Annotated in this window: 43 protein-coding genes (2 of these 43 only partly in view); 17 read left to right on the top strand and 26 right to left on the bottom strand. The window is 39.3% G+C overall.

The annotated features are described in order from the left end of the window. Positions 1–373 carry the 5' portion of a YciE/YciF ferroxidase family protein gene (locus AC1DDK_RS13610; protein WP_288881205.1) on the bottom strand. 179 nt of this gene lie to the left of the window's left edge, so only the first 373 of its 552 coding nucleotides appear in the window; it begins with the start codon at positions 371–373; the stop codon falls past the left edge of the window. 239 nt (positions 374–612) lie between these two features. On the opposite strand from AC1DDK_RS13610, the gene AC1DDK_RS13605 reads away from it, so the two are divergent. The 7 genes from AC1DDK_RS13605 (at position 613) to AC1DDK_RS13575 (ending at position 6,149) form a co-directional block, all read left to right on the top strand. Continuing rightward, entirely contained in the window at positions 613–894 is a 282-nt protein-coding gene (locus AC1DDK_RS13605; protein ID WP_172659448.1) for a hypothetical protein, read from the top strand. A gap of 31 nt (positions 895–925) precedes the next feature. Continuing rightward, positions 926–1,699 carry a DUF72 domain-containing protein gene (locus tag AC1DDK_RS13600; protein WP_288881201.1) on the top strand — a complete coding sequence of 258 codons (774 nt, stop codon included), beginning with the start codon at positions 926–928 and terminating at the stop codon, positions 1,697–1,699. Between the two features lie 274 nt (positions 1,700–1,973). Further along, positions 1,974–3,698, top strand: a complete 1,725-nt coding sequence (gene kaiC / locus AC1DDK_RS13595; protein ID WP_288881198.1) for a circadian clock protein KaiC — start codon at positions 1,974–1,976, stop codon at positions 3,696–3,698. Then, positions 3,698–4,006 (top strand): circadian clock KaiB family protein, encoded by a 309-nt coding sequence (locus AC1DDK_RS13590; protein WP_172659451.1) that lies wholly within the window; start codon positions 3,698–3,700, stop codon positions 4,004–4,006. Before kaiC ends, AC1DDK_RS13590 begins: the two co-directional genes overlap by 1 nt. Beyond that, positions 3,996–4,292 (top strand): circadian clock KaiB family protein, encoded by a 297-nt coding sequence (locus tag AC1DDK_RS13585; protein ID WP_288881196.1) that lies wholly within the window; start codon positions 3,996–3,998, stop codon positions 4,290–4,292. Before AC1DDK_RS13590 ends, AC1DDK_RS13585 begins: the two co-directional genes overlap by 11 nt. 6 nt (positions 4,293–4,298) lie before the next feature. Next, positions 4,299–5,525, top strand: a complete 1,227-nt coding sequence (locus AC1DDK_RS13580; RefSeq protein WP_172659453.1) for a PAS domain-containing sensor histidine kinase — start codon at positions 4,299–4,301, stop codon at positions 5,523–5,525. An 87-nt stretch (positions 5,526–5,612) separates the two neighbouring features. Next, complete coding sequence (locus AC1DDK_RS13575; protein WP_288881191.1) at positions 5,613–6,149, top strand: pyridoxamine 5'-phosphate oxidase family protein; 537 nt, start codon at positions 5,613–5,615, stop codon at positions 6,147–6,149. A 2-nt stretch (positions 6,150–6,151) separates the two neighbouring features. On the opposite strand, the gene AC1DDK_RS13570 is transcribed toward AC1DDK_RS13575, so the two are convergent. From AC1DDK_RS13570 to AC1DDK_RS13560, 3 genes are read right to left on the bottom strand one after another with little or no spacing between them, the layout of a single operon-like run. Then, positions 6,152–7,474, bottom strand: coding sequence for a paraquat-inducible protein A (locus tag AC1DDK_RS13570; RefSeq protein ID WP_337716368.1), 1,323 nt, complete (start codon positions 7,472–7,474; stop codon positions 6,152–6,154). After that, positions 7,461–8,786 carry a paraquat-inducible protein A gene (locus AC1DDK_RS13565; protein ID WP_288881186.1) on the bottom strand — a complete coding sequence of 442 codons (1,326 nt, stop codon included), beginning with the start codon at positions 8,784–8,786 and terminating at the stop codon, positions 7,461–7,463. Before AC1DDK_RS13565 ends, AC1DDK_RS13570 begins: the two co-directional genes overlap by 14 nt. Next, a complete protein-coding gene (locus tag AC1DDK_RS13560; protein ID WP_288881183.1) occupies positions 8,783–9,862 on the bottom strand; it encodes an AI-2E family transporter in 1,080 nt (359 codons plus the stop codon). Before AC1DDK_RS13560 ends, AC1DDK_RS13565 begins: the two co-directional genes overlap by 4 nt. Positions 9,863–10,199: 337 nt before the next feature. Between AC1DDK_RS13560 and AC1DDK_RS13555 the strand changes: the two genes are divergently transcribed. Then, on the top strand, positions 10,200–13,664 hold the full coding sequence (locus AC1DDK_RS13555; RefSeq protein WP_337716369.1) for a patatin-like phospholipase family protein: 3,465 nt from the start codon (positions 10,200–10,202) through the stop codon (positions 13,662–13,664). Between the two features lie 104 nt (positions 13,665–13,768). Next, positions 13,769–14,989: an ABC transporter permease gene (locus AC1DDK_RS13550; protein ID WP_048907082.1), complete on the top strand. Its 1,221-nt coding sequence runs from the start codon at positions 13,769–13,771 to the stop codon at positions 14,987–14,989. On the opposite strand, the gene AC1DDK_RS13545 is transcribed toward AC1DDK_RS13550, so the two are convergent. The 9 genes from AC1DDK_RS13545 to AC1DDK_RS13505 all read right to left on the bottom strand — a co-directional run bounded on the left by AC1DDK_RS13545 (position 14,982) and on the right by AC1DDK_RS13505 (position 27,411). Next, positions 14,982–15,533: a YfiT family bacillithiol transferase gene (locus AC1DDK_RS13545; RefSeq protein WP_172659459.1), complete on the bottom strand. Its 552-nt coding sequence runs from the start codon at positions 15,531–15,533 to the stop codon at positions 14,982–14,984. The genes AC1DDK_RS13550 and AC1DDK_RS13545 overlap by 8 nt on opposite strands. 29 nt (positions 15,534–15,562) lie before the next feature. Then, positions 15,563–16,651 (bottom strand): winged helix DNA-binding domain-containing protein, encoded by a 1,089-nt coding sequence (locus AC1DDK_RS13540; protein ID WP_288881175.1) that lies wholly within the window; start codon positions 16,649–16,651, stop codon positions 15,563–15,565. Positions 16,652–16,669: 18 nt separating this feature from the next. Further along, positions 16,670–17,620 (bottom strand): hypothetical protein, encoded by a 951-nt coding sequence (locus AC1DDK_RS13535; RefSeq protein WP_288881172.1) that lies wholly within the window; start codon positions 17,618–17,620, stop codon positions 16,670–16,672. 48 nt (positions 17,621–17,668) lie between these two features. Next, the gene (locus AC1DDK_RS13530; protein ID WP_288881169.1) at positions 17,669–18,898 is read right to left on the bottom strand and encodes a hypothetical protein; all 1,230 of its coding nucleotides are present in this window, start codon (positions 18,896–18,898) and stop codon (positions 17,669–17,671) included. Next, the gene (locus AC1DDK_RS13525; protein ID WP_172659466.1) at positions 18,895–19,446 is read right to left on the bottom strand and encodes an RNA polymerase sigma factor; all 552 of its coding nucleotides are present in this window, start codon (positions 19,444–19,446) and stop codon (positions 18,895–18,897) included. Before AC1DDK_RS13525 ends, AC1DDK_RS13530 begins: the two co-directional genes overlap by 4 nt. A gap of 3 nt (positions 19,447–19,449) precedes the next feature. After that, complete coding sequence (locus AC1DDK_RS13520; protein WP_288881166.1) at positions 19,450–19,863, bottom strand: hypothetical protein; 414 nt, start codon at positions 19,861–19,863, stop codon at positions 19,450–19,452. A gap of 380 nt (positions 19,864–20,243) precedes the next feature. Beyond that, positions 20,244–22,673, bottom strand: coding sequence for a phosphocholine-specific phospholipase C (locus tag AC1DDK_RS13515; RefSeq protein ID WP_337716374.1), 2,430 nt, complete (start codon positions 22,671–22,673; stop codon positions 20,244–20,246). A 75-nt stretch (positions 22,674–22,748) separates the two neighbouring features. Continuing rightward, positions 22,749–24,239, bottom strand: coding sequence for a SusD/RagB family nutrient-binding outer membrane lipoprotein (locus AC1DDK_RS13510; protein WP_337716376.1), 1,491 nt, complete (start codon positions 24,237–24,239; stop codon positions 22,749–22,751). 28 nt (positions 24,240–24,267) lie between these two features. Then, positions 24,268–27,411, bottom strand: a complete 3,144-nt coding sequence (locus AC1DDK_RS13505) for a SusC/RagA family TonB-linked outer membrane protein (RefSeq protein ID WP_337716377.1) — start codon at positions 27,409–27,411, stop codon at positions 24,268–24,270. 227 nt (positions 27,412–27,638) lie between these two features. Between AC1DDK_RS13505 and AC1DDK_RS13500 the strand changes: the two genes are divergently transcribed. Then, positions 27,639–28,931, top strand: a complete 1,293-nt coding sequence (locus tag AC1DDK_RS13500) for a DEAD/DEAH box helicase (protein WP_288881158.1) — start codon at positions 27,639–27,641, stop codon at positions 28,929–28,931. 10 nt (positions 28,932–28,941) lie between these two features. On the opposite strand, the gene AC1DDK_RS13495 is transcribed toward AC1DDK_RS13500, so the two are convergent. The 8 genes from AC1DDK_RS13495 to mnmC2 all read right to left on the bottom strand — a co-directional run bounded on the left by AC1DDK_RS13495 (position 28,942) and on the right by mnmC2 (position 39,695). Next, complete coding sequence (locus AC1DDK_RS13495; RefSeq protein WP_288881155.1) at positions 28,942–30,342, bottom strand: aryl-sulfate sulfotransferase; 1,401 nt, start codon at positions 30,340–30,342, stop codon at positions 28,942–28,944. A gap of 108 nt (positions 30,343–30,450) precedes the next feature. Beyond that, the gene (locus AC1DDK_RS13490) at positions 30,451–31,968 is read right to left on the bottom strand and encodes a RagB/SusD family nutrient uptake outer membrane protein (RefSeq protein WP_288881153.1); all 1,518 of its coding nucleotides are present in this window, start codon (positions 31,966–31,968) and stop codon (positions 30,451–30,453) included. 19 nt (positions 31,969–31,987) lie between these two features. Further along, complete coding sequence (locus tag AC1DDK_RS13485; RefSeq protein ID WP_172659476.1) at positions 31,988–35,014, bottom strand: SusC/RagA family TonB-linked outer membrane protein; 3,027 nt, start codon at positions 35,012–35,014, stop codon at positions 31,988–31,990. Between the two features lie 575 nt (positions 35,015–35,589). Then, entirely contained in the window at positions 35,590–36,399 is an 810-nt protein-coding gene (gene mazG / locus AC1DDK_RS13480) for a nucleoside triphosphate pyrophosphohydrolase (protein WP_172659477.1), read from the bottom strand. Between the two features lie 7 nt (positions 36,400–36,406). Next, positions 36,407–36,703, bottom strand: coding sequence for a hypothetical protein (locus tag AC1DDK_RS13475; RefSeq protein ID WP_048907066.1), 297 nt, complete (start codon positions 36,701–36,703; stop codon positions 36,407–36,409). 24 nt (positions 36,704–36,727) lie between these two features. Continuing rightward, a complete protein-coding gene (locus AC1DDK_RS13470; protein WP_172659479.1) occupies positions 36,728–37,840 on the bottom strand; it encodes an AI-2E family transporter in 1,113 nt (370 codons plus the stop codon). Positions 37,841–37,950: 110 nt separating this feature from the next. Further along, entirely contained in the window at positions 37,951–38,904 is a 954-nt protein-coding gene (locus AC1DDK_RS13465) for an aldo/keto reductase (protein ID WP_288881146.1), read from the bottom strand. A gap of 110 nt (positions 38,905–39,014) precedes the next feature. Further along, positions 39,015–39,695: a tRNA (5-methylaminomethyl-2-thiouridine)(34)-methyltransferase MnmC2 gene (gene mnmC2 / locus AC1DDK_RS13460; RefSeq protein ID WP_288881144.1), complete on the bottom strand. Its 681-nt coding sequence runs from the start codon at positions 39,693–39,695 to the stop codon at positions 39,015–39,017. Positions 39,696–39,747: 52 nt separating this feature from the next. Between mnmC2 and AC1DDK_RS13455 the strand changes: the two genes are divergently transcribed. After that, a complete protein-coding gene (locus AC1DDK_RS13455; protein ID WP_288881142.1) occupies positions 39,748–40,083 on the top strand; it encodes an MmcQ/YjbR family DNA-binding protein in 336 nt (111 codons plus the stop codon). 3 nt (positions 40,084–40,086) lie between these two features. Here the strand turns inward: AC1DDK_RS13455 and AC1DDK_RS13450 are convergent, their stop codons facing one another. Beyond that, positions 40,087–42,546, bottom strand: coding sequence for a TonB-dependent receptor (locus tag AC1DDK_RS13450; RefSeq protein ID WP_288881139.1), 2,460 nt, complete (start codon positions 42,544–42,546; stop codon positions 40,087–40,089). A gap of 248 nt (positions 42,547–42,794) precedes the next feature. Further along, entirely contained in the window at positions 42,795–42,998 is a 204-nt protein-coding gene (locus AC1DDK_RS13445) for a hypothetical protein (RefSeq protein ID WP_172659485.1), read from the bottom strand. Between the two features lie 106 nt (positions 42,999–43,104). Between AC1DDK_RS13445 and AC1DDK_RS13440 the strand changes: the two genes are divergently transcribed. After that, entirely contained in the window at positions 43,105–43,755 is a 651-nt protein-coding gene (locus AC1DDK_RS13440; RefSeq protein ID WP_337716380.1) for a TetR/AcrR family transcriptional regulator, read from the top strand. Positions 43,756–43,793: 38 nt separating this feature from the next. Here AC1DDK_RS13440 and AC1DDK_RS13435 read toward each other — a convergent pair whose 3' ends face one another. Both AC1DDK_RS13435 and AC1DDK_RS13430 read right to left on the bottom strand, forming a co-directional pair. Continuing rightward, positions 43,794–45,830 carry a M13 family metallopeptidase gene (locus tag AC1DDK_RS13435; RefSeq protein WP_337716382.1) on the bottom strand — a complete coding sequence of 679 codons (2,037 nt, stop codon included), beginning with the start codon at positions 45,828–45,830 and terminating at the stop codon, positions 43,794–43,796. A gap of 319 nt (positions 45,831–46,149) precedes the next feature. Beyond that, positions 46,150–47,025, bottom strand: a complete 876-nt coding sequence (locus tag AC1DDK_RS13430) for a DMT family transporter (protein ID WP_172659489.1) — start codon at positions 47,023–47,025, stop codon at positions 46,150–46,152. A 163-nt stretch (positions 47,026–47,188) separates the two neighbouring features. Between AC1DDK_RS13430 and AC1DDK_RS13425 the strand changes: the two genes are divergently transcribed. Then, positions 47,189–49,342 carry a S9 family peptidase gene (locus tag AC1DDK_RS13425; RefSeq protein ID WP_337716384.1) on the top strand — a complete coding sequence of 718 codons (2,154 nt, stop codon included), beginning with the start codon at positions 47,189–47,191 and terminating at the stop codon, positions 49,340–49,342. A gap of 187 nt (positions 49,343–49,529) precedes the next feature. Next, positions 49,530–52,196 carry a valine--tRNA ligase gene (locus tag AC1DDK_RS13420; protein WP_288881131.1) on the top strand — a complete coding sequence of 889 codons (2,667 nt, stop codon included), beginning with the start codon at positions 49,530–49,532 and terminating at the stop codon, positions 52,194–52,196. Positions 52,197–52,241: 45 nt separating this feature from the next. Here the strand turns inward: AC1DDK_RS13420 and AC1DDK_RS13415 are convergent, their stop codons facing one another. Further along, positions 52,242–52,844, bottom strand: a complete 603-nt coding sequence (locus tag AC1DDK_RS13415; protein WP_288881129.1) for a helix-turn-helix transcriptional regulator — start codon at positions 52,842–52,844, stop codon at positions 52,242–52,244. A 246-nt stretch (positions 52,845–53,090) separates the two neighbouring features. Between AC1DDK_RS13415 and AC1DDK_RS13410 the strand changes: the two genes are divergently transcribed. The 3 genes in view from AC1DDK_RS13410 to AC1DDK_RS13400 are tightly spaced (at most 19 nt apart) and all read left to right on the top strand, a layout consistent with a single transcriptional unit that may run on beyond the window. After that, positions 53,091–54,203 (top strand): efflux RND transporter periplasmic adaptor subunit, encoded by a 1,113-nt coding sequence (locus AC1DDK_RS13410; protein ID WP_172659494.1) that lies wholly within the window; start codon positions 53,091–53,093, stop codon positions 54,201–54,203. Between the two features lie 6 nt (positions 54,204–54,209). Next, positions 54,210–57,344 carry an efflux RND transporter permease subunit gene (locus AC1DDK_RS13405; RefSeq protein ID WP_288881126.1) on the top strand — a complete coding sequence of 1,045 codons (3,135 nt, stop codon included), beginning with the start codon at positions 54,210–54,212 and terminating at the stop codon, positions 57,342–57,344. Positions 57,345–57,363: 19 nt separating this feature from the next. Further along, a protein-coding gene (locus AC1DDK_RS13400; RefSeq protein ID WP_288881123.1) for an efflux transporter outer membrane subunit crosses the window boundary here: on the top strand, positions 57,364–57,671 show its beginning. Its footprint extends 1,072 nt past the window's final position; the window shows 308 of its 1,380 coding nt (coding positions 1–308); it begins with the start codon at positions 57,364–57,366; the stop codon falls past the right edge of the window.

Raw genomic sequence — 57,671 nt, 5'->3', positions numbered from 1 at the left:
GCGCTGCCAGAATCAGTCCTGCGTCGCGGATCAGTGTTCCGGCGTCAGTATCTTCGATGATGCTGTTTGCCTCTTTAAGTAATCCTTCCATCGCATCACATTTTTTTGCCTGTGCTTTTTCGTCAAGCAGAGCAAAAACCTGTTCCAGAGTTGCGATATGAGTGTTGGTTTCCTCAGCATGCTTTTCAAATGCTGCGGCAAGTTCAGGACTCGTGGCTGCTTTTTTCATTTTTGGGAGGGCTTTAACCAGGTGCTTTTCCGCCCAGTAAATGTCTTTCAATTCATCCACGAAGAATTCATGAAATTCAGAATCTTCCATTTTTCCTGTTTTCGGAGTTACCGCTTTTTTAGCTGTTGTTTTTGTAGTTGCCATGATGATGTTTTTTATGGGTTAAATGTATGTTCTTAACACTAAAGAGATAACTTTGTTTAATTTATTTTGTATTTTTATAAACAAAATGTACAGATAATATTGCCCAGGGCTATTATTCAATCATATTAAGCCATTTTTTATTTTTTTTGAAGTCCATGCTTAAAACCTTTTATCCCTGCCACTGTTAATAGCGTTATTTACATAAGCTATGAAAACAATTAAACCTAAATTCAATCAAAATGGAACCATTCAACATAAAGATCAGCCATGGTAGTCGGCAGCTTACTTTAACCATTCTTCCATTGGAGGATGATGTATTTAAAATCATTTATTACAACGGAATTCTGGGTGGAGTTAAAAAGCAGGGAAAACAGTGGGAACTACTTTCTTTAGATGAAGTTGCAGGCGAGGACCTGCCTTTTTATGAACCAAAACATGGAGAAGACCGTATCGAAATAGAGCTCACTGAACAAATTGCAGACCGCATCGGTGTAGAGATTGAGCTTCATTTGGAGGAGTAGCAGTAAACCTGCTTAGTTAAAAATACTTTTTATGAAGTCCTACTTAGCAAATTATTATTCAGGAACCAGTGGCTTATTGCTGCCGGTTCGCAATAAACTTTTCTATCCGGAGGAATTTAAAGATAAAAGTAGATTATGTTTCTACAGTTCGATCATGAACAGTATAGAAGTCAACAGCTCTTTTTACAAAGTTCCGATGGCTTCTACGGTGAAGAAATGGGCTGAGGATGTACCCGAAACATTCAGATTTACTTTTAAACTTTCCAAAGAGATTACTCACAACAAGGAGCTGGCTTTTGATCCGCAGGCGGTAAGTGCTTTTATGGAAGTTATCTCATTTGTGGGGGATAAAAGAGGTTGTGTTTTGGTCCAGTTTCCGCCGAGTGTGCGAATAGGTAATTTAAAGCAGCTGGAGCTCCTAATGAGTGTCCTGCGTAAAAGTGATCCGCATTACACCTGGAACATCGCTCTGGAATTCCGGCACGTTTCCCTTTATAGTGATGTAGTATACAGGCTACTGGAAGATTACCGAATGGCGATGGTGATCCAAGATAAGCCGCCAGCGGTAACACCCATGATGGAAAGCGAGCTTCCTTTCGTATACCTGCGCTTTCATGGACCGGGAGGCAGTTATAGGGGAAGTTATGAGGATGAGCTGCTTTATGAGTATGCAAGCTACATTAATGATTGGATTTCAGAAGGAAAAACCGTGTACAGCTATTTTAACAACACCATGGGAGAAGCGATAAGTAACCTGTTTACGCTTAGTGATCTGGTGGGGACTCTGGCTCTGAATAACAATTGATCGATGTAGTCTGTTTAAGCGACATCACTTCATCCCATCCTTACTACGTGTTTGGTGTATTGCAAACAATATGGGTGTTTAACTGTTTTTCATTAATATTTTAACAAAGAGAGTAAGATATGCTTTGGTAAAGCGTGAAATCTCCGGGGATTGTAACTGGTATTATGGGTTAAGAAACGCGAATTAAGCGAATTAAAAGGATGAGGCTTAAGGCAACTAGCTAATCCTGAAATTTAATAATTATTTGATAGATTTAGAAAAGTGTCCGATTATAATGACTAAGAAAATAAATAAACTGCAGGATCAGAAAAAAGCAGGGCTACTGCCGAAATCACGAACAGGAATTAATGGTTTGGACGAGATAACCGAGGGTGGTCTTCCAGTTGGCAGACCTACCTTGATATGCGGCTCGGCTGGGTGTGGTAAAACGCTTATGTCTATAGAATTTATTGTGCGGGGGGCGTTAATTTACAATGAGCCAGGTGTATTTATGGCATTTGAAGAGAAAGCAGATGAGTTGGCCGTGAACGTTGCTTCCCTGGGCTTTGATTTGAATCAGTTGATTGAAGATAAGCTGATCAGAATAGACCACGTTCATATTGAAAGGAGCGAAATTGAAGAGACGGGTGAATATGATCTCGAGGGCCTTTTCATTAGGCTCGGTTATGCGATAGACAGTATAGGTGCAAAGCGCGTTGTATTAGATACCATTGAAAATCTTTTTGCAGGATTAGACAACCAAACTGTATTAAGGTCTGAAATCCGCAGACTCTTCCAGTGGTTAAAAGAAAAAGGTGTTACTGCAATCATTACTGGTGAGCGAGGTGACAACTCTTTAACCCGGCAGGGCTTAGAGGAATATGTATCTGACTGTGTAATTCTGTTAGAGAACAGGATCAGTAACCAGATTTCAACGCGGTTGCTGAGAATCGTTAAATATCGCGGTTCTGTACATGGTACTAATGAATATCCCTTTTTAATTGACGAAGACGGCATTTCTGTACTGCCCGTCACTTCCTTACAACTGGATTCCGCAGTTTCTACAGAATCGATCTCTTCAGGGATCGCCAGCCTTGATACAATGCTGGGCGGCGCTGGATTTTACAAGGGAAGCAGCATCCTGATTTCCGGCACTGCCGGTACAGGTAAAACCAGTATTGCATCTTCGTTTGCAAACGCCAATTGTTTGGATGGTAAAAAATGCATCTATTTTGCTTTTGAAGAGTCACCTCATCAAATCATTAGAAATATGCGTTCTATTGGCATTGATTTGAATAACCATATAAAATCTGGCCTCCTGGAATTCCATGCTTCCAGGCCAACCTTACATGGGCTAGAGATGCATCTGGTCGCTATCCATAAGAATATTAAACGGTTTAAACCTGATATTGTGGTCCTTGATCCGGTTACCAATCTTATTACTGTAGGATCAGTAAGTGAAGTAAAGTCTATGTTGATCAGGTTGGTGGATTACCTGCAAAACGAGGGTATCACGGTAATGTTTACCGCACTTTCCTTAAATAACACTTTCAATGAGCAGACAGATGAGGGAATATCTTCTTTAGTAGACGCCTGGCTGCTCATCCGGGATATTGAGTCAAATGGCGAGCGCAACCGTGGTTTATATGTGATGAAATCGAGAGGTATGGGACACTCTAACCAGATCAGGGAATTTATCATCGCAGACGAAGGTCTGGAGTTGGTAGATGTTTACCTGGGTCCAGATGGTGTTCTGGTCGGTTCGGCAAGAGAAGCACATATTTTACGTGAGCAAACGGGACAGGCCCTGCACGGTCAGGCGGTTAGTCGTAAAGATCGTGAAATTAGCAGAAAACGTAAGTTGCTGGAAGCGAAGATCGCCGGATTGCAGACCGAATTCGAATCTGTGGAAGAGGAACTAAACAAGGTATATCTTGAAGAAGAATTGAAACATAAAATACAAGAAGATAACCGAAGGGAGATGATTGAAAAACGCAAGAGCATTAAAGCAAAGAAATAATGGGGACGACGGAACAAACCTGGGAATTAAGGCTGTACATCGCCGGTAAGACACCAAAGTCTGTAAGTGCGCTAAGCAATCTTAAGAAGTATTGTGAAGAACATTTACATGGCAAATATAAAATAGAAGTGATCGATTTGCTAGAGAAGCCACAATTGGCCGAAGGCGACCAGATTTTTGCCGTGCCAACCCTGGTAAGAAAAGTTCCGGTGCCGATCCGTAAAATTATCGGGGATCTCAGTAATGAGGAGAAAGTTCTTGTCGGTTTAAATATCATCTCTGTAAAATCGAGTGTGGATGTCAAATAGCTCACAATATCGACTGGTGCTGTTTATTTCTGGCGCGTCGCCGAATTCTGTGCGCGCATTAAATAACCTCAAGCAAATTTGCGAAATACACCTTAAAGGAAATTATAAACTGGAAGTGGTGGATGTATATCAGCAACCGGAGCTAGCAAAGCAAGAGCAGATCATTGCCCTCCCCACTTTAATCAGAAAAAATCCGACCCCCACGCGGCATTTGATAGGCGACATGTCTGATCGGGCCAGAGTTTTGCGCGGACTGGGCATTAATCCCTCAGATATAGCGATCTAAATAGTTATGCAGTACGAAAATACAAAGGAGCAACTGGAAGCCGAATTGGCGGAATTACGGCATCAACTGGAGGAAGCCACTGACACGATAGAGGCCATCAGAACTGGAATGGTAGATGCCCTAGTGGTGCAGGGCACATCCGGCCATCAGATCTATACACTTAAAAGTGCCGACCGTACCTTTAGGGTCTTAATCGAAAAAATGCAGCAGGGAGCGGTTACACTGAACAGTTCGGGTGTCATACTTTACTGCAATAGCTATTTTGCGGACATGTGTGCCATAACCTTGGATGAGATTATCGGAAGGCACTTTGATGAATTTATCGGTGGGTATACCGCTGAAAAATTAAGCATTGTTTTATCCGCTGAAGGGCTGCGTGATTATAAAACCAAAGAAGTCCTAACTACAAATAGTGGTAAAGAAATGCCCGTTCAGCTTTCATTTACCAATCTCGATATGGAAGATGGTACGGCCTTAAGCATCATTTGTACAGATTTGACACAGCAGATAGAGGCTCAAAATAAAGCTGCAGATTTAACGGCCAAGACCGAAATGATTAAGCGAAAAGATGAATTTATCAGCATTGCCAGTCATGAACTCAAAACACCCATGACCAGTTTGAAGGCGTATTTACAATTAATCTCCAGGTACAGTAATGACAGTATCCCCGACCAGTTCACCATGCTAATCACTAAGGCTTCTGGTTCTTTAAATAAACTGGAGATATTAGTGAACGACCTGCTGGATGTGAGTAAGATACAAGCGGGCAAACTAAACTTCAGTAAAACCAAAGTTGAGATAAGCTTCCTTGTGAGAACATGCATTGAAAATGCTGGTTATATGTTTCCTGATTTTAAACTGAGACTCGACGCTGAAGGTGATTTTTTTGTATTGGGCAATCAGGAGCGGTTGGAACAGGTAGTGATGAATATGATCAGCAACGCCGTGAAATATTCTCCTGAAAATCGGAATGCTCTTATTAAGGTCTCCGCGGATGGCGATATGGTCAGAATTGCCGTTACGGATTACGGTATTGGTATGACTGAGCTGCAGCTCGGGAAAATTTTTGATCGTTTTTATCGCGTGGATGAAGCCAGTGTTCTGGCAGGGGGCTTAGGAATGGGCCTTTATATCTCCGAGGAAATTGTAAAGTCTCATGAGGGAGAAATGGGAGTTGTCAGTAACCTCGGCAAAGGGTCAACCTTCTATGTATTGTTACCATCAATAAGTTAAGCAAGGTGTTCGGAATGATCAAGAACATTAACAAAATGCAAACATTTACGGGGGGGGCTTGTTAACCAAAGAACAAAGCCAAAAATTATGAATAGCATTAATCAAAACCAGCCGGAAGAAAATTACGAAAACTTGAATAACAAGGACGCAGTGGAAAAAATCAGAGAACTCATTGCGGAGTCGGACATTTGTTTTTTCTGTACAAAGGCGGAAACAGGGCCTTCTATGGGGGTTCGGCCAATGAGTATACAGCAAGTAGAAGATAACGGAGACCTTTGGTTGGTTAGTGCCAATGATAGTCATACCAATCTGGAAATTAAGATGGCGCCTGAAGTAAAGCTCTACTTTAAAGGCTCCAAATATTCGGACTTCCTGTATTTAACCGGTACAGCAACCATTCATGATGATAAGGCAAAAATCAAGGCGCTCTGGAAGCCGCTCATGAAAACCTGGTTTACAGAAGGAGAAAATGATCCTAGGATATCATTAATTAAAGTAAGTCCTGGTGATGGTTATTATTGGGGTACAAAAAACGGCAACTTGGTTGCAGGCGTTAAAATGCTGATCGGTGCCGCAATAGGTAAGACATTAGACGATTCCATAGAAGGCCAGCTCAAAGTATAAAATCACATTTTTGCTGTAGCGGATTTTGTCTCTATTGGTGTTATGCGCTTTAAAATCAAGGATAATATGCCTGCATATGCGACATAGCCCACAAAAATAAAATAACCGGGTTGCAGCGAGGTGTTGTTTTGCGTTACAGTGGATAAGACCTCTTCATGTATATTCAGGTTCGAGAGCTGACTCTTTAAGATTCCGTTCAAGCCAATATAGGTCATTGCAATACCGACAACCATGACATCGGCCATGTCCCATTTACCCAAGTCAAAAGCCAAGTACCTGACCACGTTATTCTCTGCATATTTATCTTTGCCCCATATCTGGATGCCCTTTCCAATCATTCGCAGTACAGGGAGGATGACAACAAATAACAGAATCAATATGCCAACCAATATTGCGTCCGGCTTTGGCTGATCAATTAGTGCCTTTATGATGCCTAGTATACTCTTGCTCTGAAAAAATAGGACCTGGTTTTGAAAAGCTAATTTCTCCCCAAGAAGCGTAAAATTAAGCGATTGGATGCGGGCGTCAACTTCTATGATCGTAGCGGTGATACCCACCAGCAGGAGGATAAAAGCAAATAAAAGGGAGAGGATATAAAGCGGAGTATGAAGGCTTACCTGTTTTTTCATCAATAGCCAAAGGCAAAGGGCCAATAAGACGCAGCCAACCATCGCGTATGCATAATTGTAAGTTTGTTTACGTATTGTGATCAGCTTTGAATTGATCGTTTTTTCAAAATCTCCTGCATTTGAAACGCGGTATTTACTGTAGATATGACTGCTAACCGTAGCACTGGCTGGCTTGGTATTGTCGTAGGTTTCCTTCTCCAACTGATCTACTTTACTGGTCACGATACTTTTGAGCCTTTTCTTACTTGCTGGTCTGTTGATCCTGTTCACAATGGTACTGGCAAATGAGGGTACCTGTGCATGAAGGTCATCGGTGTCCACTAATGCATTGAAGGCCAATTTTTTGAGCTTACCGCCAATACTCTTTTGGGGTTTATTCACTTCGGCTACTGCCTTATTGACAAGACCGTTTAGCTGTTTTTCAACTTTTTCCTGAAGGTCTTTTTTCTGTTCTGCCGTCATGTCGAAGTCACTGATCTTTCCGTCCACCACTTTGGCAATCTTCTCCCGCCACTGATCTACCGAGAAAATGCCAAAGGTAATGTTGTTGGCCACACTATAATCTTCCTTTATCTCTTCTTGATGCTTAGAAAGTGTAGATACCCGGTAACCAAAATAGGCCTCTCCGCAGAGTAGGACACTTAACCCGGCGATAAGCAGGATTTTAAGCAACATCGTTTTTCTAGTGGGCGTCATAAGGAGTAATATATTTTAGTATGGTCGACAAAATAAGCCCGTATAGCACGAAGCTGATGAATATAATGTAGCCTGGCTGCAGCGCAGTATTGTGGGTGGTCAGCACAGTCAGATCGTCACTCTTTATATTCAGGCTCCTTAGTTGACTGTCCAGTAAGCCGTTCAAGCCTATGTATACCATCAGTATCGCAATGACAATAACATCAGCCATGCTCCACTTGCCCGATTGAAAGGCAAAGTACTTGATGATTTTATTCTCAGCAATTTTCCTTTTGCTTAGCAGATGGATTCCGGTAGCGCTCAGCTTCATTACCGGGAACAAGATGCTGAAGACCAGTATCAAAATACCCACCAATACCGAATCTACAGCCGGTTGCGCAATAAGCACTTTTACCACATCAAGAATGCTTTTGCTTTGAAAAAACAGCACCTGGTTTTCAAAGGTGACATGTTCGCCGAGTAACACAAAGTCCAGTGATTTAATGCGTGCGTCAACTTCGATCATGGATGCAGTTAACCCTACCGCAAGCAATATGAATGCAAACATCAGTGACATGATAAAGAGGGTGGCATGCAACTCTACCCGTTTCCTGAATATCCACCACAAGGATAGTACAACCACAATGCAGCCTAGCATGGCGAATGAATAATTGTAAGTTGCTGTCCTGATGCGTGATAGTGATGAGATCAGTTTATCGTTTAATTCTTCAGTTGAATTTACATTATATCTTTTATAGACCTTATCAGTTGCCGCCTTAGTTGCAGCCACCGTACTGTCTAAATATTCCGCACGTTCCAGGGCATCAAACTTTGACATGGCCGTTTTGCTAAGCTGCTTTTTGTTAGCCGGGTTATAAGCCTTTGCAAGTATTTCTGTGGCGAAGCCTGGAACCTGCTCCCGAATTTTGTCTGTATTAACAAAGGTTTTGATAACGAACTTTTTTATTTTACCATCAATGGTTTTCTTAGGTTTATTTACCAGTGCTTCTGCCTTGTCGATCAGTGCGAGAATGATTTGCTCAACCTCTTTCCGTAGTTCTTTCTTCTGTTTTGGAGTCAGGGTAAAATCACGGATCTGGTGATTCACAATGCCAGCTACTTTGTCCCGCCATTGCTCTACGGAAAAAACCCCTAGGGTAATGTTATTCACATCGGAATAATCCTGTTTGATCTCTTCCTGCTGGCCTGAGAGTTTGTGCAGCTGATAGCCAAAATATCCTTCCCCGCATAAAAATATAGCAAGGCCTAGTATGAGCAGCAACCTTGGAACAATTGATCCCTTCTTCAAAATCGTTTTTTCAAGGTCCATCATTTTTTTCTTTTGGTGAACCTTTTAAGCTGCCCCATATGTTCGGTTGGCACATTGTCTCCAAGCAGTTTCCCCCAGGGTTTAAGTCCGTTTATCCTGTCGAATATTATTTTTAGTACCGCGATAACAGGGATCGATAAAAACATACCCGGAACTCCCCATAGGGCTGCCCCTAGCAACACGATCACAATTGATATCAGCGCATTGATCTGAACCTTGGAGGACACGATTCTTGGGACAAGTATGTTATTGTCCAAAAATTGGATAAACGCATATGCGGCAATAATCAGCAGTTGTGTGGTAAAACCATCAGTGGTCAAGGTTGCCATTAATACAGGTAAGGCAATAGCGATGATGCCACCGATATAGGGCAACAGGTTCAGGATAGCCCCGATCACCCCTATAAGAATTGCATTCTGTACACCCAGTATTAACAATGCAGCTGAATTGAGTACGGCAACGATGGAAGTTTCGATGAGCAGCCCTACAATATAGCTCTGGATAGCACCTTTTGTCTCGCTAAGGATTTCAGCCACTTTAGTTTGATTCTCTTCAGAAAAAACTTCATAAAGGAAATTAAGGATAAGTGTTTTATAGAGCATAAGCAGGAAAACATATACCGGGATCAAAAAGATCACGCTTAAAATGCCCATTACGCCTGTAAGCGTTTGGCCGATCATGCCTTTGCTGCTGTTAGCCGCTTCGGTGATCATTTTGGTCTGCTTGCTTGCCGAAAATCCGAAGGATTTTTGGACCCATATCTGAAGATCGTGAAGTAACGTGCTTAATTTGTGCTTGATGGCATCCAGATCATCAAAAAAATGAGTAACCTGGGAGGAAAGAAGATACAGCACGCCAGCCAGCACAATGATTGCAATTAACATGGAGATGATAATGGCGATAATTTTGGGTACTTTTCTTTCCAGCCTGTTAGACAATGGGTTTAGAAGAATGGCAATCAGTCCGGCAAATGCAAGTGGGACAAGAATGTCTCTTAATACTGATAAAATAAAAACTGCGATCACTATGCCTAATAGTATAATCGGGACTTTGATATAAAAGGGGTAGTCTTTTTGCATAGCTGTTGAGTGCTTCCTTCACCTAACAATATTTAACCCAAGTAGTTTTATCAATACTCAATTATTTGTTGCGGATTAGCCATTAAATCATTCCATTAGGTCCCGTGGCTAAAAATGACTATTTCTAACTATTGCAATTGACGATGCGGAGTTCTAACTTCAATATTCTTACTATGGGCAATTGCTGTATTTGGCATTGATTTGCACCAACACTGATATAATACTGATTAATAAAAAAATGCATACAAATTATTTATAGCACTCTGGCTGATACCATTGGCCGCTTTTCAAAATTTGCCTTGTTTTAGCGTTTAACCAAACCGGGAGTTTAATTGATATGGACATTGTTACTGACCTTACAGCAGAAGCTGTTTGTTATATTATCCTCTATCAGGACATTTTAAAAGGCAAAGCCTCCGATCATTTAGATCAAAAGCTGCTGACCAAGAAAAGCTGGTTGAACCTTACTGTTGAAGACATCGAAGTTGAGGAGCTTACACCCAATCAACAGGAGCAGATTAAAGATTTAATCTGGCATAGTCCCGCCATGGAGGACCCGGCAAATCTTTCATATCGTTATTTTACAAGTACTCTAGGTCTTTTACAATGGCTGTCAACTAAAATACCCGGTGAAGATCATCCTGAAAAAAGATTGTTTTCCTGGCTTCCCTTTGTTGGTAAAAAGGAGGAAAATGAAGTGCTGATTCTTTTTCAGCCACCTTTTTTCTGGAGGCAGCAGATCAGGGCCTTGTTATACAATGAACCAAAAGAGCGGATTGCTCTGGTGGAAAAACTTCGTTACATGCCGCTTCAGGTCGTTTCAGTATTGGCAGGAACGGTAACAAGCCCATACCGGATACGACTTTATCAGTTGTATGAATTCTCTGATGAAAGTCCCGAACACCCGATCATTAAAGAACATGGACCAGGTATATTGAGTACCTCTGACAGAAAAGCCTATCTGGGGTGGTGGAAGGGAAAAACGGAGCTGGCCAAAGAATACCTGATTAATGACCGGAAGCTTTTGACAATGCTTAAGGAAGAAAGGGCTTTGCCCTTTGAAACACTTTTCCGCGATGAGTTGGTTGAAATCACAAAAGCCAGAAGAGCAAGAAAAGCAGAATACGATATCGCAAGCAAAAACCCTGCGGAGGATAAAAGAGAAAACACAGACAGCGATGCGTTGGATGATGGGGTCTTTGATCCGATGTGTAAAGCAGGTGAGATGGGCCTGATGGGAATTGCACTTTCCGGTGGTGGAATCCGCTCGGCTACTTTCAATTTGGGCATCTTGCAGCGGCTGGCCAATCTGAATGTCTTGAAAGAATTTGATTATATGTCTACCGTCTCTGGCGGAGGGTATATCGGTGCCTGGTTAAACTCCTGGATCAAGCGATCCGGCTCATTAAGCAAAGTTACTGATCGCCTATGTCCTGATAGATCCGGAGATCCATTGGCCGATGAAGTCCGTCCGGTCCGCTGGCTGCGAATGTTCAGCAACTACCTGTCTCCTAATGTGGGGATTATGTCACCCGATGCTTGGGGATCGGGGATGACCTGGCTTAGAAACACAGTCATCAACCAGGTTGTACTGCTGCTGATCCTGCTGACTGTCTTGTCAGCAATCTCTGATCTGTATGATACCTGGAATCTGCTGAAAGGCAAGGTTACTATGCTTAGTCCAAGAAACATTCTGATTTCCACTTTTGTCATGCTCGCTATTGGGTCGGTACTGGCCGCAATTGCGATGCGTTCTTTTTACCAGAGAGATAAGCAGGCACATAAAGGGGTGCTCAGAAGCATCTGGGAGAAACTGTCGCTTAGCTTCTCCTCACTAACCGAAATAAAAAGAATCATTCCAAATATTTTAGTTGCCTGGGCGAGCATTTGTGCTCTGGCAATCAGCATCTATTTTAATGCGATATACCCATACACTGATGATACCGGGCAGCGAAAATGGTTGATGCTGGCACTTTCTTTAGGCGCTTTTCTGGCCTTTTTATGGCTTGCGATTTGGGGTAATTATCATAAACGGGAAGACCTGATCGAGCTGGGTAAAGCCAATGTTAAAGGAAGAACAGAAAATGTGCCCCGGATTTCCAGTCCAACGGTCATTGCCATACTGCTTTCATCGGCAGTGGCCTCTGCATTGTTCGCCTTACTGATAATATTATTCTGGGAATTCGTCGCTTACTTTTACCGTGTTGCGCCTTCATTCACCAAAATTGCACCTCAAAAAATAATGTTGGTATTGGGCGCCCCAATAGTAATGGAAATCTTCTCTGTCGCAGTGATCACCAGGATGGCGCTGATGGGAAATCTGTTTCCAGATTACAGGCGTGAATGGTGGGGCAGGTTAGGAGGTTACATCCACCGTTTCATGCTGCTCTGGATAATTGTAACCTTTGCCTGTTTGATCATGCCTGACCTATGGCCTGAAAAACCCAGTGCAATGATTCCCGTGGCTTGGGGAGGATGGGCCGGCATTATTGGCTGGGGGGTGAAAAAGGCATTTGAATCCAGGGATGAAGAATCCGGTAAGTCTGCGAACATTATCAGTGTACTGATCAAGGTTGTACCCTTTCTGTTTATGATTGGTATTTTGCTGATCGGCTCCTGGATTAACGAGGGGATCAGACATGAGACCAGTGCATATTCAAATGATTTCTACGGGCAAAACCTTTATATTACTGTTATTCTGGCAGCATTGACCTTGGTTTTAAGCTGGCGTGTGGGTGTCAATGAATTCTCTCTGCATCACTTTTACCGCAACCGGCTGATCAGGGCTTTCCTTGGTGCAACCCGTACAAGGGAAGATCGGGTTAAAACGGCCAATCCATTTACCGGGTTTGATACCAACGATGACATCATATTGTCTTCTATGAAAGTAGAAAACGGCTATTTCGGTCCTTTTCCGATCATCAATGCCGCGCTAAACTCAACAGTGGTATCAGCGCTGGACCGTCAGGACCGGATGGCTGAGTCTTTTATCTTTTCTCCATTATATTGCGGCTATGACTTTAGTCCAACCCGCTCATCGACCTATAACATTGACAATGTGTACGAATATGGTTACCGGCCGACTGAAAAGTTTTCCAATAAAAACGGAGGACCCACCCTGGGAACAGCCATGGCTATATCAGGTGCTGCGGTAAGCCCAAACTGGGGATATCATTCCTCTGCAACCATGGCATTTTTAATGACCCTGTTCAATGTACGGCTGGGCTGGTGGATAGGCAATCCAAGGCGTGATCGCTGGAAAATGCAGGATCCGAAACTCGGGTTACTGTACTTGTTGAGAGACTTGGTCGGGAAGTCCGATATAGATATGAAATACGTATGCCTATCAGATGGGGGCCATTTTGACAACATGGGGCTTTATGAACTGGTACGCAGGCGATGTAGTTATATCCTGATAGGAGATGGAGAACAGGATCAGGAAGGAACCTGTGAAGGATTTGCAAATGCAATCAGGCGTTGTCGTATTGATTTTGGTGTTGAGATCAATATTGACCTGAAAAACATTACCAGCAAGTTAAAAGACAGGGATTCGGCACACATTGCAAGAGGCTATATCACCTATCCCGGATATGCGCAGAAGAAAGGAACATTGATTTACATCAAAGCATCACTGACAGGCGATGAACCGGTGGATATCCGCGAATATGCCTTAGCAAATACGGATTTCCCCCACCAATCAACAGGCGACCAGTTTTTTGACGAGGCTCAGTTTGAAAGTTACCGAAAACTGGGCTATCATTCCATAGACGATCTGAAGGAACTATACCTTCCCAATGGATAATCAATAACAAGTCAACCTTCATGTCTTTTATTCATTAAAGAATAAACAGAATATTAATGAAATAAAAAATGCATTTTTGCTACGTTACAATTTATTGCAAGAGGTTGAATACAGAATATTTCATAGCAGGGCGCATAGCAGTAAAATCTGAGCGCACATTCTCAAAACTAATAGTTCGTATTGCTATAGCAGGGGTAATGCTCAGTCTTGCTGTAATGATGCTTTCGGTTGCGATTATTAAAGGCTTTAAAAGCGAGATACAGGAAAAAGTAAGAGGTTACATTGGCGATGTGAGAATCTTTAAGTTTGATCTTAACAATTCATTTGAACTGTCGCCTTTTGTACCTGAACCCGAAACTATAGCCAAGCTTAAAAGCAATCCCGATATCGAATATTTTCAACCCTATGCAACAAAACCAGCCATCATTTCTGCTAATGATGAAGTTGAAGGCATAAATTTTAAAGGCATAGATAAGACCTTTAACTGGGATTATATACGTAAACACCTGGTAAGCGGAACAGTTATAAACTTTGCCGATAGTGCTGCCGCCACCAAGCAGATCATGATCTCTCAATTTACTGCCAACCGCCTTAAACTAAAAACAGGCGACGACTTTATCATGCATTTCGTACAGGATCCTCCTCGCAGGCGACCATTTAAAATAGTCGGAATTTATGATATTGGTGTAGAAGAGATCGACAAAGGCTTTGTAATGGGCGATCTTAATCTGATCCGCCGTTTAAACAACTGGAAGCCTAATGAAATAGGGGGTATAGAGATCAGAATTAAGAATTTTGCTAATCTTAAAACCGTTTCAACAAATATTTACACAGAACTGGAAACAAAGCTGAAGTCAGAATCCGTTCAAGACTATTTTCCGGCAATATTTACCTGGCTATCCCTGTTAGATGTAAACACAAAAATTATCCTTGCATTAATGATGGTAGTAGGCGTAATCAATATGATTACCGCTTTATTAATCATGATACTGGAACGCACCAATATGATCGGTATGCTAAAAACCTTTGGTATGACAGATTTTAGTGTAATGAAAATATTCCTCTATAATGCCCTTTACCTGGTAGGAATTGGAGTAATATTGGGCAATGTTCTGGGGCTTGGCTTAGCCTTTCTGCAAACCCATACCCATATTTTTAAATTAGATCAAACGTCTTATTACCTGGCGTATGTGCCAATTGAAATACAATTTACCGATGTGTTACTGTTAAACATCTCTACAATTGTAATTTGTTTTGTGGTACTTATTATACCTTCGTTATTGGTGAGCAGGATAAGTCCTTTAAAAGCAATCAGGTTTAAATAGAAAGCCAGCCTTGCCTCTTTTTCAATTCAGTAATATGAGCAAGGTGGTGACGGCAATGCCAGTCATACAAACCGGTATTTTCATTAATCTTTATACTTCTGCCATGTTCCGGATGTATAAAATCCCTTTCCAATTCTTCTGCAGTAAGTGAATTTAGTAGAAACACCCATCGCTGATGAAGTCCCTCCAAAATCCTCAGACTCGATTCAACTGGCAACCCCCTGCTATCCGCTAGTTCAGCCCATCTTTCTTCATAATAAGCCTTTATTACAGGGCTATCTTCGGTCAAAGCCCATTTCAGTCTTATCTGGCTGTTCATATGGCTGTCGGCACAATGATGAACCACCTGTCTAACTGTCCAGCCTCCTGGCCTGTAAGGAGTGTCTAGTTGTGCATCACTTAAATGAGCTACCTCTTTCCTTAAAGCTTCAGGAAACGAAGCAATAGTAGCAATATAACCATCCAATAAAGCTTTAGTGATTTGAGCAGGTTGCTCGAACTTTCCAATTGGGTAACGTAATTTTTCTAACTCAGTTGAAGTCATTTTGGTGGTTTATTTATATCTAATGCAAATCATTCACTACTACCAGTAAACTTAACAAATCTGTTTACCGATTTCTTAACAGCCTCTGATTTTGCTTTGTTTAATTCCCTAAAAAGACAAGTCTCAACAACTACAGATTTGCCTTTTATAGTCCTTTTCCATGTCCCCTCAATTATGCCGTCAACAATAATCATTCTGTCGAACACAGGGTTTTTCTTCCTAAACTCACTGGTTAATTTTATCGGATTAAATATTGCAGTGCGATCAATGTATCCCATACCATACTCATCGTAATCAGGCATCAGGAAACTCTTTTGAATCTTTTTAGCTAAAGAAGCATCCAATGCCAACTCTAATGTTTCCCTTTTTAGCAGGTATTCATTACCGTCAAATACCTCTTTGGTAAATACCTTGCTATCAAGCATAGCACCAGCCTTTTTTGCATCGGTAATGGTTAGGCCAGACCACACTGAGAAATCCTTAAGTGTAGCAGGCCCTCTGCTTGTAAAATATCGTTCGGCTAGCAATAATAAAGCCTCATCTTTAGCTATCGAGATCGCAGTTGACGCTCTTTCATCAAATAAAGCATAAGTAAATTGTTTGCCTTCGCGCCTGCCACTACACACCAAACAGTCCATCTCCGCATTCATCATTACATGACCCATTTGTCTGCCATTTAAACTGATCCCATTATTTTGAAACAGATCACTCAACTCAAGTCGGGTAAGGTGATGGCCACCGGTTAATGCCTTACCAATAATATCATTGCATTTATTAAAAAGCTTGCTGTCAAGTTCAAGCTCCCTTTCGTAATAAGCCATGGCTTTACGAATTCTGGGAGCAGTAAGCTCAAGCAACCATCTAATGTCCTCTGGAGTTGCAAAATGCCAGGTAGGGCGAAGCAAGTGAGTCCTTAGTATTTGGCCATCATTAAAGGCTTTTTCTACATCCGCATCGGTAACATTGTTTAACCGCAAACCAATTGCCCATTTCGACATCGCATATTCCTGCGCCTGCATGGCCACCATCCATCTCACGATTTCCTGAGGAGTACTAAACGAAGTTTTGGCAATTTGCTGATTAAAGAGCCGGTAATTAATAATGTCAGAAACATTCATATAGGGATGTGTACGATGTTAATTCTCGCAGGCTAATAAATTAGATTGCCCTAAACGCTGACAACCCCTGCTTGCAGGCACGGCAACCATACCAACAGGCAGATAATTTACTGTTGCAATTGTTTTAGGTACATAAATAACCACTTCCGTTCTGCTATAAGAATGAGGCAGGTATTTAATGTAATAACCATCAGGATGCAAACCCCATATCCCCCTTGGGAAATCTGTATTTGGAGCAGCACTGCCACTAAGCATTGCCAATTGTTCAATTTGATCGTACGATGAATTGGCCTGATATAACAGACCTCTCATTTTGTTCTCAATTTCTACAATGGTCTTGGCAGGCTCAGGTAGGTTGGCAGTTATCTTTAACATCGCTTCGCTTGATAAATAATCCATTATGCTGCTGCTTAAGGCCGACAAATCATTTTTGTTAAGCAATTTAGCGGCTACAAGCTGAAGATCAGGCGAGAGTTTACTGAAGTTAGTTTTTGCAATTATTGCCCATAAAAGCAATTGTACTTTGCTTTGTTCAATCTCTGGATGCTGCTCCCAATTCGCGATAAGCGTTCTGGCAATCGTTTCTTTTGGGCCTGCCAAAGGTGCATACAAGTAGCCGTCGCCATTACCCGGCCCGTGGGTACCTGCTTTTAAGCAAAAACTTTTAAAAGTTCCGGTATAAAAACCCGGTTTTAAAGTAAAGCCCTGTGCCGATGTATAGCTTGAGGTTAAATCACAAAGTTTCTTTTTAACCGAGTCAGCGCCAAAGTCTACAGGCATTGTTTCGGTCTTGTTGCAATCGTCAAAGTTGGTGGTTATAGGGTCACTTTGAAGTAGCTTAAGTTGTTTGTTATTAAGGATGCTACCTGCGGCGTTGTTTAACGCATCTTTTAATTTGCCGAATTGTGCATTGGCATTAACACAACAAACCAGTAATAGCAAGATCAGGATTGGAGAGGTCTTTTTCATATAGATGTAATTTAAGATAGATGGTAAATCTACTATCAAATTTAACAACTATTTCTTGCCACCCAAACTTAATTTCAGGTTCAGACCAGCGGTGTTTATTTTGATGTTTTTGTCGCCATAACCGCGCAGCGAGGGTTTAAAGAAAGGCTCAAAAGTTAACGTGCTGCTTTTTCCAAGCGACTGATTAATCCCTATTGCAAAAATGGCACTATTGGCAAAGTCAAATCCCTTAAAATTGCTTTCTTCAGTTTTTCCTTTAAAGTCTGAATAACTATTTGAATAAGGGTTAAAGCCACTTATGGAACTGGAATATTTTTGATTGAGGTAGGTGCTTGAATTTACGCCTGTAGAAAGATAGTACTTGCCGCTTTTTCCGGGATAAAATTTAACAGCTACAGGAATGTCTATATTAAGAAATCGTGCGTCTAATTTAGTGCCATTTGCCCCAACTACATAACCGTTTATAAGGGCAGCATCTGCTGCACTGCTGGACAAGTTAGATAATGATGAGGGCACGGAGCTCTGATAAGTAATATTGGTTTCACTAATGCCGGCACCCATAGAAAGGTAAACGTTCTTATTGATCCGAATGTTGGCATTGAAACCCGCACCTGCATTTACTTTTACCGGATTATCTGCGTAATAATTTAAAAATGTAGCTGTATAAACATCAAACAATGCATTTTTTTTATCTTCTCTGGCTTTTTTACCAGCCGACGCCAATACAGGTTTATTTTCTTTTTCATTCTCTTTTTGTAAGAACTCAAGTATTGTAGGTTTAGTGGTCTTTACACTATCGGGTTTAACGGCAACAACATTTGCAAGCAGATTGGCGCTATCTCTGCCGGGCTCATTGCTGTTTATGATTGTATCAGTAATACTAACAGGTATTAATTGTTTTTCCTCTAAGTTGGCTGGCGCAATTCCTTTAACGATTTTTGCAGATACAATTTTTTTGTCAAAAGTATTGATCTCTTTATTAGTGGCTTTATCTAAATTACTGTCGGTTTTTTGAGGCGCTATAGGCGTTGCTTTTGCGGTATTATTTTGCTGACTAACATTCTTGAAAGAATCATTATTATTAGTGTTAAATAAGAAAACCCCAGCTAGCAGTAAAGACGCAGCGATGCCAGATAACCAAAGGTACAGCGGCTTATGACTGCTTTTTGAAGGGAAATCTTTTCTAAGTTCTGCCCAGCCATAATCTGCCCCTTCAGTATCAAATTCTTCGAAAACTGCCTTAATATGATTGCTGAATTTATCGTCTAACGTGTTCATATCTTTATAAGGTCACTTTGTATTAATTTTTGCAATGCCTGTTTAGCCCGGGTAAGGTAAGTTCTAGATGAGCTTTCGGGTATATTTAGCATCAGGCCAATCTCTTTATGCGAATAACCATCAATTTCATACAGGTTAAAAACTACATGATGTATTTCCGGAAGTTGTTTCATTAAGTTCAAAATATCAGCTGCCGAGAGTTTTTCAATGGCAGATGGATACATGGTTTGCTGAAATACCTCCGGAATTTCACTATCATGAATGTATTTTAAGTTCTTTCTTTTACTATCGAGAGCAGTATTAACCAATATTTTTCTAAACCAAGGCTTAAATTCTAAATCATCTTTAAAAGTATGGAGTGCGTTAAATGCTTTAATAAAAGCGTCATTTACCACCACCAAAGCATCATCTTTATTAATAAGGTAGCGCATGGCAACGCCCATTGCATAGGCGTAAAAGCGCTTATACAACATTTCCTGGTGTTTTAGGTCGCCCTTTTTACACTCCTTAATTAACTCAGCATCTGAGGCGTTATGTTTGATGGACATTTATTATTTCATTCGCTTTAATCTATATTGATTTTTGTAACTAATAGTGCTTGTCAAGGTGTTGTGGTGTTCTGTAGAAGGAAATATCTTATCTAAGATCAAACTGTCGCCTTTAATCACATAGCTATAATCGCCGTGCAAAACTTTGTTGCCAACATAATCCATTGATGATACATAATCCATGGAAAATTTAACCTTTGAAGAATTCTCAACTGTAAATATACCAGTACCATTTGTAGCTGCATACCTATCGCCGCTAAACTTAACTTCTGTGTTAACAGATACAAGCTGATTGACCGGCCCTTCAATAAACTTTCCTGTATATGTGTCGTTAAAAACTACTTTGTCATTATTTTTTTTACAACTCATAAATAAGCATAAGCTTAATGCAAATGGTAGTATTTGTTTGATGGCCATAATAGTTGGTTTATATCTTACTATTACGCAGAGGCGATGAGAAACGCTACAGGGCTACAGATATTTTTTTAGATTTCTATCAGAAACAATTGAGAAATACCGAAGAAAGACTTGAGAAACACTTGAACTTAAATATGTTATAGAGATGTTTAAACAATGCTTAAGGGATGGTTGAAATATCCTCATACATATTGCAACCATCTTCCAACGATCTTTCAACCATCTTCCAACCCAAGTGTTTCTCAAGTATTTCAAGTAAAATAGTCGTACTTCCCGTGTATTATCATCCCTGCATCATTACTCTTGCGTCATCCTAGAGCTATTGTCGTCGAGATGACGCAGGGGAGTAAATCGAGCGGGAAACGGGTGATGGCGCGTTCTTAAACCAAATGGCCCATTAGCGGATCGGTAAAGCTTTCTTTCGAATGTTCTGCATGCCCGGCAAATTGCTGACTATAACCCACATGTTTTTCCGAAGTTACAGTAAAATCATACCAGCTATGGCTTGATTTCAGATCAAGAGGGATAAAAATTTCCTCTTGGTTTTTCTTTAAAACGGCCTTAACAGGTGCTTTTTTGTAGCTGTTGTCTTTTACAGTTAAGCTAACTTGCTCACCACTGGTTATACGTTTAACGTGTAACAATACATTTCCATTAACCCTGCTGCCATCTTTTTCACTTTGGTACATTAAAGAAACAGCAATTTTAGGGTCGTTTGCACTGCCTTTATACCTGCGGTAAAAACCGTTTACACTGTATACTTTTAAATCGTAAACGCCATTGTGTAATGGCCAGTTATAGTCTATAGTATCACCTGCATCAACAGTAAAGTTCCAGTTGTTATCGGTAGCATATACTATAAAACCGGTGCCTTTTGCCTTGTCGCCAAAGAATTTATTCCCTGCAGTAAAGCCAATTTTAAACTGGTTGTTTGCTGTATCTAACGCACCATGGGCATAAAGCTCATATGGAATTGCGTTTGCAGGTTTAATACCGGGTTCCTGTTTAGGTAAGTTAGGGTTGCCTTTAGGGTTTTTAATAATGCCTGCAATGGCCAGTTGATCCAGGTTTTTGAAGTTATTAGGTAGTTTGGCGAATTTCGCTTTGTGAATGCTTTCGAGAAAAGGTAACCTTTCAACTGCTTTTGGCAATGGAATATTTTCGCCGTTGTATGGTCTAAATACGGAAGTTAAATCGCCGCATAGACTTCTTCTCCACGAGCTGATGTTGTCTTCGTAAATCTTCTGACCAGTTTTATGACTTAAAAACTGCTCCAAAAATTGGATAGAAGAAGTGTGGTCAAAAACCTGTGAGTTTACATAACCACCTCTTGACCATGGCGAAACCACTACCATTGGTACTCTAAAGCCTAAACCTAAAGAACTTTCTCTCTTACTGTTTTCTCCTATGTAAAGGTATTCAGAGCTGTTGTCTAATGATTTTGAAACTGCTCCTGTTTCTGGATTTTTTGGATCCGGAGATACAAAAGGAGGCAGGTGATCAAAGTATCCATCATTTTCATCGTAAGTAAGGATAAAGATGGTCTTTTTCCATACTTCCGGGTTCTTAGTTAAAATGTCTATGGCTTCTGAAAGATACCAGGCGCCATACCAAGGTGCTCCGGGATGATCCGAGAAGTTACTTGGCGCAACTAGCCAGGAAACAGTGGGTAATTTGCCACCGTCAACATCTTTGCGGAATTGATGCAGTACATCTCCTTTAGGGATTTGTGCGGTTCTTTGCGTCCCTTTATCATCGTAAGTGATGGTTTCAAGATTATGGAAGTCTGGATCATTTCTATTAGTTACAAATGCTCTTTTATGTAAGTCTTGTTGCTCCGGAGTTAATTTATCAAGAGTGTTTACTTCTAAAAACTCAATTTCCTTTGTTACAAAATCAAGCTTCTTTTTTAGTTTATCGTCTGGTTTCTCTTTTAGCTTGGCTTCTAGTTCGGTTTTTGCTTTGCGCAGGTAAACCAGATGCTCAGGATGTCTTTTTACATGATATTGTTTAAAAAACTCCATATCATTATCTGTAAAATTAGCCAGCCAGTCGTCTTCTTCATTTTCCAGACCAACGCCTACACTTAGCTCGTTTTGGTATATTTTCCAGTCTACATTGTGCTTAGACAAACGCTCCGGGAATGTACTCCATGAAACGTTTTCAGAACCGTCTATATACCCGTTAGAGTGGTGTGCTGTTGAGGTTGCATTTTGTTCTTCACGGATTTTGCCGGTCCAGAAGAAACAGCGGTTAGGACTGGTTCCTGTTAATATAGAACAGAAATTATGGTCGCAAACTGTAAATGCATCGGCCAGGGAATAGTAGAAGGGGATGTCCTCGCGATTGTAATATCCCATGGTTAATGGCATATCAGCATATTCCTTATTGCCTGATCTTTTGGCTTCCAGCCATCCATCGTATTTTCCGTTATTTCGGGCATCTACCTGATTTTCCCATGAGTGTGGAAGCGCGCTCATCCAGGTTGCTTTTGTATCTTTAATGTTTAACCGGAATGGGGCATAGGTTTGACCTTTTTTATTGCTTTGCAACCATACAGGGTATTGATTAGGTAGGGCAATAGCTCTAGGATCGTTAAAGCCCCTTACGCCTTTAAGCGTGCCAAATGCGTGGTCAAAAGACCTGTTCTCCTGCATCAAAAATACCACATGTTCTGCATCTAAAAAGGTACTGCCCACTTTAGGGTCTATTGCCATAGCTCTTTGTATTGATGGCGGTAAGATGCCAGCTATGCCTAGCGCACCGGTTAATAGGGATGCTTTTTTGATAAAGTCTCTTCTGGTTTCCATTTAAGTGTGTTATAATAAAAGGATTGGTTAGCCTAAACTAATCAATCCTTCGAATAAATTATAAAGAATATGAGCTTATTTTACCCACCAAACTTGTTGGTTAATTTTATCGTTTCCTGCACCAAACTGAGTTTCAATTGCTTTTGAAACATTGTCTCTGTTGTTGTCGTATTCCGATTGAGGATAAATCCAACGGTAAGGAACGGTAACACCAGCAGGGCGACGGAATTCGGGATATCCTGTTCTAAGGTTGTCATAAAATGCGCTCCATCCCGATTGGAAAAACGTTCTTAAATACTTTTGAGTAATTATCTGCTCCATTTTCTGGGCAGTTGTAGTGCTCAAGGCAAAGTTGTTTACTGGCAATGCCAGGTAATCGTTTGCTTTTTCTTCTGTTAAATAAGCCTCATAGCCTTTAACATAGGTTTGATAGAATTTAAAGGATGCCTTTACACCGTTTTTATAATGTTGGTTGGCATCGCCCGAAATCCAGTTTCTTACAATTCCTTCAGCAATAATAAATTCCTGTTCTGAGTAGCCCATTAGTACTAATGGCTCATTTGTAGGGTTGCTTGGAAAGCGGTCATTCACTTTAGATACCTTACCTGCTGCGGCTTTAATGCTGGTTTCTGCATATGGAGCAGCAGGGTCGCCACCTTCGTATGAGGTAAAATCATTAATTGGTTTACCCGCCTCTTTGCCAATTTTTGTTTGCGTACAATACAAGAATAAACGCGGGTCTTTTCTGTTTTGAAGATGCTCTATAAAAGTAGATGCCATGAACATACCAGATCCGAATCCGCTTGAGTTGAACTCCGGATAGCGGTTCCCTTCCTGATCTAGAAAGATCAGCTGCCCATCACCATCGGCTTCAGTATTGCCTAAAATAGGCTCGCTTTGTACAATCTGAGCAAAGGTTTCTTTAACTTTCAGGTCGTTGTCGCTTTCTTTTTTTGATAAAGTCATCAATACTTTTAATCTGAAAGAGTTAACCAGCCTGCGCCATTTAGCTGCATCGCCTTTGTAAATGATGTCGCCAGCAATGATTACGTTTAAGCCTTTAAGCATGTTGTTTGCCTCATCAAGCTCTTTAAGAATACCTTGAAACACGGTTTTCTGACTGTCGTAAACAGGCGGCATATAACCTGCCTGATCTTCTCCTTTCAGGGCTTGATTGTAAGGGATATCGCCAAAAGTAAGGGTCAGGTTGTAAAAGTAATAGGCTCTAAAAAATTTGGCTAAGGCGATGTAAGAGTTGTCGTTAATACGGCCGGCTTCTTCTATCATTTTAGTCACATTTCTAAGAGAGGAGTAGGGCGAAAAGTCGCCTCTTCCCCATTTAAAATACTGGCCTTCACTTTCGCCATCTGTTTGTACAAGCATACGGGTTGCATACAAAGGCGAAGTACCGCTGTATGCGCGGAAGGTATCCCACTCAATTTTGGTAAGCAAAAGCTGCGGGTGGGTTTGGGTAGGTTTGTTCGGGTCTATGTTCATTAAATCCTGGTCCTTGCATGACGACATAAGGAGTACCCCGGCTAGTAAACTATATATTAATTTTTTCATTATTCTTTTGTTTTAAATGTGATAGCTGTTAAAGTTTTACGCTTAATGAGAAGCCGATAAATCTTGCAGATGGGTCTTGCAGGTTATCGTCATTACCGTAATCAGGATCTAGTAATGGCATTTTCTTCCACATCAAAGGGTTGTAGCTGTAGGCAGATACGTGAACTGATTTTAAACTGCCCATTTTTATAACCTTTGCAAGGTCGTAGCCTACCGATATTCTTCTTAATTTGAAGAATGAGCGATCAAAAACGTTAGCAAATTTCTTGTTCTCTTCTTCGGTAACTCTTGCCTGGTATGGATAGATCTGACTCCATGTTTGCCAGTTTACAGCAGTTGTGTTTTTCTTATAGGTACGTGTATCTGAAAGTACGTTTCCGTTTACATCTCTTTTAAGCTCGCCACCGGTAATTACTACACCTTCTGGAATGTAAATTGCTTTTCCGGCTGCGTATTCTGCGTCTCTGAATTCAACAGAGCTAGGATGTTTACCACCCCACCACATTTTTTCGATAGTTACTGAGCGCATAACGCCACCCCATGCACCATCGATATCGATGTTTACATCAAAACCTTTTATCATGAACTTGTTTTGCAAGCCTAATCGCCAGCTCGGATCGCTATGGCCAAGGTTTACGTTGAAGTTATCTCTGGTAGGCAAACCAGTATTTGGATCAAGAATTACCTCGCCTGTGGCGCTTTTTTGCCATACTGTTCCGTAGAAGCTATCTGCTCTTTCGTTTAATTTCAGATCGCCAAACTTAGCCTGGTTGTTATAGATTTCTGTTAATTTCTTTACAGAAGTGCTCCAGTTTGCGGCAATATCCCAGCTAAAGTTCTGGCTTTTTACAGCACTATAATTGGCCATTATTTCCAGACCCTGAGTTTTGTATTTGTTGCCGTTTACCTTACGTGTTTTAAAGCCAGATGCCTCTGATGTGCTTAAATCTATGATCTGGTTTTCATCAATTACATTGTAATAGGTAAATTCTAAGCCCACTTTTTTTACCAGTGAGGTTGATAAACCAACTTCGTACGATGTAGATTTTTCTGGATTGATGTTAGGGTTGATGATCCCGTTAGGGTAGGTAACAGATGGTGTTGATCCGTAGGTTACATCTTTTGTATAGGTGGAGCTGATGCTATATGGAGCAAGATCGTTTGATACTTTGGCCCATGAGGTGTAAAGTTTAAGGTAGTCTAAGGCTTTAGGCATTTTAATATAATCTGAAACCATAGTACTTAAAGATGCAGATGGATAGAAGTATGATCTGTTTTCTTTTGCAAGGGTTGATGACCAGTCGTTTCTGCCGGTTATGTTTAAGTACACCGCATTAAACAAATCGAAATTTGCCGATCCGTATACACTTCGGATAGATTTCTGCTCCAGGTAATTTGTTGCCTGTACCGGGCCCTGGGTGTTGTTTAAGCTATAAACAAAAGGCACAATTAGACCGTCACTAGATGCATATTCTTGCTGTATGTCTCTATTGAAAGTGGATGCACCCGCGTTTAAAGTAAAGTTTAGATCTTTAGAGATCTCTTTATTGTATGAGGCAAGGAAATCCAGATCGACATTCATTTGTGAATTGTTCCACATTTTGTAATCCCCATTTCTTGAATCGCCGTAGTTCATGTACGATTTAGGGCTTTTCATGTTGTCGAACGATTTGTTTTCACGTCCCGAAGCTCTTGCCTGCAAGCTTAACTCAGGCGTTACCTGCCATCTAAGTTTTGCTTGTGCATTTAATACATTTCTGTCTGTTGCCTGTGTAAGTTCTTCTGAAGCAAAGTATGGGTTGTTGTACCAGGCGTAGTTATAGTTTGCCTGTCTGTATCCTTCCATGCCTGGAACATACATATGGTCTCTAAGGTCTTTGCCATTTACGTCGTCGCCCATCCATATCAAAATGGTGTACATATGGTTTTTAGGTCCGTATCCGTAACGTGGGTAGTTTGGAGAGCTAACTTTGTTGTAAGATAGGGTAGCGTCTAATTGAAGATTACTGGTAAGGTTAAATGAAGAGTTAAAGTTCATACCACCTGTTGTAAGTGAGGTATTTGGCACCTGACCTCTTTGAAATGAATATTTACCTGAGGCATAAAATTGTGCTTTGGCACCTTTATAGGCTACCGAGAAATCGTTATTGGTTACTATACCGGGTCTAAGAAAATCGTTTAGGTTGTCGTGTCTAACCCAATCGGTAGGTACTCTTTCGTATTTAGATTTATCATCATAAATAGTTCCTTTAACATTTCCGTACCATTGTATGGTTTCTCCGGTTTGCTTGTTTCTGATAGGGCTGTTCCATTGTGCAATTTTAACCCCTGGCTGAAATTTAGGCCCCCAGATCATATCACCATCAGAGATACCTCCATCTTCACCATCCCAGAATTCGTACTTGCCGTTAGATCCGTTTCCGTATTCGGTTTGCGTTTCAGGAAATACAGTGAAGCCTGCAGTAACCATATTGTTGGTGTTGATGTTGATCTCCAATCCGTCTTTTTCAGCATTTTTTGTAGTGATTAAGATTGCGCCATTTTTACCTCTGGAACCATATAAAGCAGATGCAGTAGTACCTTTTAGTACGTTTATATTGGCAATATTATCACCGGAAACATCGAAAAAGTCCGTTTCAACAGGAACGCCATTTATAACAATAAGTGGATTTTTACCTCTTAAAGAGAAGCCTGGTGCCTGGAACATCCCAGTAGGGTTGTTTACCGTTAAACCAGCAACTTGTCCGGATAGGGCATTACCGATGTTCATTGTTTTTGATTCTGACAACACATCTAATTTTACTTCCTGCGTTGCATAACCAATTTTTTTCTTTTGTTGCTTAATACCAATTGCAGTTACTACTACCTCGCCAAGTGTTTTAGAATCTTCCTGGAGGGTAATGTCGAGCTGAGTTTTACCTGCTACATCTGCGTTTTGAGAAATATAGCCAAGGTAAGTAAACGTAAGTGTGGCATCGGCAGCTGCCGGAATGCTGTATTTACCCTCGAAATCTGTAACTGTTGCTTTTTTTGAATTTGCTACACTTACACTAACGCCTGGTATGCCCACGCCCTTGGTGTCTTTTACGACTCCTTTAATGAGATTTTGTGCTATGGCTGCCTGAGCGAAGAAGAGGCATATAACACTAAATAAAAGTAGTTTTCTTTTCATGTTTGAGTTTGATTTTTACAGCGCAAAGCTAGATGAGTGCTGTAAAATCAATATGAAAATGGGATTATGGTTTTGTGATTTTGAGGTGGTGGAAAGACCGTGCCTATAACTTAAAGGTTATAGATTAAACTAATTGTTAACTATGTATTAGGTTTCTGTTTTCTATGAATAACGATGTTGTTTTATTTCCGTAAATTTGTGCCATTATAATTTAATATTAGGAAACTGTGTCGTTAGATAAATTAAAACTAAGCAAGTCGCTGGTAACAGCAATGAATGATGCCGGATATATATCTGCTAAAGAAATTCAGGCAAAAACTATGTCCAGGATAATTGGCGGGCAAGATATTATTGCTGTTGGACCTGAAGGCTGTGGTAAAACCACAACCTACGTGCTTGGCGTTTTAATGCGTTTAAAATACAGTACTGATGAGGCTCCTAAAGTATTAATTCTGGTTCCGGATCAGGAACGTGTGCTTGCAGTAATTGAAGAGTTCAGACTTTTAAGCAAAAACCGCAATCTGCGTATTATCGGCTTGTACGGTACAGGGGGCATGGATGAGGTGATTCAGGAACTGCTTGACGGTATTGATATTGTGGTTGCTACACCTACCAGAGCACGCGCGGTATATTTAAAACTTGGCCTTAACTTAAACAGGTTACAAATGCTGATAGTTGATGATGCTGAAGTGATTGTAAAGCAAGGTATGCAGTTACCGGTTTGTGAATTGGCAAGAAGTGCCGGTAAAGTTCAGCATTTAATTTTTACTACTGTTGTTCATGATAAACTGAACCTGATGATTGATCAGTTTATGAATTTCCCTACTACTTTAGAGGTTGAAGATCTTGGAGATAGTAAGGCAATAACGCACGAGCTTTTGCTATATCAGGTGCCTAATTTTAAAACCAAGGTGAACTTACTGAACCTGTTGTTGCGTGATGATGAGGTGTTTGATAAGGTTGTGATTTTTGTGAATTCGAGATTAACAGCGCAGAAACTTGGTAAAACTTTACACTCGGCCAAACCAGGTGAGGTTTCTGTATTGAAGCCTTTGTTTTTTGATGAAGAGGGTTTTGATCATATAGAAGATTTTAAAGATACCCCTGAAGCAAGGGTTTTAGTTATAGCCAATGAGGGATCTGCAAATGTAGACTTATCGGGTATTCCATTTTTATTCCACTTTGAGGTTCCTGAACAAAAGGAATTGTTTTTAAGCAGGGTTGTAAAATCAGACTCGGAAGAGATTGTGGCCATTACTTTTGCTACTGATATGGAACTGGTAGATTTAAGGAAGATTGAGCAGTCGTTAGGTGCAAAAATTCCGGTTATGGATTTGCCTGAAGATTTGGTGATTGATAAAGTCGCTAAAGCCTCTACTAAAATTAAAACAGTAAAAGAAACTGTTGACGCTCCAAAAGGTGGTGGTGCTTTTCATGATAAAAAAGAAAGCAACACGAAAGATTATAACTATGGAATAGGGCAGAAAGCTAAAATGACAATGAAAAAGAAACACGGTTAATTATACCGTGTTATTCTATATAGGGTGCTAACTTTTCTTTAGGTATAAACTCTGCGCGATAAGGCATAATACTACTTTTGAGCATCCAAAGGAAAGTACCTTTAAAGTTGGTAAGTACTACAGTATGCCTTTTTGAGGTACATTGTAAAATTGTAGTATCAGCTATCAGGTAAGAGCTTCCCATGCGGTCGTTATAGATTTCCTGCGGAAGCTTTGTTTCGGTAACCAGTTGTGATGTTTTATCGCTTTCATTTAGCTTAAATATCAGTGTTCTGGATAGTTTTTTACTGGTGCCATTGTCGAACAGCATCAGGTTACCCTGATTGTTCATGTGAACGGAATGACCTTGGTCAAAGGTGCTTCCTTCGGGCATTTTAAAGTCGCCATCTTTACCGAACTTCCAGATCACTTTACCTGTTTTGGCGTCTATTTTCCAGATTTGTCCGTTGTTATAAAAGGAAATAATGTAATTGCCATCCTTATCAAAGTTTAAGCTGTTTGCATGCATCCAGTCTTTCTTATCCCTCATTAAATTTTTGTCCTTTAACGGATCAAGCTCGTCAAATACTTTCCAGCTCCATACTTTCTTGCCTTTCCTGTCTAGTACTAAAATACCATCGCTCTTAACGGTGTCTTGTTTGCTGCCGCCATATTTACTAAGGTCCATTATCTTTTGTTCTACACACAAGGTAACTACCTGATTTTGCTTGTTTAATATAATTTCGTGATGTATGGTTTGCTTAAAATCCTTTTCACCTTTTTTAAGATGAAGCAGGGTATCGCCATTTAAAGATATCTCCAGTATTTCATTGCCATAACTGGTTGGGTACTCATCATTACCAAGAATGGAAAGCAGGGTTTTGTTTTGGGTAAAGTGGGTGGTTTTAAAACCTGTTCCATCTACCTGGTGATACCATTTTATTGCGCCTTTAGCATCTATAATGAAAATGATGCCGGGTATTTCTCTTCTGTAGATAAGCATATAACCTTGTTTGAAAGAGGTAGGTATTACCTTAGGATCTGGTGCGTAAACTTTAAAGAAGTCCTGTATCCACATTGGGAAGTCCGTGGTTTTAAAGTCGTAGGTTTTGCTTTTGGCTTCGCATTTACTGGTCTGTGTAATTACACGATACCGATATTCTTGTTTGGGATTTAAGTTGGTCATCACGATGCGGTGATGCTTTTTGTTGACCGAAACGGGAGTTCTTGTTATTTGCTTTTCTTTTCCCTTTGGCCAATATTCAATTGAAACATCTAAAGAGGTTTTGAGTTCTACATCGGCATGTACCTTTAAGCTATTCCTATCTGGAGCGCTGAGTTTTATCTCTATAATTTGTTGCTCGCACTGGTTAGCGCAGGCACTTAACAGAAATAAAAAGAATAGGGGAATCAGTCTCTTTATGAATTGCATATGAATAGTTTTTTAGCTGTAGTACAAGGTAATATGAAAATGTATAGAAACAAAAAACGGGATACAATACCGTGTAGGTTGCTGTATCCCGATTAAATTTATTAATTATTAAAGTCTTCCTGCATTGCTCAGGTTCGGATTTAAATCGACCTGAGTTTGAGGATAAGGGAAATACTTGTGTTTGGCAATATCTATAGAAGCTGGTTTGCCAACCGATTTCAGATAAGTGTTAACTACTTCCTGGTATTTGCCCATACGGATTAAATCTACTCTGCGTTTACACTCAAAGAAGAATTCCCAACCGCGCTCCTGTAAGATCTTGTCGCGAAGGCTATCTTTAGTATAAGTGCCTGGGGCGCCAAGTAGCGTGGCTTTTGAACGTGCTTTTACCGAGTTAATCAAGTCAATACTTGCCTGTGTAGGTCCGTTTATTTCGTTTAATGCTTCTGCTTTGCAAAGTACGATATCTGCATATCGTAGAATTGGAATACCATGGCCATCATAATAGGTTTTAGAACCTGCCGGATCTGCATATTTTTTGGTAGCAACATCTGGTAAGTAGTATTTGCCTTTTGGAGGTGTAGTTTGTCCGGCAGGGGCTTGCATGTATTGTAAACCATCGGTACCCTTATAGTCATAAAAAAACATTTCACGACGCTCATCATTTGGTGCATATGAGTTCCAGAAACTCCAGCTTACAGCATAATATTGCCAGCGATCTGTTACAACCGGATTATTTAATGGACCAAAGTGGTTCATTAATTCGGTGGCGTCATTTAATGCGTCAGCAAGTGAACTAAAAATTGATTCTTTACACCATTTGTTGCTTTCCGCAAAAAGGCCTGCATAGGTAGGATATAATTCATATTGATGTAAGTCTTCTATCTTTTGGATTGTCTCTAAAGCTTTTTGCCATTGATGCTCGCGCATATACAGTTTGGTAAGCAACGAAAGTGCAGCGCCTTTAGTAGCCCGACCAACATCATTGGTAGGGTAAATGGCTTTTCCTTCGTAATTAACAGGGAGGTTTGCTGCGGCCGATTCCAGATCACTTATTAAGAACGCATTGATAACTTCCAGACTTGCAGGAGGCACTTTTGTGGTGTAATCTGGATTTTTTAGATTTTCTTCGGTAGTTAGGATAACCGGGCCAAATTCATCTGTTAGATCTATATAAGCCAATGCACGAAGGAATTTGATTTCGGAGAAATATTGATTCAATTGTGTTTCAGTAAGCGTTTTGATCTTTGGGATGTTGAAGAGCGCAGTATTTGCATCTGAAATAAGCTTATATTGATGTTGATAGGCGAAGTTGATATATTTATTGTTGGTTGACCATTGTGCGTCAGAAAGTTGTGAGATATCTCCTGATTGAAAAGAATGACCAATATCTGTTGTGAAATCTGTTATGGCCATTTGAAAACCAGCATAGTATTGGTAGGAATCGCTAACACCACTAGGCTGTTTTAACCTTGCATAGATTCCGTTTACAGCGGCTACTGCATCGGCCTTTGTTTGAAAAGCATTTGCTTCTGTTAGGATGCTATAGACCGTAGGCTCTGCGATTCTTTTACATGAAGCAAGACCTATTATGCAAGCTGAGAATAAAATTATAGTACGTTTCATAATTGACAATTGTAATAGGTTAGAAATTTAATTTAAGACCAAGAGTGAAAGAACGGTAAGCCGGATACGCATTGAAATCCAGACCAGCTCTTAAATTAGTGCTATTGGGATCAGTATCACTGTTATTCGAATTTACTTCAGGATCTGAACCAGTATATTTGGTGATGGTAAACAAATCTTGTGCATTAAAATATATCTTAGCAGTACTAATACCTTTTAAGAATCCAATTTTTGAAGTTGGAATGTTATAGCCAATACTTAAGTTTTTCAGTTTCACATATGACGCGTTCTCTACGAATCTAGAGTTGATATAGCCACCATATTTTGAGGTAAAATATCCATTTCTAGGTACATCAGTATTGTTGTTTTGAGGGGTCCAGCGCTGTAATGCATCTGTACCTGTGTAAGTTTCCAATAACAAGCGATTCATATTATAAAGATCAGATCCAAAAGCACCTTGGAAGAATATGCCAAGTTCAAGACCTTTATATGTGAAGCTGTTATTAAACCCTAAAACATAATGAGGGTAAGCGTTTCCTAGTACCTTGCGATCATCAGCGGTAATTGCTCCATCACCATTTAAATCTTTATATTTTGGATCTCCAGGTTTAGATAGGGGTTGAGCAGCATAAACCTCGCCTGTCTTAATTACTCCATCATAAACATAGCCATATAGTTCACTTAATTCTCTACCTACAGCTAGCTTGGTGAAATCAGCTGCTGGCACAGCTCCATCGGGATTAGCTGTTTGAGAAATAATGTATGGTCTGTCGTTTAGATTTATTGCTTTTTGTTTGTTATAAGCAATGTTTAAAGTGGTATTCCATGTCATGTTATCATTCTCAACGTTTCTGCTGTTGATAGAAAGCTCGATTCCTTGATTTTGAAGTGATCCACCATTGATTAACTGAGAGTTGAATCCATAGATTTGTTCAATTGGAATATCTAGCAGAAGGTTTTTTGTTGTTTTGCGATAATAATCAGCTGTAACACTTAAGCGGTCATTTAAAAAGCCCATGTCTACACCTGCATCAAATTGATAATTACTTTCCCATTTTAAGTTGGGATTAGGTAAACGGGTGCCAACAACACCGCCGTATAGGTCACTTTCTTCGCTTAATGAAACTCCGGTTGGCCCAAATGTACTCATGTATACGTAGTTGTTTACCCGGTCGTTACCTGTTCCACCGTATCCCATTCTAACTTTTAAGTTAGAAAAGATCTTATTATCCTTCATGAAATCTTCATCGCTAACTCTCCAGGCTAATGATCCTGATGGATAATATCCTATTCTGTTTTTTGAAGAGAATTTTGATGAAACATCCTGACGGATAGTGAATGTAGCCAGATATTTGTCTTTTAAAGCATAATTTAAACGACCGAAATAAGAATACATTATTGCTTCTTGCTTATCAGTAATAGCTTTAATTCTTTCAGCAGCACCATCAAGATTGTTATAAAGGTACTTATCAGTAGTGAATTTTTGTACCTGAGTATAATGTCTTTCATTTTGATCGAACTGATAAGAAAATCCTGCTAATGCGGTAAATGAATGTATCTCATTAAATACCTTTTTATAGGTAAGATAAGTTTCCATTAAATTACGGGTAGAATTTAGTTCATTCACCGAAGCCTGTCCCTGAACCTTTTCTCCTGAGACAAGAGTAGTAGGTAGGTAAGTTCCTTCTTTAGTTGCTGAAAATTCTGTTCCTCCACTAATATGTAAGGTAAGCTCGTCAAGAATTTGCAGGTCACCAAAAATGTTAGCAGTCATTCTATTGTTGTAACGATCGTTAGTGGGTTCAAGTAACCAAGCTAAAGGATTATCTTTCCCATTTCTACGAGCATATGTTCCGTCTGCATTGTATGGAGCAATAGCCGGAGAAGTGAACATAATACCATATAATACGTTAGATGGTACTATGTTTCCGTCGTAAGTTTTAAATTGCGAAAATGATCTGGCAGCATATATATTCGCGCCAGCTTTAAATCTTTTACCAACTTTTTGATCTATGTTGAAACGACCAGAGTAACGATCGAAATCTGTTTTCTTTAATGCACCTACTTGTCCGAAATAATTTCCTGAGATAGAGATACGTGTATCTTCATTACCACCGCTGATGTTTAAGTTATGGCTTTGTACTGTGGCATTTCTTGTAGCAAGACTAAACCAATCAGTATTAGTAGAACTCTCTAAATCTTCGGCAGTATATTCTGGCGGGTTTCCTTGCTCAATTGCTTTTGCGTTAGCAATAGCTTTGTAGTCAGTCGCGTTCATTAAATCAGGTCTGTTCTTGATCCGTTGAGTTCCATAATAGCTTTCTAGTTCTACTGATGCTTTTCCTGATTTACCTCTTTTTGTTGAAATTAGAACAACTCCATTTGCACCCCTGGAACCATAAATAGCCGTAGCAGATGCATCTTTTAAGATTTGAATGTCTTCAATGTCACTTGGCGAAATATCTTTACCATTGTCTGTAATAAAACCATCAACTACGTACAAAGGTTCGTTAGTAGATTTTACTGAATTACCACCCCTGATGCGGATAATACTTGTACCTCCCGGTGCTGAACTAGCTTGAGTAACCTGTACACCCGAAGCACGACCCTGAATGGCTTGTGCAACGTTTGAAGTAACACCCCCTAAGTTTAAGCTTTCTTTTGAAATAGAGCTAATCGCACCGGTAAGGTCTTTCTTCTTTGATGTACCGTAACCTACCACAACTACCTGCTCAAGTTCATTTTGAGTTTCTTTTAAGGTTACATTTATTTGTGTTTTAGATCCAACAGTAAATTCCTGAGAATCGAAACCGATAAACGAGAATTGCAGAATGCTTTGTGCATCTGGTGCAGTAAGCGCATAATTACCGGAACCATCGGTAAGGGCACCTACTTTACCACCTTTTACTTTAACACTAACTCCCGGGATGCCTTCTCCTTTGGCATCCGAAACTTTTCCGCTTACTTTAATCCCTGTTTGGGCATAACCCTCTATAGAGAGGAGAAATGTTATTAATAGTGAAAATAGTAGAAATTTAGATTTCATATTTATTGGTTTATATGTTTGTTGTTTTAGTTTTAAAAAGGAAGCTGGCAGATTTTAGGTGTGTTTTTGTTAAAAAACATGGCCCAGCGAAATAACTGTCGGGGTAGAAATGAAAAAAGTCAATAAGGAGAGCCCTATGAAATTTCATTATCATTTTAGTTTAGTTTTGTTTAGTTTTTCCCAATCAGATTTATGCTTTTGAGTGCATAAACTGATATAAAGTATTAAGAGTGAAGGTAGAGCTAAAAACAGTGAGGGGCCGTTCAATTGTAATGTAAAAATTGCGCAAACGTTTGTTCTGGCAGTTTTTTACTGAATTACTATCGGAATTTAATAAGTGATTAATTTAACGTTAAATTAATCACTTATTGTAACCAGTTACGTTGTCTGATTATCAGGGCATTTTTTAGGTTTTAACGCAAAATAGGAGGTTTTAACTCCTTTTTAAAAGAGGAATGGGTGCCCAAACTAAGGTTATGTCTATTTAATTTTTTGGATTATTGTAAGTGGCAGTATATGAGCTTGTTAGTTTGAGTGCAAACGATTGATATGCTTTTTTTAGTAAAATGAAATTGTTACTTCAAGCTCTTGGCCTCATTCCAGTAAATATCCATTTCTGCCAGTGTCATATCATTCAGTGCTTTGCCATTTTCTTTGGCTTTGCTTTCAAGATATTGAAAGCGCTTAATGAATTTTTTGTTGGTTTTTTCTAATGCGTTCTCAGGATTGATGTTAATGAAACGAGCGTAATTAATTAAAGAGAACAGTAGGTCGCCAAATTCACTTTCTGCTTTTTCTATATCTATAGCGGCACCATCTACTACATTATACTCATCTTTAAATTCCTGCAACTCTTCTTCAACCTTTTCCCAAACCTGTTCCTTATTGTCCCAATCAAAGCCAACACCTCTTGCTTTTTCCTGAATGCGACTTGCTTTTACCAGAGACGGCAGACCAGCGGGTACCCCCGATAAAACAGATTTGTTTCCTTCTTTAAGTTTTAGTTGCTCCCAGTTTCGTTTTACATCGTGCTCATCTTGTACCTCAACATCTCCATAGATGTGCGGGTGTCTGCTAATTAATTTATCACATACACTGTTCAGTACATCAATTATGGTAAAGTCATTAGTTTCTGACGCTATGCGGGCGTAAAAAACAAGGTGCATCATTACATCTCCCAGCTCTTTTTTTACCTCGTCAAGGTCTCCTTCAAGGATAGCATCAGATAGCTCATAGGTTTCCTCAATAGTTAAATGTCGCAGCGTTTCCATGGTTTGTTTTTTATCCCATGGGCATTGTGTGCGTAATGTATCTAACACTGTAAGTAGTCTTTGAAATGCCGAGGCAGGATCGTTTGCAGTAACAGGAGGTATATTATTAGGCATTGGGTGTTTATTTTATGACGTTAAAGGTAACCATCATTGTGGTTAAAAAAAGAACAACAAGGCCTAATAAAAATATAATATCGGCAGCTCTCTCTAAAGGATAGTTCGAGGGACCTCTTCTTTTCATGGAAAGAAATGATAAAATACAGGCCGTCATAAATAATATAATTGCAAGAGCTGTTGTTTCGTCAATGATTGTACTGTCGCTCATTTTTGCGACCTTAAGAGAGGTCAATACAATAAAGCACAAACCCAGTAAGGTTGCAGAGGTATTAAGTATATGCGGCGTTCTGTTTTCGGGCATTTATCAAGCTATTAAAATTTGTTTTTATTCCTGTTCTTCGAGCTTAATATTCTTTGTGATTCGATATATCTTACGTTTTTTATGCGGCTTTTCTTCTCCGCCAAGTAAAACTCCCCATGGTTTTAAAGAATCTACACGATCAAATATAATTTTTAGCATTGCCATGTAGGGAATACATAAGAACATACCTGATATGCCCCATATCATTTCGCCAACTACTATGCCTATAAAGGCAAATAGTGCATTTATCTTTACCTTTGAACCTACAACCAATGGCATTAATACATTGCCATCCAGGGCATGAACACCTGCAAAGGCAACCACCACAAGTAACATCTTGGCTGCGCCTGCAGTAGCAAAAGTAATCAGCGCACTGATCAGCAACGCGGTAAAGATGCCTATATAGGGGATGATGTTGAAAATGCCGGCAATCAGACCAAGTAACACCGCATACTTTACATTTAATACCCAAAGTACTAAGATCATTAATAAGGTAACGATGAGCATTTGCAGGAATAATCCGGTGATATATTTTTTGATGATATATTGTATGCGCCTTACAATTTCTCCTACCTTATCTGCATGTTGTTCTTCAAATACAGCGGTTAAAAAGGTGAAAAGTACTTTACGATAGTTTAAGATGAAAAAGGTAAAAAGTAATAGAAAAGACAGAAAAAGCAGCGTTGAAGACAGGGTAAGTAATGTAGCGCCTAAAACAGTGGCGCTGGTGGAAAGTGCCGCACTGGTACTATCTCTTAAATAGTCTATCTGCTTTTTTGTATTGATGTTAAAGGTATTTGAAATCCAATTCTGGATGTCGTGAAATGAAGTTTCTCCTTGCTTTTTAAGCGCAGGCCAGTCTTGCCAGAGATCGGTAAGCTGGTTTGCCAAAAAATATAGTATGCTAGATATAAAAGCGATCATGAGTATCACAGATACGATTGCAGCCAGACTCCTTTTAAAGCGCCATTTTTGTTCCAGAAAATTAGAAAGAGGTAATAACAGTAAAGCCAGCAAGAATGACGTTAGCAGTGGCGCAAGTAATGTTTGTCCTAAAATGGCGAGGTACCCTAAACAGATGATTGCAAATAGCACCAAAGCAAGTTTAGCGTAAAAAGGGAGCGTGATGTTTCTCATAGATGATTTATTAAGCCAGTTAGAAAAGTTTAACATAGGAAAATTAACTAAAAACAAACGCCCTGCCAAATATTTAGCGGGGCGTTTGTTTTTATTAAAAGAATTAAAGGTTATTCCCAGGCACTGGCTTCGTCAAGGATTGCAATATCCTCAACATTTAGTTTTAATGTTGCGGCTTTCTTAAGATCTTCGAGCTGGTCTAAACTGGTAACGCTTGCAATTGGTGCAGTTATGGATGGACGTGCAATAAGCCAGGCCAGTGCTATACTTGCCTGATCTGCACTGTATTGTTCTGATACATCATCAAGGGCTTTTAAAATTTTAAATCCTCTTTCATTCAAGTAATTTTTAACTGCACCACCCCGCTGACTTTTATTAAGGTCTTCTACTGAACGGTATTTTCCGGTTAAAAAGCCACTTGCCAGAGCATAATAGTTAATTGTACCTAAATCATTATCCTGTACAATTTGTTCGAAGTTTTTTTCGTAACCCTCGCGTTGGTATAAGTTGTATTCTGGCTGTAAGGTTTGATATTTAGGGAGATTGAATTTTTTTGCTATTTCCAACGATTCAGTTAAGCGCTCCGGTGTTAAGTTGGAAGCGCCAATCCATCGAACCTTGCCTTCTTTTATTAATTGATGATATGCCTCAAGTGTTTCTTGTATTGGTGTGTCAGGATCATCGTAATGAGATTGATAAAGATCTATGTAGTCTGTTTTTAATCTTCTTAAGGAGTCTTCTACAGCCTGAAAGATATACTTTTTAGACAAGCCCTTTTTATCAGGTCCCATTGGGGCACCAACTTTTGTGGCAAGTATAATTTTGTCTCTGTTATTTCTCTGCGACATCCAGTTTCCGACTATTGTCTCAGATTCCCCACCGGTGTTTCCGGGTACCCAGGCAGAATATACATCTGCGGTGTCTATAAAGTTAAAGCCTGCATCGGTAAAGCCATCAAGTATTTCGAATGATTTCTTTTCATCCGCGGTCCAGCCAAATACATTTCCCCCAAAGGCTATTGGGTAAACAAATAAATCGGAGTTTCCTAATTTTCTTTTTTTCATCGCTGTAATTTCTGTTGTTAAGGTAGGTTGTGCGAGCGCATTATTACTTACTTAACAAATTTAACAGCATGGTGTTTCTAATATAGTCGGTGGTTTGTAATTTATAATAATTATTTGGGTTCAATTGCTTTAGTTGCTCTTAGCATTTCTCGCTTTCCCGGTGCTCCGGGAAGCTTTTCTATGGTAAAACCTACTGATTTGAGTGCACGTTTAAGTTTTCCGGTAATTGCATATGTAACGAATATGCCTCCCGGTTTTAAAAATTGGCAAGTATGTGCAATAATCTCGTCTGTCCACATTTCGGGTTGATGCTGAACAGAAAAAGCATCAAAGTAAATGAGGTCAAATCTTTGTTCAGTCTGGAACCTGTGAAGATATGTTTGTACAATTTTAAGCTGTTGGTCTGGAAGCATGGTTACTGCCTGCAGTAATGCTTTTCCATAATTGTCAATCAAACTGTTCCAAACAGTATCGGGTACGTATGCGGCATAGCCTGTTGATTCTAATTCTTCAATTCTTAATGGAAAGGCCTCCAGGCCAATATATTGAAGCTTTATCTGATGTTCGGCACAATGAGAAATGCTCATTAAAAAGTTAAGTCCTGTGCCAAAGCCAACCTCCAAAACAGATATTTCTTTATCCGGAAAGCTGGCTATTGCATGCTTTAAACCGGCATCAATAAATACATGTTTGCTTTCCTGCAAAGCACCGTGTTTGGAATGATAATTTTCGCCAATACTTTCGTTGTATAGTGTGTTTGAACCATCAGCGGTTTGGATAAGTTTATTCATCAGTGCAAACTTAGATAAAATAGTTTTTAACTTTAGACCTTAATTGCTTGCTATGGATATTGAAACATTTAGAGATTATTGCCTGAGCCTAAAGGGAACTACTGAAGGTATGAAGTGGGATCACCTGTGTTTTATGATTGAAGAAAAAATTTATGTGATTATGTCTCTTGAAGAAGGAAGGTTTTCTATTAAATGTGATCCGGATGAGTTTGATATGCTGGTGGCAAGACCGGGTATTCAGCAAGCTTATCACATGGCAAAACGCCAGTGGATATCTTTAGATAGTTTGGACGTATTGCCTGATCCTGAATTGAAAAGCCGTGTTGCAGAATCCCGAACCTTTGTACTAAGAAAGCTTAGTAAAAAGGTTCGGGAGAAATATAATTAGTTACTATTTGCCGGATTTAACCCTGCGGCCTTCTGACTCGGAACTACCTGAGCGCTGACGGGCTGCTTTAATATCGTTACTTCCAAATCGGTATGTACATGTTAAGCGGAATACCTGACTTTCCCATCTTTCATTAACTACATAGTTTTGTGAAGACAGTGCACTTGTAATTACACTTTTTTGCATTTTAAACAAGTCATTGGCAGCAAGTTTGATACTCAATTTTTTATCCATGAAAGATTTATTTATACCAAGGTCAATACCGTACTGAGGGTCTATTAATATTGTTCCGTAAACTTGTTTAGATTGATAAAAGCCAGACCATTCTATATTTAATGACGGATTTACAGTAATGGTCTGTGTTGTATTAAAGTTAAATGCAACTCTTCCACTTTGAAACGGTTGGCCTAAAAGATCTGGAGTTTTGAAATTGTTGTAGAATCCGGTAAAGTTGTTATTACTGCTCCACCACTTGGTTATTTGTATTGGATAACTAATGTTCAGGTTGTATGCATCTTGCGTAGCAAGGTTCTGATTAGAAATGAAAATTGTTTTTTTAGCCGTATCTGTTAATAGAACATCAGACATTACATCAGTGGTATGGCTATACCCAAATGTTACGTTTAATGTTTTTTTGTAAGAATAGGATAGCTCGAAAGCATTAGTGTATTGAGGTTTTAAGAATGGATTCCCAAACCTGTAAGAATACAAATCAAGGTAATAGATAAATGGATTTAATGAACCATAATCTGGACGGTCAATTCTTCTGCTGTAAGAGAGGCCCATTTCATGATCTTTAGATAGTTCCTGGTTTATAAAAATGCTTGGGAACAGATTAAGGTAATGTCTGTTTACAATCTTTTGTTCTGTAACAGAATTTCCTTTTGAGTTGGTTTGTTCAGCTCTTAATCCTAATTGTACAGAAGTAGTTTTAAATTTTTTGTTGAGGTTAGCATAGGCAGCATTGATATTTTCATCGTAAAGGAATTGATTACTGCGCTTAACATCGTTTTGCCACTGGTTGTTTTCGTAGTTCTCAAAGATGAAGTTGTTGTCTGTTTCTACAAAACTCGATTTTAAGCCAACTTCAAGTTTCATCTCTTTGTTAATAGGGTAGGTGTAATCTGTTTTTCCTGCCCATATTTTGGTCGTGGATGGTGTAGCATTTCTAAAAATATAATCAGGTTTGGCAGGCAGACCTTGGTTGTTTAAATATCTATTGTTGAAATTGTTATCCTGTCTTCCTATATGTTCGGAGTAATCAGCATCTATGCTTATTTCCTGTCCCAGGGTGTCTATTGTCCCTTTATAATTCAGGTTGTACGACATGCCGGTGTATTTATACCTGTTAGGGTTTTGAGCAACTACTGATGAATCTGTTTTGGAAGGCTGATCACCGATCAATGTAAGCACATCTGATGCATTTTTTCCGTTTGCATTATATCCATTAAAAGCAAAACCAATTGTGTTCTTGTCATTGATGAAATAGTCTATCCCGCCTTTATAATTGCTGTTGTTTCTGCGTCGTATGTTCATATTTGTTTGATCAAAATAGGTTTGATCCGTTGCGGTATTGTTTACCCTGGCAATATCTGTGCTGCCAAACCCTTTATTGCGTCCGTAATCGTAATTTCCAAAAATATTGATTTTTTTTTCACGATGATTTAGGTTTAAACCACCATTTGCCTTGTAATATCTTCCGTAACCAACACCTCCAAGTATAGAGCCATTAGTACCATAATTTCTGTTCTTTTTTAGTTTAATATTGATGATCCCAGAGTTACCGGCGGCGTCATATTTTGCAGAGGGGTTGGTAATTAATTCGATAGATTGGATTGCATTTCCCTCAGTAGATCTAAGAAGATTGGCTAATTGTTCTGAAGATAGGTAGGTAGGTTTGCCATCAAGCATTACGGTAACACCCTGTTTACCCTTTAAGCTAATTTTGCCATCTTTGTCGACAGTAACTCCAGGCGACTTCTGTAAAATATCCAGAGCCGTATTACCAGCTGCCAATGCGCTATTTTCTACATTTATGACTGTTTTATCAATCTGTCTTTCTATCAGGGGTTTTTGTTTAACAATTTCAACACCTTTAAGCTCTTTTGCATCGGTAGCCAATTGAACATTGCCTAGATCGTGAGTTTTTTTGCTTGAACTTATAGAATAAGGCCCCTTAAATACCTTTTTGTAACCAACTACATAAATGGCAATAAGATAATTCCCTTGTTTAATTTCTTTTAACTGATAGGTTCCATTGTCGGAAGTAAGTGTCCCTTTTACAGTGGTTGAATCTTTGGCATTTAACAAGCTAATGGTGGCATACGGAAATGCCTTTTGCTGTTCGTCTAACACCTTACCGGATATTTCTCCGGTTGTATTGTCTGATTGCGCATTCGCGACTGTAAAAGTCAGCGTAAAGGCAAATATGGCGAGAAGTAGAATGTATTTATCAGGTTTCATAATGGCATACTTTTTCCACATACGCTTTTAAGCATATTAATCGAATATGTGAATGGTTTTTGTGATTCTTATTTAGTTATTTATAAGATGCAGGAATGGTGCGAAAGGTTACAGCGAATATTAAAAAAAAGTGAAAATATGCCTTTACGATATTAATTATGAATTTCTATAAAATAAAAATGACCCGAAATTCCTTCCTGGTCATTTGAATTGTTGAGCGTTGAGTTAATAATTTGATTTCTTCTTTATTAGTCGGATTTAATGATTAATTCTTCAGTTTTATTAAAATTCCAGACTTGTCTTTGTTCCATTCTATCTATAACTAACGAGAAAGAGTCTTCATTTTCAATGATTTCGAGGAGGGTGCCCAGATTGACTATAATGTCTCCTGCAGCCAGGTTCGAAATTCTAATGGCTTTTAGGTCTGGTAAAGGTTCCGGTATGTAATTCATAGTGAGAGATGTTAATTTGGTTATTTAGGTACATAAACTTTCTCAAAAATAGTTGTTAGAATTTTGCAAAGTGGTGACATACACATTTTTTTCTTATTTTTAGCCCATGGAGAAACCTAGAAAACGTATAGCCGGAGCAATTAGAGATAAGGAAAGAACTATGCTTAAATTGATTGCTGCGGTAGGTGAAATTATTAAGAATGAGGGGTATACGGCATTAGGTGTTAACAATATTGCTAAAAAAGCAGAGGTCAATAAGAAGTTGATTTATAGGTATTTTGATAACAATGTAAATAATTTGATAGAAACCTATGTAAAGACAAAAGATTATTGGATTAGTTTATCTGGAGACATGGAAAGACTTATGGCCGAATCTCAAATTGATGGTGGCCGGCCTATGGTTAAGACAATATTAAAAACTCACCTTAGTTTTTTTTACACTGAAGAGGAAATGCAGAAGATCGTTATCTGGGAAACCAGTGAAAAAAGTAAACTGATGAAGGAGGTTGGTTTAAAGCGGGAAGCTTTTGGTGAGGAAGTTTTTAAACTACTTCTTCCGAATTTCGAAAAATCAGGTGTTGACTTTCGTGCGATAATGGCATTGCAGGTAGCAGGTATAATTTTTATGGTATTACAGTCTAAGGCTAGCGGAAATCCATTTTGTGGTATTGATATTAATAATCCGAATGATATGGATCGAATATTAAAATCACTCGATCAACTCACTGATTTAGTATACGATAAAGCAAAAAACTAATATAATGGCGCTTTTGCAAGCGCCATTATATTATGTATTTACCAAATTCTAATTCTGTTTTCAGGTTTCTTATATAATTTATCACCTGGTTTAACGTCAAATGCCTCATACCACGCATCCATATTTACAGGTGCGCCAATGGTTCTGTAAGGTCCTGGCGAGTGCGGATCTGTTTTAATCAGCTGCGCTGCACTTTCAGGTAAAATGTTACCTCGCCAAACCTGTGCCCATGATAGGAAGAAACGCTGATCTGGTGTAAAACCATCAATCTTTTCATTTGACTGACCCTGTTTAGTTAATTTAAATGCTGTATATGCAGCATTAAGGCCGCCAAGGTCACCTATATTTTCTCCCATCGTTAGTTTTCCTATTACGTGGATGGTATCTAATACAGTATATGCATCAAATTGCTCTCCTAAAGCTTTGGTTTTTGCTTCAAATTTAGTCTTATCTTCGTCAGTCCACCAGTTACGAAGATTACCATCTTTATCATACTGGCTTCCTGAATCATCAAATCCGTGAGACATTTCATGTCCAATTACAGCACCAATACCACCATAATTAACCGCATCATCAGCATTTGGATCAAAGAACGGGAACTGAAGAATCCCGGCGGGAAACACAATCTCGTTCATTGTTGGGCTATAGTAGGCATTAACGGTTGGCGGGGTCATTCCAAAACGTGTACGGTCAACAGGTTTGCCTAACTGATCTATTGATTCTTTATACCCCCACGCACCTGCATTTCTTAAGTTCTGGAAATAGGCAGCACGGCTTATAACCAAACCATCATAATTCTTCCACTTTTCAGGATATCCTATTTTTGGCACAAATGCATTTAGTTTGGCAAGTGCTTTTTCTTTTGTTGCAGCACTCATCCAGTCCAGATTTTTAATCCTGATCTCAAATGCTTTTCTAAGGTTACTGATGAGCTCGGTCATACGCAGTTTTGCATCTGGCTTAAAATATTTGGCTACGTATAGTTGTCCTAATAATTCTCCAATTGTGCCATCTGTTAATTGCGACATTCTTTGCCATCTTGGAGTTTGAACTTTTTGTCCGCTTTGTACCTGATTAAAAGCAAAGTTTGCGGCCACAAAAGGTGAACTTAGGTTAGGAGCAGCATTTTTTAATACATTCCATTCCAGGTATGTTTTCCAATCTTTTAATGAAACACTCTTTAGCATTTCGTCAAAAGTCACAAAGAATTTTGGCGCAGAAACAAGTATCGTATCCTGACCGCTTACTTTTAGTTTAAGCAGCATTTTTGCCCAGTCTACAGATGGAGTGGTTTTGCTAAAGTTTGCAACAGTAAACTTATTATAGGTTTTATATGGATCGCGCATTTCTACACGAGACATTTGAGCATCTGCAAATTTCTTTTCTATCGACATTACCGTTGCTGCTTTTTTCTGACCTTCTGTATTATTGTAGCCAATTAAACCAAAAAGGGTAGTCATGTAGGTTGTATATGCCTCACGAATCTTTACACTCCTGCTATCATCCTTCAAATAGTAATCGCGATCAGGAAGTGTAGTGCCTCCCTGTCCAAGTTGAGGAAGGTATTTTGTTACGTTTTTTCTATCCTGACCGACACTAAATCCAAACATGGGAGAAGCAAGCCCGCTTACGCGCATATATACCGTATGGTCTAAAATATCCTGAACAGTTTTAAGTTGTTTAACTTTTTCCAGGTCAGCTTTAATTGGACTATAACCCAGTTTTTCAATTGCTATGCTGTCCATTGCGGCGGCAAAGAAATCACCTACACGTTTTTTTACTGATCCTACCGGAGCTGTTTTATCAGCAGCAGCATCTTCTACAAGTCCTTTTACTGCATTTATATTAAAATCTCTTAATACATTGAAACTGCCCCAACGTGTTTCTTTTGCAGGAACAGGATTGTTTTTAATCCATGTGCCGCTGGCATATGTGTAAAAATCATCTCCAGGTTTTACGCTGAGATCCATGTTGGTCGGGTCAATAAATTTTGCGGGAGATTGAGCACTAGCCGTATAGCCGGTCGCAAGAATTCCTAAGGCAGCAATGTGCCTGGTTAGTTTTAAAATATTCATAAAGTTAGTCAACAGATTTTATAACACTTTACCTATGCAGGAGAATCCCTGCGACATGTGGTGTTTATAATAACATCAATGAGGTAAAAGTAATAAATACTGCTTAACAAGCATTTTGTCTATTCAAAATATTACTTGTTAAACCAGTAGTAGATTTTAGTTAGGCTGAACCGCCTAAGCAAGGAACCTGAAAAGAAAAATAGTTTTATTGCTTTCATGACTAAGTCAGTTATACCTATTTAACATATTTTAACATATTTTATTGTGTAAGGGGTGTAAAATATGTTCTATTGTTTGGTAAGGTATGATCTGTTTACTGCTAATTAATACTTCTGCTTAATTTTTTTCTCTGGCCAAGATATAATCCGAAAACAACAAGCAAAGTGCCTGCAACTGTGTACATGGTAATAGGCTCGTCCATTAACCACCAGGCATAAAAGAAACCGAAAAGTGGACATAGAAACAGCCATAGTGAAGCTTTAACCGTATCTATTTTTAATAAGTAGAACCAACATATAAGCCCTATTACAGACACTGCAAGGCTAAGCCATAAAGCAGAGAATATAAGCCTGTTGTCCATTCGTATCAATGAGAAATCACTAAAGAAAAAGGTAAATGGGAGCAGAAATATTCCCCCTAGCGCCACCTGCCACCCATTGATCAAAATGTTGGGGAGCTTCCATTTCACTCTTGCGTAGTATACACTTGCAAAAGATACACAGACCATACTTAACATCAATAAGCTGATTCCCAATATAGTTGTACTGCTATCTTTTAACAGTGGATAGGTGGCAATTCCAATACCTGCCATACCTATTATAATGCTAAATATTTCTTCTTTTGATGGTTTACGGCCAATTAGCCAGGAAGACAATAGTACAATTAATAGTGGGTTTGTAGATGTAGCCAAACTGCCTATACCTGCTGCGGTATATTTCATCGCACATACGTACAGGCCAAGATAAACGGTGGTATTTAAAAGGCCAAATATTGAAAGGTGCTTCCATTCTTCGGCATTAGGTAATTTATAGGATTTATTAAATATATATCCAAATGAGAGTAATACAAGCCCTGCCAGGAAAAAACGAATATTTGCCAGGACCAATGGAGGCGCAGATAAAATGCCAAATTTTGTAGCTACAGATGCTGAAGCCCACAACATAGCGAACAGTAAACCTATAAAGATGTTTTTCACACATCAAAGGTAATCAAGCCAACGATGTAATTTGCGATATTTTGTATAAGTTTGGCCCCAACTTATTATTCATACGATGAAACCATCATGTGCTGCATTATATAAACCGAAATGAATAATAGCGGGCGGCGCATGATAGCTTCATCATCTTTTAGAACAACTGATGAAAAAACTGATTTTATGTATTCAATTGTTGTCAATTGCTTTTTATGGCATAGCCCAGGATAAACAATTGACCATTCAGGATGCAATGAGTAATGCACGCACTACTTTGGCTCCGGAAAATCTTTCTCAAATTCAATTTATTTATGGCACAGAAGATTATGTGTATGCCAAAAAAATAGGGAATGAACCCGTATGGATGAGTGGCAATTTTAAGAGTCAGCATGAACAGCAATTTTTATCATTGGTCCAGTTAAATCAGAAATTAAAGTCATTTCAAAAGAATACTTTAAAGTCGATGCCTGTTATTCAATTTAATCAGGGACCCGACTGGATATTAACGGTTAACGGAAGTAAAGTTGCGTTTAATCCTGTAAAGAATACCTATAAGGTGCTCATAGATCAATCTATTGGTAGTAAAACTAGTGTTGAACAAAGTACCGCTGGTTACATCGCTTATTTGGATAACTTCAATTTGTTTGTGACAAATGGTACTGATCAAAATCAGGTAACTAAAGATGGCAGCAAAGATATTGTGTATGCTTCGTCGGTTCATCGTGATGAATTTGGAATAACTAAAGGTACGTTCTGGAGCAATAGCGGTAAGCTACTCGCTTTTTATAGAATGGATCAAAGCATGGTTTCTGATTATCCGATCATAGATTGGACCACGAGACCTGCTAAAAATGTAAATATCAAATATCCTATGGCAGGCGATAAAAGCCATGAGGTAACTGTAGGGGTTTATAATGCAGATACGAAAGCTGTGGTGTACCTTAAAACAGGTGAACCTGTTGAGCAGTATCTTACTAATATTGCATGGAGCCCGGATGATAAATACATATACATTGCGGTTTTAAACCGCGGACAGAATCACATGAAGCTAAATCAATATGATGCAGCAACCGGTGATTTTGTGAAAACATTATTTGAAGAAAAGGATGAGAAATATGTTGAGCCATTGGTGCCTATGTTATTCCTCAAAAATGATCCTGCTAAGTTTATCTGGCAAAGTAACCGTGATGGATGGAATCATTTATATCTATATGATTTAAATGGAAAAGTATTGAAACAATTGACAAAAGGAAACTGGGAGGTACTTGATGTAAAAGGATTTAATTCAAAAGGTGATCAGCTGTTTTATGTTTCTACTGAAGAATCTCCCATAACCCGTAATTTATATGTGCTTAACTTAAAATCAGGTAAATCTAATAGGATTACACAAGGATTTGCTGTACATGGTGCACAGGTGAGCACTTCTGGAAACACTGTAATTGATAATTATAGTAGTCCGGAACAACCCCGAGTAATCCAGTTAATAGAAACTGCAACTGCTAAAACAAAAACATTATTAAAAGCACCCAATCCTTTAGCTGCATTTGCTACAGAAAACTCCTCAATCTTTACTATAAAAAGTAACAGTGGAGACGATTTGTATTGTAGCTTATATAAACCAGTTGATTACGACAGCACAAAAAAGTATCCGGTTATTGTTTACTGGTACGGCGGCTCACATGCGCAGCTTATCCTAAACTCATGGAATGCAGGTGCTGGAGATTATTGGTTCAGGTATATGGCTGAGCATGGTTATGTGGTATTAACAATCGACACAAGAGGAAGTGATAATAGGGGTAGAGCTTTTGAACAGTCTATGTTCCGCAGAGCAGGGGATGTTCAAATGGAAGATATGATGAAGGCAGTAGATTACTTGAAGGGGCTTCCTTATGTTGATTCTGCTAATATGGGGCTATTTGGCTGGAGCTTTGGAGGTTTTGGAACGGTTGATTTTATGGTTACACATCCTGGTATTTTTAAAGCTGCTGTTGCAGGTGGTCCGGTAATAAACTGGAAGTTTTATGAGGTGATGTACACTGAACGCTATATGGATACTCCGCAGGAAAATCCTGAGGGTTATGCTGCTACTGACTTGAGTAGTAAAGTTGACCAGCTAAAGGGAAAACTGATGTTAATCCATGGCCTGCAGGATCCTGTTGTAGTACAGCAACATTCTGTTGATTTCGTTAAAAAAGCTGTTGATAAGGGTATTCAAGTAGATTATATGATCTACCCTGGCCATGAGCATAATGTAATTGGTAAAGACAGAGCACATTTGTATCAAAAGGTTACTGATTACTTTATGCAAAACCTGAAGTAAAGAAAGTAAGGTTAAAAAAGATCAATGTACATTGATCTTTTTCCCTATTTTTCTATTTCCTTTTCCCAAAAAAGTCAGTGTTATGAGCTGATATGCAAAATCTTCCCTTCAAGATTTTGGGGAAGCGAATAGCATCTGTCTTTTTTATTCTTATTTTTACAGCCAAATCTGATACTTTTTCAAAATAATGAGCATTTCTACAAAATACGACCCGGCGGCAACCGAAGACAAATGGTACAGCTACTGGATAGAAAAGAACTTTTTTCATTCTGAGCCTGACGAACGTGAGCCTTATACCATTGTAATCCCTCCTCCAAATGTGACTGGGGTTTTGCATATGGGGCATATGCTAAACAATACAATTCAGGATGTGCTGATTCGTAGAGCGCGTATGCAAGGTAAAAATGCTTGCTGGGTGCCTGGAACGGATCATGCATCAATTGCTACTGAGGCAAAAGTTGTTGCCATGCTTAAAGAAAGAGGGATCAGCAAAAAAGACCTTAGCAGAGAAGAATTTCTTAAATATGCTTGGGAATGGAAAGAGAAATACGGGGGTATTATTCTTGATCAGCTGAAAAAGTTAGGCGCAAGTTGCGACTGGGAGCGGACACGCTTTACTATGGAAGATGATCTTTCAGAAGCAGTAATCGATAGTTTTATCCATTTGTATAAAAAAGGAAGAATATATCGCGGCGTGCGTATGGTGAATTGGGATCCGGCAGGTAAAACTGCGGTTTCTGATGAAGAAGTGATCCGTAAAGAGGTAAATCAAAAGTTATATTATATAAAATATTCGGTATCGGGAACCAATGATTTCTTAACCATTGCAACTACCCGTCCGGAAACAATTATGGCCGATGCTGCCATTTGCGTTAACCCTAACGACGAGCGTTACCAGCACCTGAAAGGAAAAAAAGTTTTTGTACCACTAATCAATCGTGAGATACCTGTTATTCAGGATGAGTATGTAACAATGGATTTTGGAACAGGATGCTTAAAGGTTACTCCTGCTCATGATTTGAACGATTACGAATTGGGTGTTAAACATAAGTTGCCTGTAATAGATATCTTAAATGAAGATGGTACATTAAACGAACTTGCTGTTGTGCTTGTTGGTGAAGACCGCTTTGTGGCAAGAAAAAAGATTGCTGTCTTATTAGAAGAAGCTGGTCATTTAGATAAAGTTGAGGACTATAAATCGCAGGTAGGTTTTTCTGAGCGTACCAATGCAGCTATTGAGCCTAAGCTATCTATGCAATGGTTCTGCAAAATGGATGAAATGGCCAAGCCGGCATTGAAAGATGTATTGGATGGCGATGTTAAGTTAATTCCTGAAAAGTTCGTAAACACCTATCGTCATTGGATGGAGAATGTTAGGGACTGGAATATCAGCAGGCAACTGTGGTGGGGACAACAAATTCCTGCATGGTACGATGATAAAGGCAATTGGGTTGTAGCAAAAACTAAAGAAGAAGCACTTGACGAGTTTTTAAAACTTAAAGATATTGACGGGGTATTTACGGAAACTGAAATCCATGGTTTTAAACATCAGCTGGCACCTTTTGTAACTCAGGATCCTGATGTAATGGATACCTGGTTTTCATCATGGTTGTGGCCAATCTCTGTGTTTAATGGTTTTAAAGATCCAGACAATAAAGATATTAACTACTATTACCCTACCAATGATCTGGTTACTGCCCCTGAGATTTTATTTTTCTGGGTAGCACGTATGATCATGGCAGGCCATGAGTTCAGAGGTCAAAAACCTTTTACAAATGTTTATTTAACAGGTATTGTAAGAGATAAATTGGGCCGTAAAATGTCTAAATCATTGGGTAACTCCCCTGATCCTATTGGGTTAATTGAAAAATATGGTGCTGATGGAGTAAGGGTAGGGATGTTGTTGTGCTCTCCGGCTGGAAACGATTTGATGTTCGACGAAAGCTATTGCGAGCAAGGCCGTAATTTTGCCAACAAAATCTGGAATGCTTTCAGATTAGTTAAAGGTTGGGAAGTTGATGAAAATCTTGAAAATCCCAACCAACAAGCTATATTGTGGTTCGAAAATCGCTTTAACGAAGCGCTGGCAGAGATTGAAGAGAACTTTAAACAATACCGTTTATCGGAAGCTTTAATGGCCTGTTATAAACTGGTATGGGATGATTTCTGTGCCTGGTATCTTGAAATGGTAAAGCCAACTTATCAACATCCAATAGACGCTGAAACTTTAAAAGTAACTATCGGTTTCTTTGAAAAAATCCTGACATTATTACATCCATTTATGCCTTTCCTAACGGAAGAATTGTGGCATGATGAACTCTTCGGAGAGAAAGGTGAGCTTGATTGCTGCATTGTAGCAAACTACCCTGTTGTTGGTAAAGCGGATGCGCAATTACTTAAAGAAGTGGAGATTATTAAAGGCCTGGTAGCTGAGATCAGAAACGTTAGAAATACGAAACAGATCTCGCCTAAAGAAGCACTTCCTCTGGCTATAAAAGTAAATTCGTCTTTAGATTTCGAAAAATGGTTAAATATTGTGTTCAAGCTCGCTAATATTAATCAGGTTGAGTTTGTAAACGATAAGATTCCAGGAGCTGTAAACTTTATGGTGGGCAACGATGAGTTCTTTATTCATCTGAATGAGGCTATTGATATTGACGTTGAAATAGAACGCTTAAATGGAGAATTGGTTTATTTACAAGGCTTTTTGAAATCTGTAGATGCTAAGCTGAGTAACGAAAGGTTTGTACAAAACGCAAAACCTGAGATCATTCAAAACGAACGCAATAAAAAAGCAGATGCTGAATCGAAGATCAATACTATCGAAGAAAGTCTTGCTGCTTTAAAAGGATAAATCTAATTGAGCATTCTTCGGCAGGCAGCTGGAGAATGCATTATTTTAACCAGCCTTCTTTAATGTTATTCTGTAGGCGCACCTTCTGTCGCCTGCAATAATATGATTTACCCTTGTTATATCTATATCCTCACCTAATACAAACTTAAAAGTATTAAGCTCTGAGGCGCAAAAACCCTGGCAAACCTGCGCTGCTGCACAAATTGGGCAGTGGTTCTCTATCAACAAATAGCCTTGTTCATCTTTACTATATTCAGCCATGTATCCTTCTCGTGTGCGGATATCTGCGAGTTGGGAGATACGACCTTCAAGATCTGTAATAGATTGTAATTCGTTAGAATATTTTTCCTTGCCAACTTGTTCGCCTGCTGCTATCACTTTATCAAGAGCCTCGTCGCCCAGCGTGGTCTTCATAAGTTGTATCAGTTTAACAGTAAGTTCGGCATGCGTATCAGGAAAACCAGCATTTCCTTCTTCTGTTAAACTAAAGTAAACGGTGGGCCTGCCAACACCTTTTGATTCGTTGGTCGATTTGATCAATCCCTCCTCACTTAATTTGATGAGTTGTAAGCGCGCGCCTTCACTTGTAATCCCAAGTTCTTTTGAAATTTCTCCTGCAGTTAATGCACCACGGGTTTTTAAAAGCATTAAGAATCGATTTGTCTTCATAATCTAATAAAACAAGTATTTGGTTGTTTTATTCACAAAAGTACTAACTTTGCTTAACTTTTTAACGAAATAAAGAATTATAATGAAATTATCGTGATACTCCATATTTAATTATTAACCCAACACTTAGTTCGGGCGATAAATAATCGCTGTTAACCTTAACTGCCAAAAAGAGATTTTTTAGGAGATGAGGACTACTTATGCCAAAAAAGAAAAATTACATTTATGAAAACAATACAATTACTCTCATTATTAGGCGGAATGTTGCTATTTGAAGCATGCAGCCCCACACAAAGCCAAACGCAGGAAGAAACTATTCAGGAATATCCGGTTTCAACAGTACAACCGAAAGATGCTGTTCTCAATACAGATTACTCAGCAACTATACAGGGTCAGCAGAACGTAGAGATCAGACCAAAAGTAGATGGGTTTGTAGAACAGATACTTGTTGATGAGGGTGCAGTTGTTAAAAAAGGTCAGTTACTTTTTAAAATAAATGCCCCCCAGTACGAACAGGAGGTTAGAACAGCTACGGCCGCCATAAAAAATGCTGAAGCTGAAGTAAGTACTGCAAAAATGCAAGTCGAGAAAACCTTGCCTCTGGTAAAAGAAGAGATCATTAGTAATTATGAACTTAAGCAGGCAAATTTTAATCTGCATGCTAAAGAAGCTGCACTTGCACAGGCAAAAGCTAGTTTAGTTAATGCCCGCACTAATCTTGGCTATACTCATATAAATAGTCCTGCCGATGGGGTGGTGGGAAACTTACCCTATAAAACAGGCAGTCTGGTTAGCAGTTCATCTCCACAACCGCTAACAACAGTTTCAAATATTGCAAGTGTTTTTGCCTACTTCTCCTTCAATGAAAAGCAGTTTCTGGATTTCACAGAAAACAACAAAGGGAAAACCATAAAAGATAAGCTAATGAATATTCCTCCGGTAACACTTTTGTTGGCCAATGGAACAGAATATTCAAAAAAAGGCAAGCTGGAAACCTTAAGTGGATTAATCAATACAGAGACGGGTTCAGTTAATCTTAGGGCAAGTTTCCCCAACCCCGATGGATTAATTAGGAGTGGCGCCAGTGCACTTATTCGCATCCCATTAAAAGTAAGCAATGCACTTTTGGTCCCTACTAAAGCAACCTTCGAAATGCAGGAAAAAACGATGGTCTACACCGTTAAAAACGGTGCGGTAAAAAGTACTGAAATAGAGATAATGGATGTCCCTTCTGGTGAATTTTATGTGGTAACAAAAGGACTGAACCCTGGCGAACAGATTGTGACGGAAGGAATGGGAAGCTTGAAAGATGGAATGAAAATCAAAGCAAAACACTAAAATATTATGTTAAAGAAATTTATAGATAACCCGGTCTTGTCTACCGTTATATCGATTATCATAGTTATAATGGGGTTACTAGGCCTATATTCATTGCCTATTTCCCAGTATCCAGACATTGCTCCACCCGCCGTTGAAGTAAGTACCTCATATCAGGGAGCAAGTGCGGATGTGGTCATGAAAAGCGTAATTGTACCGCTCGAAGAAGAGATTAACGGAGTAGAACACATGACTTACATGACTTCTAAAGCAAGTAATGACGGTAGTGCCAGCATTACAATAAACTTTAAGCAAGGTACAGATCCGGATATGGCTGCAATTAATGTGCAGAACAGAATCACCAAAGCTACAAGTTTGCTGCCAGCGGAAGTAATCAAAGTTGGCATTACCACCAGTAAGCGGTTGAATAGTGAAGTATTTAGTTTTCTGTTGTACAGCGAGGATGGAAAGTATGATCAGAAATTCCTCGACAACTATTTAAAAATTAATGTGATGCCTCAAATCAAAAGAGTTGAGGGAGTAGGGAATGCCGCTGTATATGGAGGTATGGATTACAGTATGAGAATCTGGCTTAAACCAGATGCCATGGCTGCTTATGGGTTAATCCCTTCTGATATTACAGAAGCGCTTGCAGAGCAAAACATAGAAGCTGCACCAGGTAAAGTAGGAGAGAACAGTGGTCAGGCATTCCAGTATACCTTAAAATATACTGGTCGCCTTGAAAAACCTGCACAATTTGAAAACATCATACTCAAATCTGTAGGTAATGGTCAGGTACTTAAGTTAAAAGACATTGCTGAGGTAGACATGGGCTCTTTTACTTATTCGAGTACCATCATGGCGCAAGGTCATGAATCACCATATGTTGCAATCAATCAAACTTCAGGTTCCAATGCCAATGAGATCATAAAGAAGTGTATAAAAATATTGGACGATGCTTCATTAACCTTTCCAAAAGGAGTCAAGTATAGCGTATTCGCCAATGCAAATGAGTTTTTGGATGCTTCAATTTCTAAGCTTATAGTTACAATTATTGAAGCATTTATATTGGTATTCATTGTAGTATTTATCTTTTTGCAGGATTTCCGTTCTACCTTAATTCCGGCCATTGCAGTTCCGGTAGCTATTATAGGAACATTCTTTTTCCTTAAACTTTTTGGATTTACGATTAACCTGCTTACACTTTTTGCCCTGGTTCTGGCCATTGGTATTGTGGTAGATGATGCCATTGTAGTAGTAGAGGCGGTTCATGCTAAATTAGATCAGGGTGCTAAATCAGCAAAAAAAGCAACTATGCATGCCATGAGTGAAATTAGCGGGGCTATTATCTCTATAACCCTCATTATGGCTGCGGTATTTGTTCCGGTAACTTTTGTTACGGGGTCGGTTGGGGTATTTTACAAGCAGTTTGGGTTAACACTTGCTGTGGCCATTATCATATCTGCAGTAAATGCACTTACTTTAAGTCCGGCACTTTGCGCATTGTTGTTAAAACCACATGGCGAGCATCATGAACAGAAAACCGGCTTTTTACAGCGCTTTTATGCAGGGTTTAATGCTTCATTCAGCACCATGACTAACCGTTATAAGAAGTCGGTTGTTTTTCTGATTGCGAAAAAATGGATTGCATTTGCGATAATCATTGTGTTTAGTCTTTTATTCTGGTTTTTGGTTAAAACCACTCCAACTGGATTTGTGCCTAATGAGGATAGTGGTTCCATATATGGTAACGTTATTTTACCTCCGGCAACTTCTTTGGAACGTACTGAATTCATTGCAAATAAAATAGATAGCATCGCGAGATCTATTCCTGAGATTGAATTGTCATCTAGAGTTGCCGGTATGGATTTAATGAGCGGCACCGGGAGTTCGTATGCGGCTATATTTATCAGGTTAAAGCCATGGAAAGAAAGAACAAAAAAAGGGCAGGATATTAAAAGTATTGTTGGTCAGTTGTTCGCAAAAACTGCAGAAATTAAAGGAGCCAATATCATTTTCTTTGCCGCACCAACATTACAGGGGTTTGGAAATAATGATGGTTTCGAATTTCAGTTGCAGGATAAAACAGGAGGTAGTTATAAGGCTTTTGATGCAGTAATTGGGAAGTTTATGGGAGCACTAAATCAGCGTCCTGAAATTATGTATGCTGCTACATCATACAACACAAGTTTTCCGCAGTACGAGGTTAATGTAAACGTTGCGAAATGCAAAGAAGCAGGTGTTCCTGTTAACCGCGTACTTGGAACGCTGCAAGGCTATTTGGGGGGTATTTATGCGTCAGACTTTAATCGTTTTGGTAAACAATACCGTGTAATGATTCAGGCTGAAGCGGAACAGAGAACCAATAAAGAGGCCATCAATAGAATATTTGTTAGGAATGATAAAGGGGCTATGGCTCCGATATCAGAGTTTATTACACTTAAAAAAATCTATGGCCCGGAATTTATAAACCGCTTTAACTTGTTTACGGCTGGTGCCGTAAATGGCGCACCCAAGCCTGGTTATAGTTCTGGTGATGCGATAAAAGCAATTCAGGAAGTAGCTGCCCAAACCCTACCACAAGGTTATACTTATGAATTCTCCGGTTTAACACTAGAAGAGTTGTCTAGTGGTAGTCAAACCCTATTGATCTTTATGCTCAGCTTGCTGTTCATTTATTTCTTATTGAGTGCCCAGTATAAGAGTTATATTCTGCCATTCTCAGTGCTGCTTTCTTTGCCTATAGGACTGGCTGGAGCATTCTTGTTTGCACGATTATTTGGGCTTGATAATAACATATTTCTGCAAATAAGTTTAATTATGCTCATCGGCTTACTTGCAAAAAATGCGATCCTTATTGTGGAGTTCGCATTGATGCACCGCCTTAGTGGTATGAGTTTAATCCAGTCGGCAATTTCAGGCGCTACAGCCCGACTAAGGCCAATTTTGATGACCTCTTTTGCCTTTATCTTCGGCTTGCTTCCCTTGATGATCGCTACCGGAGCAGGGGCTTTAAGTAACCGCTCAATAGGTACCGCAGCGGTTGGTGGGATGCTTGTAGGTACAGTATTCGGGGTGTTTGTAATCCCTGCATTGTTTGTAGTTTTTCAATCTCTGCAAGAGAAAATATCTGGAGTACGCAAAAACAATGAAGTTTTATAATTCGTAAGAAATGAATATAATGAAAAAATATATAGGGCTAATAATTTTGCTGACCATGTTGGTGTCGTGCCAGGTATCAAAGAAATACGAAAGGCCAGCAATAGATACAAAGAATCTTTACAGGGATCAGCACGATACAGATACAGTTACCATTGCCACTATGCCATGGCAAAAGTTGTTTAATGATTCGCTGTTAATTGAATTGATAACAGAAGGATTACAGCAAAACCTTGATCTGAAAATAGCTGTAGAACATATAAATGCAGCCAGAGCTAATTTTAAGCAAAGTAAAGCTGCTTTTTTACCAGACTTAACTGGTAATGCGGC

Source organism: Pedobacter sp. 05T44, from assembly GCF_056395985.1.
The sequence above is the reverse complement of the archived record's forward strand: the minus strand, read 5'-3'. Positions and strand labels throughout refer to the sequence as shown.

What these genes read in the sequence shown, in the direction of transcription:
- AC1DDK_RS13435 (WP_337716382.1), bottom strand. Translation starts at nt 45,830, where the DNA reads ATGAATATTTTAAAACTAACCAGGCACATTGCTGCCTTAGGAATTCTT.
- AC1DDK_RS13475 (WP_048907066.1), bottom strand. Translation starts at nt 36,703, where the DNA reads ATGCCCGAAAACAGAACGCCGCATATACTTAATACCTCTGCAACCTTA.
- AC1DDK_RS13520 (WP_288881166.1), bottom strand. Translation starts at nt 19,863, where the DNA reads ATGGCCATCAAACAAATACTACCATTTGCATTAAGCTTATGCTTATTT.
- AC1DDK_RS13580 (WP_172659453.1), top strand. Translation starts at nt 4,299, where the DNA reads ATGCAGTACGAAAATACAAAGGAGCAACTGGAAGCCGAATTGGCGGAA.
- mnmC2 (WP_288881144.1), bottom strand. Translation starts at nt 39,695, where the DNA reads ATGAATAAACTTATCCAAACCGCTGATGGTTCAAACACACTATACAAC.
- AC1DDK_RS13440 (WP_337716380.1), top strand. Translation starts at nt 43,105, where the DNA reads ATGGAGAAACCTAGAAAACGTATAGCCGGAGCAATTAGAGATAAGGAA.
- mazG (WP_172659477.1), bottom strand. Translation starts at nt 36,399, where the DNA reads ATGCCTAATAATATACCTCCTGTTACTGCAAACGATCCTGCCTCGGCA.
- AC1DDK_RS13530 (WP_288881169.1), bottom strand. Translation starts at nt 18,898, where the DNA reads ATGAACACGTTAGACGATAAATTCAGCAATCATATTAAGGCAGTTTTC.
- AC1DDK_RS13465 (WP_288881146.1), bottom strand. Translation starts at nt 38,904, where the DNA reads ATGAAAAAAAGAAAATTAGGAAACTCCGATTTATTTGTTTACCCAATA.
- AC1DDK_RS13525 (WP_172659466.1), bottom strand. Translation starts at nt 19,446, where the DNA reads ATGTCCATCAAACATAACGCCTCAGATGCTGAGTTAATTAAGGAGTGT.
- AC1DDK_RS13545 (WP_172659459.1), bottom strand. Translation starts at nt 15,533, where the DNA reads ATGACTTCAACTGAGTTAGAAAAATTACGTTACCCAATTGGAAAGTTC.
- AC1DDK_RS13420 (WP_288881131.1), top strand. Translation starts at nt 49,530, where the DNA reads ATGAGCATTTCTACAAAATACGACCCGGCGGCAACCGAAGACAAATGG.
- AC1DDK_RS13585 (WP_288881196.1), top strand. Translation starts at nt 3,996, where the DNA reads ATGTCAAATAGCTCACAATATCGACTGGTGCTGTTTATTTCTGGCGCG.
- AC1DDK_RS13510 (WP_337716376.1), bottom strand. Translation starts at nt 24,239, where the DNA reads ATGAAAAAATTAATATATAGTTTACTAGCCGGGGTACTCCTTATGTCG.
- AC1DDK_RS13450 (WP_288881139.1), bottom strand. Translation starts at nt 42,546, where the DNA reads ATGAAACCTGATAAATACATTCTACTTCTCGCCATATTTGCCTTTACG.
- AC1DDK_RS13560 (WP_288881183.1), bottom strand. Translation starts at nt 9,862, where the DNA reads ATGCAAAAAGACTACCCCTTTTATATCAAAGTCCCGATTATACTATTA.
- AC1DDK_RS13555 (WP_337716369.1), top strand. Translation starts at nt 10,200, where the DNA reads ATGGACATTGTTACTGACCTTACAGCAGAAGCTGTTTGTTATATTATC.
- AC1DDK_RS13405 (WP_288881126.1), top strand. Translation starts at nt 54,210, where the DNA reads ATGTTAAAGAAATTTATAGATAACCCGGTCTTGTCTACCGTTATATCG.
- AC1DDK_RS13535 (WP_288881172.1), bottom strand. Translation starts at nt 17,620, where the DNA reads ATGAAAAAGACCTCTCCAATCCTGATCTTGCTATTACTGGTTTGTTGT.
- AC1DDK_RS13455 (WP_288881142.1), top strand. Translation starts at nt 39,748, where the DNA reads ATGGATATTGAAACATTTAGAGATTATTGCCTGAGCCTAAAGGGAACT.
- AC1DDK_RS13540 (WP_288881175.1), bottom strand. Translation starts at nt 16,651, where the DNA reads ATGAATGTTTCTGACATTATTAATTACCGGCTCTTTAATCAGCAAATT.
- AC1DDK_RS13600 (WP_288881201.1), top strand. Translation starts at nt 926, where the DNA reads ATGAAGTCCTACTTAGCAAATTATTATTCAGGAACCAGTGGCTTATTG.
- AC1DDK_RS13490 (WP_288881153.1), bottom strand. Translation starts at nt 31,968, where the DNA reads ATGAAACGTACTATAATTTTATTCTCAGCTTGCATAATAGGTCTTGCT.
- AC1DDK_RS13410 (WP_172659494.1), top strand. Translation starts at nt 53,091, where the DNA reads ATGAAAACAATACAATTACTCTCATTATTAGGCGGAATGTTGCTATTT.
- AC1DDK_RS13515 (WP_337716374.1), bottom strand. Translation starts at nt 22,673, where the DNA reads ATGGAAACCAGAAGAGACTTTATCAAAAAAGCATCCCTATTAACCGGT.
- AC1DDK_RS13445 (WP_172659485.1), bottom strand. Translation starts at nt 42,998, where the DNA reads ATGAATTACATACCGGAACCTTTACCAGACCTAAAAGCCATTAGAATT.
- kaiC (WP_288881198.1), top strand. Translation starts at nt 1,974, where the DNA reads ATGACTAAGAAAATAAATAAACTGCAGGATCAGAAAAAAGCAGGGCTA.
- AC1DDK_RS13485 (WP_172659476.1), bottom strand. Translation starts at nt 35,014, where the DNA reads ATGAAATCTAAATTTCTACTATTTTCACTATTAATAACATTTCTCCTC.
- AC1DDK_RS13505 (WP_337716377.1), bottom strand. Translation starts at nt 27,411, where the DNA reads ATGAAAAGAAAACTACTTTTATTTAGTGTTATATGCCTCTTCTTCGCT.
- AC1DDK_RS13605 (WP_172659448.1), top strand. Translation starts at nt 613, where the DNA reads ATGGAACCATTCAACATAAAGATCAGCCATGGTAGTCGGCAGCTTACT.
- AC1DDK_RS13575 (WP_288881191.1), top strand. Translation starts at nt 5,613, where the DNA reads ATGAATAGCATTAATCAAAACCAGCCGGAAGAAAATTACGAAAACTTG.
- AC1DDK_RS13565 (WP_288881186.1), bottom strand. Translation starts at nt 8,786, where the DNA reads ATGATGGACCTTGAAAAAACGATTTTGAAGAAGGGATCAATTGTTCCA.
- AC1DDK_RS13495 (WP_288881155.1), bottom strand. Translation starts at nt 30,342, where the DNA reads ATGCAATTCATAAAGAGACTGATTCCCCTATTCTTTTTATTTCTGTTA.
- AC1DDK_RS13590 (WP_172659451.1), top strand. Translation starts at nt 3,698, where the DNA reads ATGGGGACGACGGAACAAACCTGGGAATTAAGGCTGTACATCGCCGGT.
- AC1DDK_RS13425 (WP_337716384.1), top strand. Translation starts at nt 47,189, where the DNA reads ATGAAAAAACTGATTTTATGTATTCAATTGTTGTCAATTGCTTTTTAT.
- AC1DDK_RS13415 (WP_288881129.1), bottom strand. Translation starts at nt 52,844, where the DNA reads ATGCTTTTAAAAACCCGTGGTGCATTAACTGCAGGAGAAATTTCAAAA.
- AC1DDK_RS13470 (WP_172659479.1), bottom strand. Translation starts at nt 37,840, where the DNA reads ATGAGAAACATCACGCTCCCTTTTTACGCTAAACTTGCTTTGGTGCTA.
- AC1DDK_RS13570 (WP_337716368.1), bottom strand. Translation starts at nt 7,474, where the DNA reads ATGACGCCCACTAGAAAAACGATGTTGCTTAAAATCCTGCTTATCGCC.